This window comes from Geodermatophilus sp. SYSU D00691 (assembly GCF_054050275.1).
Map to the genome: position 1 here is coordinate 1 of NZ_JBJGYZ010000036.1, position 54,973 is coordinate 54,973.

Annotated in this window: 60 protein-coding genes (1 of these 60 cut by a window edge); 29 read left to right on the forward strand and 31 right to left on the reverse strand. The window is 75.1% G+C overall.

The window, feature by feature from the left end:
- Nucleotides 1-140 precede the first annotated feature (140 nt).
- Together ACI797_RS22160 and ACI797_RS22165 are read right to left on the reverse strand one after the other, a co-directional pair.
- Nucleotides 141-344 carry a hypothetical protein gene (locus ACI797_RS22160; protein WP_456861468.1) on the reverse strand — a complete coding sequence of 68 codons (204 nt, stop codon included), beginning with the start codon at nt 342-344 and terminating at the stop codon, nt 141-143.
- Nucleotides 345-467: 123 nt separating this feature from the next.
- Nucleotides 468-764 carry a hypothetical protein gene (locus ACI797_RS22165; RefSeq protein ID WP_456861469.1) on the reverse strand — a complete coding sequence of 99 codons (297 nt, stop codon included), beginning with the start codon at nt 762-764 and terminating at the stop codon, nt 468-470.
- A gap of 288 nt (nt 765-1,052) precedes the next feature.
- Between ACI797_RS22165 and ACI797_RS22170 the strand changes: the two genes are divergently transcribed.
- On the forward strand, nt 1,053-1,346 hold the full coding sequence (locus ACI797_RS22170; RefSeq protein ID WP_456861473.1) for a tyrosine-type recombinase/integrase: 294 nt from the start codon (nt 1,053-1,055) through the stop codon (nt 1,344-1,346).
- An 11-nt stretch (nt 1,347-1,357) separates the two neighbouring features.
- Here ACI797_RS22170 and ychF read toward each other — a convergent pair whose 3' ends face one another.
- The 11 genes from ychF to ACI797_RS22225 form a co-directional block, all read right to left on the reverse strand.
- On the reverse strand, nt 1,358-2,431 hold the full coding sequence (ychF, locus tag ACI797_RS22175) for a redox-regulated ATPase YchF (protein WP_456861475.1): 1,074 nt from the start codon (nt 2,429-2,431) through the stop codon (nt 1,358-1,360).
- 115 nt (nt 2,432-2,546) lie between these two features.
- Nucleotides 2,547-3,287, reverse strand: a complete 741-nt coding sequence (locus ACI797_RS22180; protein ID WP_456861476.1) for a thioesterase family protein — start codon at nt 3,285-3,287, stop codon at nt 2,547-2,549.
- Entirely contained in the window at nt 3,284-3,982 is a 699-nt protein-coding gene (locus ACI797_RS22185; RefSeq protein WP_456861478.1) for an SDR family oxidoreductase, read from the reverse strand. Before ACI797_RS22185 ends, ACI797_RS22180 begins: the two co-directional genes overlap by 4 nt.
- A gap of 22 nt (nt 3,983-4,004) precedes the next feature.
- Nucleotides 4,005-5,693: a serine/threonine-protein kinase gene (locus ACI797_RS22190; protein WP_456861480.1), complete on the reverse strand. Its 1,689-nt coding sequence runs from the start codon at nt 5,691-5,693 to the stop codon at nt 4,005-4,007.
- Nucleotides 5,693-6,802: a hypothetical protein gene (locus tag ACI797_RS22195; protein WP_456861482.1), complete on the reverse strand. Its 1,110-nt coding sequence runs from the start codon at nt 6,800-6,802 to the stop codon at nt 5,693-5,695. Before ACI797_RS22195 ends, ACI797_RS22190 begins: the two co-directional genes overlap by 1 nt.
- A 666-nt stretch (nt 6,803-7,468) precedes the next feature.
- The gene (locus tag ACI797_RS22200; protein WP_456861485.1) at nt 7,469-8,104 is read right to left on the reverse strand and encodes a response regulator; all 636 of its coding nucleotides are present in this window, start codon (nt 8,102-8,104) and stop codon (nt 7,469-7,471) included.
- Nucleotides 8,101-9,348 carry a sensor histidine kinase gene (locus ACI797_RS22205; protein WP_456861487.1) on the reverse strand — a complete coding sequence of 416 codons (1,248 nt, stop codon included), beginning with the start codon at nt 9,346-9,348 and terminating at the stop codon, nt 8,101-8,103. The genes ACI797_RS22200 and ACI797_RS22205 overlap by 4 nt, the downstream gene beginning before the upstream one ends.
- The gene (locus ACI797_RS22210; RefSeq protein ID WP_456861489.1) at nt 9,345-10,163 is read right to left on the reverse strand and encodes an ABC transporter permease; all 819 of its coding nucleotides are present in this window, start codon (nt 10,161-10,163) and stop codon (nt 9,345-9,347) included. Before ACI797_RS22210 ends, ACI797_RS22205 begins: the two co-directional genes overlap by 4 nt.
- On the reverse strand, nt 10,160-11,068 hold the full coding sequence (locus ACI797_RS22215; protein ID WP_456861491.1) for an ABC transporter ATP-binding protein: 909 nt from the start codon (nt 11,066-11,068) through the stop codon (nt 10,160-10,162). Before ACI797_RS22215 ends, ACI797_RS22210 begins: the two co-directional genes overlap by 4 nt.
- A 95-nt stretch (nt 11,069-11,163) precedes the next feature.
- Nucleotides 11,164-11,997, reverse strand: a complete 834-nt coding sequence (locus tag ACI797_RS22220) for an ABC transporter permease (protein WP_456861494.1) — start codon at nt 11,995-11,997, stop codon at nt 11,164-11,166.
- Entirely contained in the window at nt 11,994-12,947 is a 954-nt protein-coding gene (locus tag ACI797_RS22225) for an ATP-binding cassette domain-containing protein (RefSeq protein ID WP_456861495.1), read from the reverse strand. The genes ACI797_RS22220 and ACI797_RS22225 overlap by 4 nt, the downstream gene beginning before the upstream one ends.
- Nucleotides 12,948-13,034: 87 nt before the next feature.
- Here ACI797_RS22225 and ACI797_RS22230 point away from each other — a divergent pair, with 87 nt between their 5' ends.
- On the forward strand, nt 13,035-13,799 hold the full coding sequence (locus ACI797_RS22230; protein ID WP_456861497.1) for a TetR/AcrR family transcriptional regulator: 765 nt from the start codon (nt 13,035-13,037) through the stop codon (nt 13,797-13,799).
- Nucleotide 13,800: 1 nt separating this feature from the next.
- Here ACI797_RS22230 and ACI797_RS22235 read toward each other — a convergent pair whose 3' ends face one another.
- A complete protein-coding gene (locus ACI797_RS22235; RefSeq protein WP_456861499.1) occupies nt 13,801-15,390 on the reverse strand; it encodes a serine/threonine-protein kinase in 1,590 nt (529 codons plus the stop codon).
- A 125-nt stretch (nt 15,391-15,515) separates the two neighbouring features.
- Here ACI797_RS22235 and ACI797_RS22240 point away from each other — a divergent pair, with 125 nt between their 5' ends.
- From ACI797_RS22240 to ACI797_RS22255, 4 genes are all read left to right on the forward strand, one after another.
- Entirely contained in the window at nt 15,516-16,994 is a 1,479-nt protein-coding gene (locus tag ACI797_RS22240; RefSeq protein ID WP_456861501.1) for an AlkA N-terminal domain-containing protein, read from the forward strand.
- The gene (locus ACI797_RS22245) at nt 16,994-17,506 is read left to right on the forward strand and encodes a methylated-DNA--[protein]-cysteine S-methyltransferase (protein ID WP_456861503.1); all 513 of its coding nucleotides are present in this window, start codon (nt 16,994-16,996) and stop codon (nt 17,504-17,506) included. The genes ACI797_RS22240 and ACI797_RS22245 overlap by 1 nt, the downstream gene beginning before the upstream one ends.
- Nucleotides 17,507-17,554: 48 nt before the next feature.
- Complete coding sequence (locus tag ACI797_RS22250) at nt 17,555-18,637, forward strand: DNA recombination protein RmuC (protein WP_456861505.1); 1,083 nt, start codon at nt 17,555-17,557, stop codon at nt 18,635-18,637.
- Between the two features lie 140 nt (nt 18,638-18,777).
- The gene (locus tag ACI797_RS22255; RefSeq protein ID WP_456861507.1) at nt 18,778-19,335 is read left to right on the forward strand and encodes a DUF6542 domain-containing protein; all 558 of its coding nucleotides are present in this window, start codon (nt 18,778-18,780) and stop codon (nt 19,333-19,335) included.
- Between the two features lie 37 nt (nt 19,336-19,372).
- Here ACI797_RS22255 and ACI797_RS22260 read toward each other — a convergent pair whose 3' ends face one another.
- On the reverse strand, nt 19,373-20,329 hold the full coding sequence (locus tag ACI797_RS22260) for a 4-hydroxy-3-methylbut-2-enyl diphosphate reductase (protein ID WP_456861509.1): 957 nt from the start codon (nt 20,327-20,329) through the stop codon (nt 19,373-19,375).
- Nucleotides 20,330-20,446: 117 nt separating this feature from the next.
- Here ACI797_RS22260 and ACI797_RS22265 point away from each other — a divergent pair, with 117 nt between their 5' ends.
- Genes ACI797_RS22265 through ACI797_RS22275 form a run of 3 tightly spaced genes read left to right on the forward strand, consistent with a single transcriptional unit; the run spans nt 20,447 to nt 23,007 of the window.
- A complete protein-coding gene (locus ACI797_RS22265; protein WP_456861511.1) occupies nt 20,447-21,517 on the forward strand; it encodes a lipid droplet-associated protein in 1,071 nt (356 codons plus the stop codon).
- A 48-nt stretch (nt 21,518-21,565) separates the two neighbouring features.
- The gene (xseA, locus tag ACI797_RS22270; RefSeq protein ID WP_456861512.1) at nt 21,566-22,798 is read left to right on the forward strand and encodes an exodeoxyribonuclease VII large subunit; all 1,233 of its coding nucleotides are present in this window, start codon (nt 21,566-21,568) and stop codon (nt 22,796-22,798) included.
- Complete coding sequence (locus ACI797_RS22275) at nt 22,795-23,007, forward strand: exodeoxyribonuclease VII small subunit (protein ID WP_456861514.1); 213 nt, start codon at nt 22,795-22,797, stop codon at nt 23,005-23,007. The genes xseA and ACI797_RS22275 overlap by 4 nt, the downstream gene beginning before the upstream one ends.
- Here ACI797_RS22275 and ACI797_RS22280 read toward each other — a convergent pair.
- The gene (locus ACI797_RS22280; protein WP_456861516.1) at nt 22,995-23,609 is read right to left on the reverse strand and encodes a DUF4245 domain-containing protein; all 615 of its coding nucleotides are present in this window, start codon (nt 23,607-23,609) and stop codon (nt 22,995-22,997) included. The two genes, ACI797_RS22275 and ACI797_RS22280, sit on opposite strands and share 13 nt — an antisense overlap.
- Before the next feature lie 44 nt (nt 23,610-23,653).
- Between ACI797_RS22280 and glpX the strand changes: the two genes are divergently transcribed.
- Nucleotides 23,654-24,706, forward strand: coding sequence for a class II fructose-bisphosphatase (gene glpX / locus ACI797_RS22285; RefSeq protein ID WP_456861518.1), 1,053 nt, complete (start codon nt 23,654-23,656; stop codon nt 24,704-24,706).
- Nucleotides 24,707-24,712: 6 nt separating this feature from the next.
- Here the strand turns inward: glpX and ACI797_RS22290 are convergent, their stop codons facing one another.
- From ACI797_RS22290 to ACI797_RS22305, 4 genes are all read right to left on the reverse strand, one after another.
- Nucleotides 24,713-26,044, reverse strand: a complete 1,332-nt coding sequence (locus ACI797_RS22290; RefSeq protein WP_456861522.1) for a serine/threonine-protein kinase — start codon at nt 26,042-26,044, stop codon at nt 24,713-24,715.
- Nucleotides 26,045-26,275: 231 nt separating this feature from the next.
- On the reverse strand, nt 26,276-27,154 hold the full coding sequence (locus ACI797_RS22295) for a hypothetical protein (RefSeq protein ID WP_456861524.1): 879 nt from the start codon (nt 27,152-27,154) through the stop codon (nt 26,276-26,278).
- 52 nt (nt 27,155-27,206) lie between these two features.
- Nucleotides 27,207-27,806 carry a hypothetical protein gene (locus ACI797_RS22300; RefSeq protein WP_456861526.1) on the reverse strand — a complete coding sequence of 200 codons (600 nt, stop codon included), beginning with the start codon at nt 27,804-27,806 and terminating at the stop codon, nt 27,207-27,209.
- A 138-nt stretch (nt 27,807-27,944) separates the two neighbouring features.
- On the reverse strand, nt 27,945-28,622 hold the full coding sequence (locus ACI797_RS22305; protein ID WP_456861528.1) for a hypothetical protein: 678 nt from the start codon (nt 28,620-28,622) through the stop codon (nt 27,945-27,947).
- 142 nt (nt 28,623-28,764) lie between these two features.
- Here ACI797_RS22305 and ACI797_RS22310 point away from each other — a divergent pair, with 142 nt between their 5' ends.
- The 6 genes from ACI797_RS22310 (at nt 28,765) to ACI797_RS22335 (ending at nt 33,826) form a co-directional block, all read left to right on the forward strand.
- Nucleotides 28,765-30,168 carry a class II fumarate hydratase gene (locus ACI797_RS22310; RefSeq protein WP_456861530.1) on the forward strand — a complete coding sequence of 468 codons (1,404 nt, stop codon included), beginning with the start codon at nt 28,765-28,767 and terminating at the stop codon, nt 30,166-30,168.
- A gap of 135 nt (nt 30,169-30,303) precedes the next feature.
- Nucleotides 30,304-31,023: a class I SAM-dependent methyltransferase gene (locus tag ACI797_RS22315; RefSeq protein WP_456861532.1), complete on the forward strand. Its 720-nt coding sequence runs from the start codon at nt 30,304-30,306 to the stop codon at nt 31,021-31,023.
- The gene (locus ACI797_RS22320) at nt 31,004-32,713 is read left to right on the forward strand and encodes an HAD-IIIC family phosphatase (protein WP_456861534.1); all 1,710 of its coding nucleotides are present in this window, start codon (nt 31,004-31,006) and stop codon (nt 32,711-32,713) included. The genes ACI797_RS22315 and ACI797_RS22320 overlap by 20 nt, the downstream gene beginning before the upstream one ends.
- Entirely contained in the window at nt 32,710-32,952 is a 243-nt protein-coding gene (locus ACI797_RS22325; RefSeq protein WP_456861536.1) for an acyl carrier protein, read from the forward strand. The genes ACI797_RS22320 and ACI797_RS22325 overlap by 4 nt, the downstream gene beginning before the upstream one ends.
- Nucleotides 32,942-33,529, forward strand: a complete 588-nt coding sequence (locus ACI797_RS22330; protein ID WP_456861538.1) for a GNAT family N-acetyltransferase — start codon at nt 32,942-32,944, stop codon at nt 33,527-33,529. Before ACI797_RS22325 ends, ACI797_RS22330 begins: the two co-directional genes overlap by 11 nt.
- A gap of 159 nt (nt 33,530-33,688) precedes the next feature.
- Nucleotides 33,689-33,826: a hypothetical protein gene (locus ACI797_RS22335; protein ID WP_456861539.1), complete on the forward strand. Its 138-nt coding sequence runs from the start codon at nt 33,689-33,691 to the stop codon at nt 33,824-33,826.
- 15 nt (nt 33,827-33,841) lie between these two features.
- On the opposite strand, the gene ACI797_RS22340 is transcribed toward ACI797_RS22335, so the two are convergent.
- Nucleotides 33,842-34,261, reverse strand: a complete 420-nt coding sequence (locus ACI797_RS22340) for a VOC family protein (RefSeq protein ID WP_456861540.1) — start codon at nt 34,259-34,261, stop codon at nt 33,842-33,844.
- The gene (locus ACI797_RS22345; protein WP_456861541.1) at nt 34,258-36,129 is read right to left on the reverse strand and encodes a hypothetical protein; all 1,872 of its coding nucleotides are present in this window, start codon (nt 36,127-36,129) and stop codon (nt 34,258-34,260) included. The genes ACI797_RS22340 and ACI797_RS22345 overlap by 4 nt, the downstream gene beginning before the upstream one ends.
- Before the next feature lie 289 nt (nt 36,130-36,418).
- On the opposite strand from ACI797_RS22345, the gene ACI797_RS22350 reads away from it, so the two are divergent.
- The 5 genes from ACI797_RS22350 (at nt 36,419) to ACI797_RS22370 (ending at nt 41,948) form a co-directional block, all read left to right on the forward strand.
- Nucleotides 36,419-37,507 (forward strand): DegT/DnrJ/EryC1/StrS family aminotransferase, encoded by a 1,089-nt coding sequence (locus ACI797_RS22350; RefSeq protein WP_456861543.1) that lies wholly within the window; start codon nt 36,419-36,421, stop codon nt 37,505-37,507.
- 105 nt (nt 37,508-37,612) lie between these two features.
- A complete protein-coding gene (locus ACI797_RS22355; RefSeq protein ID WP_456861545.1) occupies nt 37,613-38,137 on the forward strand; it encodes a sugar 3,4-ketoisomerase in 525 nt (174 codons plus the stop codon).
- A gap of 71 nt (nt 38,138-38,208) precedes the next feature.
- Entirely contained in the window at nt 38,209-39,498 is a 1,290-nt protein-coding gene (locus tag ACI797_RS22360) for a citrate synthase (RefSeq protein ID WP_456861547.1), read from the forward strand.
- Between the two features lie 193 nt (nt 39,499-39,691).
- Complete coding sequence (locus ACI797_RS22365) at nt 39,692-39,883, forward strand: hypothetical protein (protein ID WP_456540746.1); 192 nt, start codon at nt 39,692-39,694, stop codon at nt 39,881-39,883.
- Nucleotides 39,884-40,055: 172 nt separating this feature from the next.
- Nucleotides 40,056-41,948, forward strand: a complete 1,893-nt coding sequence (locus tag ACI797_RS22370) for an NlpC/P60 family protein (protein ID WP_456861549.1) — start codon at nt 40,056-40,058, stop codon at nt 41,946-41,948.
- A gap of 30 nt (nt 41,949-41,978) precedes the next feature.
- Here the strand turns inward: ACI797_RS22370 and ACI797_RS22375 are convergent, their stop codons facing one another.
- The 9 genes from ACI797_RS22375 to ACI797_RS22415 all read right to left on the reverse strand — a co-directional run bounded on the left by ACI797_RS22375 (nt 41,979) and on the right by ACI797_RS22415 (nt 48,687).
- A complete protein-coding gene (locus ACI797_RS22375) occupies nt 41,979-42,728 on the reverse strand; it encodes a hypothetical protein (RefSeq protein WP_456861551.1) in 750 nt (249 codons plus the stop codon).
- Nucleotides 42,728-43,069: a hypothetical protein gene (locus ACI797_RS22380; RefSeq protein WP_456861553.1), complete on the reverse strand. Its 342-nt coding sequence runs from the start codon at nt 43,067-43,069 to the stop codon at nt 42,728-42,730. Before ACI797_RS22380 ends, ACI797_RS22375 begins: the two co-directional genes overlap by 1 nt.
- 228 nt (nt 43,070-43,297) lie before the next feature.
- Nucleotides 43,298-44,392, reverse strand: coding sequence for a flagellar biosynthesis protein FliA (locus ACI797_RS22385; RefSeq protein WP_456861555.1), 1,095 nt, complete (start codon nt 44,390-44,392; stop codon nt 43,298-43,300).
- Nucleotides 44,393-44,433: 41 nt separating this feature from the next.
- Nucleotides 44,434-44,868: a hypothetical protein gene (locus ACI797_RS22390; RefSeq protein ID WP_456861557.1), complete on the reverse strand. Its 435-nt coding sequence runs from the start codon at nt 44,866-44,868 to the stop codon at nt 44,434-44,436.
- A 199-nt stretch (nt 44,869-45,067) separates the two neighbouring features.
- Nucleotides 45,068-45,352 carry a carbon storage regulator CsrA gene (gene csrA / locus ACI797_RS22395; protein WP_456861559.1) on the reverse strand — a complete coding sequence of 95 codons (285 nt, stop codon included), beginning with the start codon at nt 45,350-45,352 and terminating at the stop codon, nt 45,068-45,070.
- A gap of 76 nt (nt 45,353-45,428) precedes the next feature.
- Nucleotides 45,429-45,845 (reverse strand): flagellar assembly protein FliW, encoded by a 417-nt coding sequence (gene fliW, locus ACI797_RS22400; protein WP_456861560.1) that lies wholly within the window; start codon nt 45,843-45,845, stop codon nt 45,429-45,431.
- 16 nt (nt 45,846-45,861) lie between these two features.
- Complete coding sequence (gene flgL / locus ACI797_RS22405; RefSeq protein ID WP_456861562.1) at nt 45,862-46,773, reverse strand: flagellar hook-associated protein FlgL; 912 nt, start codon at nt 46,771-46,773, stop codon at nt 45,862-45,864.
- 7 nt (nt 46,774-46,780) lie between these two features.
- Complete coding sequence (flgK, locus tag ACI797_RS22410) at nt 46,781-48,205, reverse strand: flagellar hook-associated protein FlgK (protein WP_456861564.1); 1,425 nt, start codon at nt 48,203-48,205, stop codon at nt 46,781-46,783.
- Complete coding sequence (locus tag ACI797_RS22415) at nt 48,202-48,687, reverse strand: flagellar protein FlgN (RefSeq protein ID WP_456861566.1); 486 nt, start codon at nt 48,685-48,687, stop codon at nt 48,202-48,204. Before ACI797_RS22415 ends, flgK begins: the two co-directional genes overlap by 4 nt.
- 164 nt (nt 48,688-48,851) lie before the next feature.
- On the opposite strand from ACI797_RS22415, the gene ACI797_RS22420 reads away from it, so the two are divergent.
- From ACI797_RS22420 to ACI797_RS22455, 8 genes are all read left to right on the forward strand, one after another.
- Nucleotides 48,852-49,790 (forward strand): sigma-70 family RNA polymerase sigma factor, encoded by a 939-nt coding sequence (locus tag ACI797_RS22420; RefSeq protein WP_456861568.1) that lies wholly within the window; start codon nt 48,852-48,854, stop codon nt 49,788-49,790.
- Nucleotides 49,791-49,936: 146 nt separating this feature from the next.
- A complete protein-coding gene (locus ACI797_RS22425; RefSeq protein ID WP_456861570.1) occupies nt 49,937-50,770 on the forward strand; it encodes a flagellin N-terminal helical domain-containing protein in 834 nt (277 codons plus the stop codon).
- A 104-nt stretch (nt 50,771-50,874) separates the two neighbouring features.
- A complete protein-coding gene (fliD, locus tag ACI797_RS22430; RefSeq protein ID WP_456861571.1) occupies nt 50,875-52,248 on the forward strand; it encodes a flagellar filament capping protein FliD in 1,374 nt (457 codons plus the stop codon).
- 42 nt (nt 52,249-52,290) lie between these two features.
- Nucleotides 52,291-52,677, forward strand: a complete 387-nt coding sequence (gene fliS / locus ACI797_RS22435) for a flagellar export chaperone FliS (RefSeq protein ID WP_456540760.1) — start codon at nt 52,291-52,293, stop codon at nt 52,675-52,677.
- Complete coding sequence (locus ACI797_RS22440) at nt 52,674-53,012, forward strand: hypothetical protein (protein WP_456861574.1); 339 nt, start codon at nt 52,674-52,676, stop codon at nt 53,010-53,012. Before fliS ends, ACI797_RS22440 begins: the two co-directional genes overlap by 4 nt.
- A gap of 184 nt (nt 53,013-53,196) precedes the next feature.
- Entirely contained in the window at nt 53,197-54,270 is a 1,074-nt protein-coding gene (locus ACI797_RS22445; RefSeq protein ID WP_456861576.1) for a hypothetical protein, read from the forward strand.
- 326 nt (nt 54,271-54,596) lie between these two features.
- A complete protein-coding gene (locus tag ACI797_RS22450; protein WP_456540763.1) occupies nt 54,597-54,926 on the forward strand; it encodes a flagellar basal body rod protein FlgB in 330 nt (109 codons plus the stop codon).
- Between the two features lies 1 nt (nt 54,927).
- Nucleotides 54,928-54,973: the 5' end (the start) of a flagellar basal body rod protein FlgC gene (locus ACI797_RS22455; protein WP_456540764.1), read on the forward strand. 359 nt of this gene lie beyond the right edge of the window; the window shows 46 of its 405 coding nt (coding positions 1-46); it begins with the start codon at nt 54,928-54,930; its stop codon lies off the right edge, out of view.

The following is a 54,973-nucleotide window of genomic DNA, read 5'->3' on the forward strand; positions in this document are numbered from 1 at the left end:
ACCGGTGGGCGCACGGTCTGAGCCTAGGAATTCAGCGATTCCCGTCCTTGCAAGTGCTGACCCACCGGCCGCTACCGGCACCGAACCTGCCAGAGATGGCGAGGCCCGGTAAGCCCCCATTAGTCCTGTCCGGCGAGGCCTCAGGCGCGATAGGCCGCGTCGATCCGCCTCTCTCGGCGCCGCTCCTCGGGCAACTGAGGGCCCCCTGCGGCTGCGTTCACCAGCTCGGCGCGCTGATCGCCACCGAGCCTGACGCCCTCGCGGCGGTCGAACTGGTGCACGTAGCCGACTCCGCGGTCGCTGCGGGTGGAGACGACGAGGCGGGAGCCCTCGAGGCGGACCACGGTGCCGATGCAGACCCGCGGCCGGCGGAGGCTCCCGCTGATCTCGATCGTGACGGTGTCACGGGGCGAGAGCGCGGCGAGCTGCTCAGCCGCGCGGCGCGAGAGCGTCCCGTCCGGTCAGGGCTACGCGGGAGGGATCAGGAAGTTGGCCGTGAAGACGTCGTCGGGGTCTGCAAGCGACGTGACCTCGCAGCTCATAGTCTTGGCCGTTGGAACCCCCCGTCCAGCTACGGTGAGGACAGCCGTGCTGTCGAGGTCTTGCCCTGTGGCTGCGTGGTCGGGCGACGCGACGGTGTAGGTGTGGCCGTTGGCACAGACCAGCCGGTACAGAGGCGCGTTGTGAGCGTCGGCGAAAGCGGTGCCTCCCATCGCGAGGAGGAAGGCGGCGGTGCTGGCAACAGTCACGGCGACACGGCGCATGGGGACCCCTCCGTAGATGTAGGTAGCGCTGACGGTCCTCAGCGATTGACGACCGACCCAGAGTCGTTGGGCTCCGAGACAGTCCGCGTCCTCGAGGAGCGCAGGTTTGACCCGCCCCGGAAGGTGCAGGTCGAGCGCGACGGCGCCTGGCAGCTCGGCTACCAGCGGGCCTGGCGTCTCTGCGACGGCACGGATGGATGGCCGAGGTGCGCTGGTCACAGGTGCACGACCGGGGCTCGGGACGTACGACACGATGGTCCCGCCAGACCGGGTACGACTGCCATCCGCTTGAGCCTCAACTACGGCGCGCAGATCTTCGCGGCCGCCGTCGTGAGGGCCGGCCTGCCCGCCGGGACGACGTCGCACGACCTGCGACACCACTACGCCAGCGTGCTGCTGGCCGCTGGTGAGTCGGTCGTCGCCGTCGCCGAGCGCCTGGGGCACGAGAACGCGTCGCTCGTGCTCACTACCTACGGCCACCTGATGCCCGACTCCGAGGAGCGGACACGACGGGCGGTCGACGAAGCCTGGTGTGCCATCAGCGCGCCATCGGACGAGTCGCTAAGCGGCTGGCCAGCGTAAACAGGAGGTGGTCACACGTTGAAGCGGAACTCCACGACGTCGCCGTCCTGCATGACGTAGTCCTTGCCCTCCATGCGCACCCAGCCCTTGGCGCGGGCGTCGGCCATGGAGCCGGCCTCGACGAGCTGGTCGAAGGAGACGATCTCGGCCTTGATGAAGCCGCGCTGGAAGTCGGTGTGGATCACGCCGGCCGCCTGCGGCGCGGTCGCGCCGATCGGGATCGTCCAGGCCCGCGACTCCTTGGGCCCGGCGGTCAGGTAGGTCTGCAGGCCGAGGGTCGCGAAGCCGACCCGTGCCAGCTGGTGCAGGCCCGGCTCGTCCTGCCCGACGGCGGCCAGCAGCTCGGCGGCCTCCTCCTCGGGCAGCTCGGCGAGCTCGGCCTCGATCTTGGCGTCGAGCAGGATCGCCTCGGCCGGCGCCACGAGCTCGCGCAGGGCGGCGATCTGCGCCTCGTCGGCCAGCTCCTCCTCGTCCACGTTGAACACGTAGAGGAAGGGCTTCGTCGTCAGCAGCGACAGCTCCTTGAGCGGGGCCAGGTCGATGCCGGCGGAGAACAGCGTCCGCCCCTCGTCCAGGATCTCCTGCGCCTCGACGGCGGCCTTGTGCAGCGCCGCCCGCTCCTTGTCCTTGCGCGACTCCTTCTCCAGCCGCGGGACCGCCTTCTCCAGCGTCTGCAGGTCGGCGAGGATCAGCTCGGTGTTGATCGTCTCGATGTCGTCCTCCGGGCTCACCTTGCCCTCGACGTGGACGACGTCGGGGTCGGAGAACACCCGGATCACCTGGCAGATCGCGTCGCTCTCGCGGATGTTGGCCAGGAACTTGTTGCCCAGCCCCTGGCCCTCGCTGGCGCCGCGCACGATGCCGGCGATGTCGACGAAGGACACCGTCGCCGGGATGACCTTCTGGCTGCTGAAGATCTCGGCCAGCTTCGCGAGCCGCGGGTCGGGCACGCCGACCACACCGACGTTCGGCTCGATGGTCGCGAACGGGTAGTTCGCCGCCAGCACGTCGTTCTTGGTCAGCGCGTTGAACAGCGTCGACTTGCCGACGTTGGGCAGGCCGACGATCCCGATGGTGAGACTCACGGGGGTCCAGCCTACGTGGGCCGCCGGGCACGGCCCGGGCGCGTGACCCGTGTGCGCTCAGCCACCGATCCGGCACCCCCGAAAGGTGGCCGGGCGCACGATCGGCCCGGGAACCTCAGCCGGCGCCGATCAGCCGCCGCGTCTGGCGCACCCGGGCCACCAGCCGGCCGGCGACGTCGCGCAGCTCCGCGTCGTCCACCGCCACGTCGGCGTCGTGCCAGGTGGTCCGCTGGTCGACGCGCACCCACTCGTCGGCGTCCGGCAGCGCGCCGGTCAGGTGCGCGGTCAGCTCGACCGTCGGCACGGGCACCGGCGCGGTCCAGACGGCGAACAGCGACGGCGGCAGCGCGTCCATCAGCACGCCCAGCCGCACCAGCGGGTCGGGCTCGCCGTGGATGCGCACCCACGCGTGCAGGCGCGGCTCCGGCCCGCCGGCCAGCGGCCGCGAGGTCCCCAGCGCCCGGATCTCCGTGTGGTCGGCGATCGGCACGAGTTCTCGCGGCAGCCGGAAGGGCTCGCCGTCCTCGACCGCCGGCAGCGGGCCCGGCGGCACCTCGACCACCGGCGACGGCGGACGGTCCAGCGTCAGCACCTGGCCGACGGCGGCGAGCGCACCGCCCTGCCGGAGCTCCGCCCGCACGCTGCCCGTCGTCCCCGTCCGGTCGGGAACGGCGGACACGTCCACGTCGGCGTCCGCCGCCACCGACCGCAACAGGTGCGCCGCCACCGCCCGCGGCGCCCGGCCGGACGACCGGGCCGCCGCGGCCAGCAGATGCCCGACCACCACGCCGCCCTGGATCCCGACGAACGACCGCCAGCTGGGCCCGATCCGCAGCGGCGCCGCCACGGCCGTCATGCCGGCAGCCCCGCGTACAGCGCCGCCACGCCGCCCGACAGCCCGGCCCGGACCCGCCGGCTGACGTCGTCGGCCACGATCTCGTAGCTGCCCGCCTCGATCGCGTCGACCGCGAGCCGCGCGATCTCGGCGGGATCCGACTTCGGCGCCTCGACCCCGACCGTCATGCCGGTGTCCATGTAGCCGACGTGCAGCCCGGCCACCCGCACCCCCCGCGGCGCCAGCTCGGCCCGCAGCGCGTTGGTCATCGACCACGCCGCCGACTTCGCCGCGCAGTACGCCCCGGTGCCCGGGAACGAGACCCACGACAGCACCGAGAGCACGTTGACCACCGAGCCACCCGCCCGCTCCAGCTGCGGGAGGAACGCCCGGGTCACCGCCAGCGGTCCGAGGAAGTTCACGTCCAGCTCGGCCTGCACGGCCGCCGGCGAGCCGGTCAGCAGGTTCGTCCGGGTGTCGACGCCGGCGTTGTTGACCAGCAGCGTCACGTCCCCGGTCGCCTCCGCCGCCGCGGCCACCGACGCCGGGTCGGTGACGTCCAGCAGCACGGGCTGCGCGCCCGGCAGGTCGATCGAGCCGAGGTCCCGCACGCCGGCGTAGACCGTCGCGCCCCGGCCGAGCAGCTCGGCGGCCAGCGCCCGCCCGAAGCCGCGGTTGGCACCGGTCACGAACGCCGTTGTCGGTTTGGAATCCATACCGACAACGTAGCGGACGGCGTCAACCCTCCGCGCGCACCGAGTCGAGCACCTGCTGGAACGTCGGCCGCCACTCGTCGGCCACCGAGTGGGGGGCGAAGAACACCAGCAGCAGGCGCGGCTCCGCCAGCGCCACCACGCCGCGCACGTGCAGCTCCTCGACGTCCCCCAGCGCCATCGTGCCGCTGAACGACGCGAACTCCTGCCCCGCCACCTCGGTCGTGCCGTCGTTCGCCAGCGACGCCCCCGGCAGCGCGGCCGCCACGAGTTCCACCTGCTGCGAAGGGGAGTCGCTGTTGAGCCGGTCGTCGGTGTCGGCGTACACCCCCACGACCGAGTCCGGGTCGTCGTGCGCCGCGGTCGCCGCCGCCGTGCTGTCGTCCTCGACGAACAGCGGGCGCCAGTCGCGGGTCGAGAGGACGACGTCGTCCGCGCTGTCCGGCTCCGCGAACCGCTGCCAGTCCGCCGGCACCCGGGCCGTGAAGCCCTCCACCAGCTGCCGCTCGAGCGGCGGGTCGGCCGCCCAGGGCCGCCACACCAGCGCGAGGACGGCGACCACCGCCAGCAGCAGCGCGGCCGCCACCCACCACCACGCGCGTCCGCTGCGGCGGCGGGCCGGCGCCGGGCGCGTCGGACCCCGCGGCCCGGCCGCCTCGACCGGCGGGCCCAGCGCCGGGTCGTGGCGGATGGTGCTCGGCGCCCGCGGATCGGGCACCACCGGCGGACCCGGGGGCACGGGGACCGGCACCGAGCGCGCGCCGCTCGGGAAGCTCGGGTGCCCAGGCCGGGGGTCCGGCAGCGGTCCCCGGAGGACGACGGGGGGGTCGTCCGGCGGGGAGGACACCGGGCCCATCGGTGTCTGCGTGGCCGCGCGGAGCAGCGCGACGAAGGCACCGCAGCTCTCCGGCCGGTCGGCGCGCTCCTTGGCCATCCCGTGGGCGATGACCCCGTCCACTGTCGGCGGCAGGTCGGCCCGGCGCGCGGCCAGCGACGGCGGCGGGGCGTTGATGTGCGCCCAGAGCAGCGCGGCGTCGGTGTCGCGGACGAACGGCGGCTCCCCCGTGAGCATCTCCGTGGTCACGCAGGCGAGGGCGTAGACGTCGGCCCGGGAGTCGACGTCGTCGCCGCGGATCTGCTCCGGCGCGACGTAGTTGAGCGTGCCGAGGAACTGGCCGGTCGTGGTGATGCCCGAGGCCGACGACGTCTTCTTGGTCAGCCCGAAGTCGGTCAGGTAGACGTGCACGTCGGGCGGCACCCGCTCGGCCGTCGCCCCCGACATCACCAGGTTCGCCGGCTTCACGTCGCGGTGCACCAGCCCCGCCGAGTGGGCCGCGTCGAGCGCCGACGCCGCCTGCTGCAGCACGAACAGGGTCGTGGCGACGTCGAGCGGACCGCGGGTGGCCAGCACGGTGTGCAGGTCGGCCCCGTGGATGAACCGCATCGCGAGGTACAGCAGCCCCTGCCACTCGTCGGCCTCGTAGATCGGGATGATGTGCGGGTGCTCGACGGCCGCGGCCAGCCGTGACTCGCGCACGAACCGCTCGCGGAAGCGCTCGTCGTCGGACAGGTCGGGCGAGAGCACCTTGAGCGCCACCGGGCGGTCCAGGCGCACGTCCCGCGCGCGGTAGACCAGGCCCATGCCGCCGCGGGCGACGAGGTCCTCCACCCGGTAGCGCGAGACCTCGACGCCCTGCTGCAGCAGCGGCTGCATCAGCCGGGCACCGGGCTGCCGCAGGCACCGCAGTAGCGGCCCTGCGCCGGCACACCCTCACCGCAGTTGACGCAGAAGGCCGGCCGGCGGCCCGACGGCGGGCCCGCGGCCGCCGCCGCGCCGGGCGGCACCGGGGGCCACGACGGCTCCCCCGCCCGCACGGGCACCGGCGCGACCGCCACCGGCGCACCCGCGGCCGGCGGGCCCGCGGGTCGCGGCGCCGGGACACCGGCCGGCGGGACCGGCGACGGCGGGCTCGGCCACGGCGGGGGTGGCACCGACGACGGCCCGAGCAGCACCGGCGCGGGCTCCGCGTCGTGCGGAGCGCCCGGGCCGGGAGCGCCCGGGGCGGGCGGGCCCGGGGCGGGCGGGCCCGGGGCGGCGGGTGGTCCCGACCGGCGCGAGCGCCGCCGCGCGACCAGCCACCAGAGCAGCAGCAGGAGGACCAGCGCGCCCCCGGCGACCGCGGCCCAGAGCCACCACGGCGTCCCCTGCTCCCCGTCGGCGGGCTCGGCCGCCGCCGGCTCCTCGCCGGCAGCCAGGTCGGTGGCGGTCTGCCGGTGCCGGTCGGCCAGCGCCGACTCGAAGAACTCGCCGGCCGACTCCAGCCGCTGCGCCGCGGCGCTGTAGCGGCCGTCGTTGAACAGCTCCAGGCCGCGGGTGAAGGCGACGTCGAACGGCGACCGGTCGGTCGCGATGCCCGCCTCGGTCAGGGCCTCGCTGATCGCCGCCGCCCCCACCACCGTGCCGTCGTCCCCGGAGCGGTCCCAGTCGACGAGACCGAGGACCTCGCCGCTCTCCGGGTCGAGCAGCGGCCCGCCGGTCAGGCCCGCGCCGAACCGGTCGCGCAGGCCCTGGTCCGCGGCCGCCGTCACCGCACCGTCGGCCACCTGCACCGGCACGGTCGCCGGCGCCCAGCCGGCCGGGTCCTCCGGCACCGCGGTGTCGAAGCCGGCCAGCGTCGCCTCGGCCGGCACCCCGCCCCTGGACAGCGCCGCGGTGGGCGTCGCGGACCCTCCGACGCGGAGCAGCACGACGTCGGTCGGCCCGCCGTTCTCGCCGAAGACCGGCACGGCCCGCACCCGCTGCGGCTCCTCGGTGAGCAGCACGACGTCGTACTGCAGGTCCGCGGTGACGATGCAGTGGTCGACCCGCTGGGTAGCAGTGGTGCAGGTGCTGGTCGAGGTCCGGATCGGTCGCGGAGGTGGGCGACAGGGAGCCGTTGCCGGCCACGAGCTGCGCGCCGATGTGCTCGACGAAGAGCTGGTTCGCCGCCGGCACCGTGATCCGGTCGAGGTCCACGGCGAGCTCGCGCCCGAGCGTGGCGACGATGCCGTCGGCGCTGACCAGCACGCCCGTGGCCTGCCCCTGCCGCACCGGGTAGGAGTCCTGGTGGATGACCAGGTCCCCGGTGCTGTGGTTGATGTGCGCGATGTTGGTGACCGCGGTGACCTCGATGCGCACCAGCGCCGCCTGCGCGCCCTCGATCCCGACGTCGACGGCGGGCGGCGGCTCGTCCGGGGCGGGCGCCGCGAGGGCGGGCGGCGCGGCCAGCCCTCCGACGAGCAGGGCCCCGGCCAGCACGGCGAGGAGGCGGGAGCGGTGCGCGGATCCGGTCGCCATGAGCGTCCCCCGATGCTCGGCACGTGCGGGAGCCCCATCTGGCTCGACGCCCCCGGTGCGGAGGCATCCACCCACCCGACGGCGCGCTGCCAGACGTCTCCTTGCGGCGTGAAGCACCTTCCGGCGTGTCGACACGCCGGGGTGGCGGCGCCCTACGCGCCGGGGCGGGGCAGCAGGCCGCGCTCCACGGCGACCATCACCGCGCGCGTGCGGTCGTCGACGCCGAGCTTGGTGAACACCCGCAGCAGATGGGTCTTCACCGTCGCCTCGCCGATGAACAGCTCCCGCCCGATCTCGGCGTTGGTGAGCCCGCGCGCCACCCCGCGCAGCACCTCGAGCTCGCGCGGCGTCGGCGCCTCCACCGCCGGCGCCCGCAGCCGCGAGACCAGCCGCGCGGCCACCGGCGGCGCCAGGACGGTCTCGCCGCGGGCCGCGGCGCGCACGGCGTCGGCGAGCTGCGGCAGCGGCGCGTCCTTGAGCAGGTAGCCGGTCGCCCCGGCCTCGACCGCCCGCACGATGTCGGCGTCGGTGTCGTAGGTGGTCAGCACCAGCACGCGGACGGCGGGGTGCGCCGCGGCCAGCCGCTCGATCGCCGTGACGCCGTCCATCCGCGGCATCCGCAGGTCCATGAGGACGACGTCCGGCGTCGTCTCGGCCACCCGGGCCAGGGCCTCCAGCCCGTCGCCGGCCTCCCCCACCACCGTGAGGTCGGGCTGGGCGTCCAGCCAGCCGACCAGCCCGCCCCGCACCACCGGGTGGTCGTCGACCACCAGCACCCTGGTGCTCACGCCTCCGGCACCCGCACCGTCACCCGCGTGCCCTCCCCCGGCGCCGACACCACGTCCACCGAACCGCCGACCTCGGCCACCCGGCGGCGCAGCCCGGCCAGCCCGGACCCGCTCGCCGCGCCCGGGTCGAAGCCCACCCCGTCGTCCTCGACGTGCACCGACACCTGCCGCTCCCCCGCCTCCCCGACCACCGACAGCCGCAGCACGACGGCGGTGGCGCCGGCGTGCCGGCGCACGTTGCTCAGCGCCTCCTGCGCGCCGCGCAGCAGCACGACCTCGTCGTTGCGCGACAGCGCCGGCCCCTCGTCGAGGGCGGCGGTGTCCACCCGCGTCGCCACGCCGGTCTCCCGCCCGAACCGCTCGGCCAGCCGGTGCAGCGCCTCGACGAGGGTCGCCCCCTCCAGCGGCACCGGCGAGAACGCGGCCACCATCGCCCGCGCCTCGGCCAGGTTCTCCCGGGCGACCTCCTCGATCAGCGCCAGCCGCTCGGCGGCGGCCGCCGGGTCGGCGGCGAGCTGGGCCGCGGCGGTCTGCGCCAGCACCACGATGCTCGTGTAGCCCTGCGCCAGCGTGTCGTGCACCTCGCGGGCCATGCGCTCGCGCTCGGCCAGCACGCCGCTCTCGTGGTGGGCGGCGGCGAGCTCGGCCCGCGTCGTCTCCAGCTCGTGGATGAGCGCGGCCCGCTGCCGGCTCTGCTCGAGCACCCGGCTCACCCAGAGCCCCAGCGCGATGCTGAACACCAGCCCGATGAGGGTCTGCAGCACGCCGACGAGCGGCTCGGTCCCCTGCGCCCAGTGGATCGCCGGCCCCACCGTGCTGGCCAGCGCCAGGGCCACGGTCCAGACGATGCCGGGCCGCGGCGACTCGACCAGGAACCACACCTGCGGATAGGCCAGGAACAGCAGGAACAGCAGCTCCGGCGCCTGCCAGCCCAGGACGACGAACACGCCGACCAGCACCAGCAGGTAGGCCACCGCCCGGCCGTCGTGCTCGCCGGCGATCGCCGGCGCGCCCAGCACCAGGTAGGCCACGCCGAGCACCAGGAGCGCGGCCAGCGTGATCCACCGCGAGCCCTCGACCCGGCCGACCGCGGTGGTGACCAGCGCGATCGCGAGGAGGACGGCGAAGACGCCGTGCAGGCCGACCACGGTCCCCCGCCAGCTGCGCGGGGACAGCGGCGCCTCGCGGTCCTCCCCACCGCGAGCGGGGAGGACCGCGAGGCGCCGGCGCTGCGCGGAGCTCACCCCGCCCGCCGCCAGCGGAACGTCCTGACGCAGACCACGAGGCCGATGATCACCCACGCGGCCAGCACCGCGGCAGTGGTCCCGTGCTCCCACGTCCCCGCGGGCTCCGCGACGGCCGCGGAGTCGGGCAGGAAGACCGACCGCATGCCCTGCACCATCCACTTCAGCGGCAGCAGCGCGGCCACCTGCTGCATCCAGGTCGGCAGCTCGGAGAAGACGAAGAACACCCCGGAGAAGAACTGCAGGACGACGGCGACGGCGGTGATGCCGTTGGCCACGGCCCGGGCGCTGCCCCCGAGCGCGGAGACCGCGATGCCCAGCACCGTCCCCGCCGTGGCGCCGAGCAGCACCACCCAGGCGAAGGTGGCCCACCGGTCGACCGTCGTCGGCAGCTCGACGTCGTAGGCGAGGACCGCCACCGTCAGCAGCACGGCGAGCTGGGCCACGGTCGTCACCAGCACCTGCCCGGCCTTGCCGAGGAAGTAGGCCAGGGGCGGCGTGCCCAGCGTCTGCAGCCGGGCGAGGTCGCCGTTCTCCCGCTCCTGGGCGATCGCGGTGCCGACCGCCTGGAAGCTGGTCAGCAGGATGCCGGTCGCCGCGATGCCGGCGAGGAAGTACTGCGCGTAGGGCACGCCGGCCGGTGCGTCGTCGTCGTCGGCCATGACCGACGCGAAGATCACCAGCATCACGATCGGGTAGGCGAAGGAGAACACCACCTGCGCCGGGTCCCGGCGGAAGAGCCGGAGCTCGAGGGCGGTGCGGGCGCGGCCGATCGACAGCGCGCTCGGCGGGGCAGGGGTCTGCAGGGCGGTCATCGCGCGGCTCCTCCGGCGGCGGGTGCGGGCTCGACGAGCGAGAGGTAGACGTCCTCCAGCCCGGGCCGGGTGACGGTCAGGTCGGGGACCTCGCGGCCGGCGGCGAGCAGGTCGCGGAGGACGGCGGAGGGCGCGTCGGTGCGGATCTCGCGGCGGCGGCGGCCCTCGGTCCAGGCGACCGTGGCGACCTCGCGGAGGGCGGCGCCCAGCTCGTCGGGCGGGGCGACGTCGACCAGCCGGCCGCCGGACAGCACGCCGACCCGGTCGGCCAGCTGCGCGGCCTCGTCGAGGTAGTGGGTGGTGAGGACGACGGTGGCGCCGTCGGCCCGCAGCCCGCGCACCAGCGTCCAGAACTGCCGCCGGGCGGCCGGGTCCAGGCCGGTCGTCGGCTCGTCGAGGAAGACCAGCTCCGGCCGGCCCTGCACGCCGAGCGCCACCTCCAGCCGCCGGCGCTGGCCGCCCGACAGCCGGTCGACCCGGGTGCCCGCCTGCTCGGTCAGCCCGACCGCGGCGATCAGCTCGCCGCTCTCCCGGGGGGTGGCGTGGTAGCGGGCGAAGTGCGCCACGGTCTCCCGGACGGTGAGCGCGTTGCCCGCGCCGGTCGACTGCCCGACGACGCCGACGCGGTCCCGCCACGCCCGCCCCGCGGTCGCGGGGTCGGCGCCGAGCACCGTCACGTCGCCGGTGTCGCGGCGGCGGACGCCCTCGAGGATCTCGACCGTCGTCGTCTTGCCGGCGCCGTTCGGGCCGAGCAGCGCGAAGACCTCGCCGCGGCGCACGTCGAGGTCGAGGTCGTCCACCACGGTCCGGTCGCCGTAGCGCTTGACCAGGCCGCGCACGTGCACCGCGGCCTCGGGTCCGGGCGCCGGGGTGGTCGGCCCGGGCGCCGGTTGCGTCGTCGTCATGCCGAGAAGCCTCGCGACGCCTGCCGCCGCCCGGGACCGCCGAACCGCTGGTCCGCCGTCCACCGGTCGGTGGACGGTGGACGTCCGCCGTCAGGTCACCGCGACAGCCCCTGGTACCTGCGGACGGCGAGCACGGCGAAGACCGCCGTGAGCACCACCGGCCAGGCGACGGCGAGCAGCATCGCGTGCTCGGTGGCCCAGCCGCCGCCGGTGCCCACCGGCGCCCCGAACAGGTCGCGGACGGCGGTGACCGTCGCGGCCAGCGGGTTCCACTCCGCGACCGTGGCCAGCCAGCCGGGCATCGCCGACGCGGCGACGAAGGCGTTGGAGAGGAAGACGAACGGCCACACCAGGATCTGCACCGCCGTCACGCTCGCCGGGTCGCGGGCGACCAGCCCGAGCCAGATGCCCGCCCACAGGAAGCCCAGCCGGAGCAGCAGCAGGAGGCCGATCCCGGCCGGCAGCGCGCCCCAGTCGACCGGCCGCCAGCCCACCGCCAGGGAGGCGGCCACCAGCACCAGCAGACCGACGGCCGAGGAGAGCATGTCGGCCAGGCAGCGCCCGGCCACCACCGCCGACGGCGCCATGGGCAGCGAGCGGAACCGGTCGGTGACCCCGCGCGCGGTGTCGGTGACGACGGCGGTCATGGTGCCCTCGATGCCGAACACCATCGTGATGGCCAGCAGCCCCGGCACGAGGAACTCGCGATAGCTGCCGCCGCCGGGCACCGCCATCCCGCCGCCGAGCAGGAACAGGAACATCAGCAGCAGGAGCACCGGGAACAGGGCGTTGACCAGCAGCCCGGCCGGCTGGCGGCGCCAGTGGGCGACGTCGCGGCCGGCCACGGTGACGGCGTCGGCGACCGCCCAGCGCAGCCGGTCGGCCAGGGTCTCCTCGGGCAGGGCCTCGCGGGGCAGCAGGGCGGTCACGCCGCCACCTCCTGCCGGGCGCCGGTGATCCGGAGGTACGCCTCGTCCAGGGTCGTCGGTCGGAGCACCACGTCGTCCACCCGGATGCCGGCCTCGTCGAGCGCGCGCACCACCTCTCCCACCACCCCGGGCCGCCGGGGCACGGGGACGGTGACCCGCGCCCCGGCGCCGGCCGGTCCGGGCGGCCCCTCCGCGACCCGCCCGGCCAGGGCGAGCGCCTCGTCGGCGCGGGCCGGGTCGGCCAGGGCCAGCTCCAGGCGGTCGCCGCCGACCGCGGCGGTCAGCTCGCGCGGGGTGCCGCGGGCGACCACCCGGCCGCCGTCGAGCACGCACACGTCGTCGGCCAGCCGCTCCGCCTCCTCCAGGTACTGGGTCGTCAGCAGCACCGTCGTGCCGCCGGCGACCAGCGCCCGGACGGCGTCCCACACGTCCTGCCGGCCGGCGGGGTCCAGGCCGGTGGTCGGCTCGTCGAGGAACAGCGCCTGCGGCGCGAGCACCAGCGCCGCGGCGATGTCGAGGCGGCGCCGCATGCCACCGGAGAACTGGCGGACCGGCTTGCCGCCCGTGCCGGCCAGCCCCACCTGCTCGAGCAGCGCGTCGGCCCGGCGGCGGGCCGCGCGGCGGTCGAGGTGGTGCAGCCGGGCGAAGAGCACCAGGTTCTCCCGGCCGCCGAGGACCTCGTCGACCGCGGGCGACTGGCCCACCAGGCCGAACCGCCGGCGCGCCGCGCGGGGCTCGGCCACCACGTCGATCCCGGCGATCGCCGCGCGGCCGCCGTCCGGCCGGAGCAGCGTGGTGAGGATCTTGACCGCCGTCGTCTTGCCGGCGCCGTTCGGCCCCAGAAGCGCGCACACCTGCCCGCCGGCCACCTGCAGGTCGACGCCGTCGAGCACGGTCGTCCCGCCGAACGCCTTGCGCAGCCCGGCCACCTCGATCACCGCTGTCATCATGTCTCCGTACGGTGTATGTCATTCACGGGAGTGACACCATACGCCGTACGGAGATCGTTGCGCCAGTGCGTGGGGGAGGCTGTCGGCATGGCCACCGAGTTCACGGGGACGGGCGACCCGGCCCGCAGCATGGCGCTGCTGTGGCGCACGCCCGGCCGCGACGGCAGCCGCCCCGGACCGCGGCCGGGGATCGACGTCGACCGGATCGTCGCCGCCGCGGTCGCGCTCGCCGACCGGGAGGGCCTGGCCGCGGTCTCGATGCGCCGGCTGGCCGGCGAGCTCGGCGTCGGTGCCATGTCGCTCTACACCCACGTCCCGGGCAAGGGCGAGCTCGTCGACCTGATGCTCGACTCGGTGCTCGGCGAGCTCTACCCCGAGGACGACGCGCTGCTGGCCGGCGGCTGGCGCGCGCGGCTGGAGGGGATGGCCCGGGCCAACTGGGCGCTGTTCGTCCGCCACCCGTGGGCGCTGCACGTGGCCACCGGCCGCCCGCCGCTGGGGCCGAACCTGATGCGCAAGTACGAGGTCGAGCTGCGCGCGGTCGACGGGCTGGGCCTCTCCGAGGTGGAGATGGACCTGCTGGTCACGCTGGTCAACGGGTTCGTCCGCGGCTCGGTCGCCGGCGTGCACGAGAAGGCCGACGCCGAGCGGGCCACCGGCATCACCGAGCTCCAGTGGTGGGAGGCGACCGAGCCCTACGTCGCGCAGGTGTTCGACGCGTCGCGGTACCCGACGGCGGCGCGGGTGGGGCCGGTCGCCGGGCAGGAGCTGGGCGCCTACGACCCCGAGCGCTCCTTCGAGTTCGGGCTGGCGCGGCTGCTCGACGGAATCGGCGTGCTCGTCGACCGCTGACTCACGAGGCGGTCCGGACCGACGCCGTGATCTCCTCGAACGTCGGCCGCCAGTCGTCGTAGATGCTCTCGGGGGCGGCGCAGAGCAGCAGGATCTCGCCGCCGACGACGACGCCGTGGATCCCGAGATCCGCCCCGCCCAGCCGGTAGGTGCCCTCCAGCCGGAAGCCGTCCTGCCCGGCGACCTCCGCCGAACCCGCAACCCGCACGTCCATCTCCCCGGGGAACGCGGTCGCGATCTGGCCCGGCAGATCTCCCACGGCCTCGTCCTCGAGGCCCGTGCCGGGTGACACGTGCACGCCGACCGACCGCTCGGGCTCCTGGGCGGCGACGTCCGCGAACTCCTCCCCGTTGCCGCCCGTCGGGACGACCAGGCCCGCCGGGCCGAACACGAGCGCGTCGGTCACGCCCTGGACGGGGTGCATCTCCCAGTCGGCCGGCAGATCGGCGGCGTAAGGGACGACGACGAGCTCACGGGTCTCCAGATCGGGCCCCGACGACCACGGCCGCCACAGCGCCAGGACCAGGGCGACCGCGGCGAGCGCGGCGACGGCGGCCGGCCACCACCGCCGTCGGCGCCGCTCGGGAGCCGGCGGCTCGGGGACCGGCGGCTCGGTGACCGGCGGCTGGACGGGTGGGGGCGGCTCCGGCTGGACGGGCGTGTGGTGGCGGGCGTGCCGGACGGTGGGCGGGGCCGGCGTCCGCGCGGTGCGCGCCGGCGCAGGGGGGACCTCCTCGCCCAGCGCGGTCCGCAGCGCCCGCACGAACTCCCCGGCCGAGCCCGGCCGGTCGTGCCGGTCCTTGGCCATCCCGGCCGCGAGCACGTCGTCGACGGCGCCGGGCAGCTCCGGCCGCGCGTCGGTGACCGGCGGCGGCGCCGTCGACATGTGCGCCCACAGCAGCGCGGCCTGCTCCTCGTGCGGGAACGGCGGCGCGCCGGCGAGCACCTCGTGCGCGACGCAGGCCAGCGCGTAGACGTCGGTGCGCGCGTCGACGTCCTCGCCCCGGATCTGCTCCGGGGCGACGTAGTGCAGCGACCCCAGGAACTGGCCGGTGCGGGTCAGCCCGCTGCCGCTGGTGGCGCGCTTGGTCAGGCCGAAGTCGGTCAGGTAGACGTGCGTCCGCGGCGGCAGCACCTCGGCGGAGGCGCCGGACAGCAGGAAGTTGCCGGGCTTGACGTCGCGGTGGACCAGCCCCGCCTCGTGCGCGGCGTCCAGGGCGTCGGCGCCCTGGTCGAGCAGGTGGAGCGCGGGAGCCGGGTCGAGCGGCCCGCGCGTGGCCAGCACCGTGTGCAGGTCGGCGCCGCGGACGAACCGCATCGCGAGGTACAGCAGGCCGTGCCACTCGTCGGCCTCGTAGACGGGGATGACGTGCGGGTGGTCGACGGCGGCGGCCAGCCGCGACTCGCGCACGAACCGCTCCCGGAACCGGGCGTCCTCCGACAGCTCCGGCGTCAGCACCTTGAGCGCCACCGACCGGTCCAGCCGCAGGTCGACGGCGCGGTAGACCAGGCCCATGCCGCCGCGGGCGACGAGCTCCTCCACCCGGTAGCGGGAGACCACCGTCCCCACGTCGAGCCCCGGCTGCACCATGGCGCGCCTCCCCTGCCGGCCGGCAGCGTAGGGCTCCCGGCCCTCCGCTGGGAACGTCGCGGCGCTCCACGGCCGTGTCCGGAAACCGCCAGTCACCGTTCCTCCCGGCTGGCAGGCTGGGGTCCGTGACCGAGGCCCTGGACCACGAGCGCTGCTACCGCGCGGTGGCCAGCCGCGACGCCCGCTTCGACGGCTGGTTCTTCACCGCGGTGCACACGACCGGCATCTACTGCCGGCCGTCCTGCCCCGCCCGCACGCCGCTGGCCCGCAACGTCTCCTTCTTCACCACCGCGGCCGCGGCGCAGGCGGCCGGCTTCCGCGCCTGCCGCCGCTGCCGGCCCGACGCCGCCCCCGGGTCGCCGGCGTGGGACGTCCGCGCCGACGTCGTCGCCCGCGCGATGCGGCTGATCGCCGACGGCGAGGTGGAGCGCTCCGGCGTCCCCGGCCTCGCCGCGCGGCTCGGCTACTCCGAGCGGCAGCTGCACCGGCTGCTCGTCGGCGAGCTGGGCGTCGGCCCGCTCGCGCTGGCCCGCGCCCGGCGGGCACAGACCGCCCGGGTGCTCATCGAGACCACCGACCTGCCCATGGCCGACGTCGCCTTCGCCGCCGGCTTCGCCAGCATCCGGCAGTTCAACGACACCGTGCGCGAGGTGTTCGCCAGCACCCCGACCGCGCTGCGCACCCGGCGCCGCGGGGCGACCGCCGGCACGCCGGGCGAGCTGACCCTGCGGCTGACCGCCCGCGCGCCGTTCGCCGCCGACGAGGTGCTGCTCTTCCTGGGCGCGCACGCCGTCCCCGGGCTGGAGGAGTGGGACGGGACGACGTTCGCCCGCGTGCTGGACCTGCCGCACGGGGCGGCGGTGGTGCGCCTCTCCCCCGCCCGCGACGGGTCGGTGACCGCGCGGCTGCGGCTGACGTCGCTGCGCGACCTGGGCGCGGCGGTCAGCCGCTGCCGCCGGATGCTCGACCTCGACGCCGACCCCGCCGCGGTCGACGAGGTGCTCGGCGCCGATCCCGCGCTCGCCGGGCTGGTCGCGATCGCCCCCGGCCGCCGGGTGCCCACCTCGCCCGACGCCGCGGAATTGGCGGTGCGCGCCGTGCTCGGGCAGCAGGTGTCGGTCGCCGGCGCCCGCACCCTCACCGCGCGGGTGCTGCGGGCCGCCGGCACGCCGCTGCCCGAGCCGGTGGGCACGCTGACGCACGCGTTCCCGCGGCCGGAGGCGCTGGCCGACGCCGACCTGGGGTCCGCCGGGCTGACCGGCGCCCGGCGCCGGGCCGTGCACGCCCTGGCCGCGGCGCTGGCCGACGGCTCGATCCCGCTCGGCCCGGGTGCCGACCGCGAGGAGGCCGCCCGCGCGCTGGTCGCCGTGCCCGGGATCGGCCCGTGGACGGCGGCGCTGGTCGGCCTGCGCGGCCTGGCCGACCCCGACGTCTGGCTGCCCGGCGACCTGGCGCTGCGCCGGTCGCTGGCCGCCCTCGGCAGTTCCGACGCCGACGCCGCCCGCCGCTGGCGGCCGTGGCGGTCCTACGCCGTGATGCACCTCTGGGCACTGGCCGTGCCCTCCCTGTTCACCCGCACCCCCTCCCTGGATCGGAGCGCCTGATGACCGTCCGCCACGCCACTATCTTCACCCCGCCCGGCCCGTTCACCGTCGTGGTGGACGGCGACGACGCCGTCCTCGCCGCCGGCTGGACCGCCGACGTCGGCGACCTGCTGCCGGTCGTGCACGCCTCGCTGCGGCCGGTCTCGTCGCAGCAGGTCGGCCGGCTGCCGGTGCTCGACGCCGTGGAGGCCTTCCACGCCGGCGACGTGCACGCGATCGACGACGTCGTCGTGCGCCAGCGCTCGGGGCCGTTCCTGCAGGCGGCGTGGGAGGAGCTGCGCCGCATCCCCGCCGGTGCGCCGGCCACCTACGCCGGGTTCGCCGCCCGCTGCGGCCGGCCGGCCGCGGTGCGCGCGGCGGCCAACGCCTGCGCGCGCAACGCCGCGGCGCTGTTCGTGCCCTGCCACCGGGTGCTCGGGTCCGACGGCGGGCTCGGCGGCTTCCGGTGGGGGACGCCGGTGAAGCGCTGGCTGCTCGACCACGAGGCCGCCGCCACCTCCGCCGTCGCGTAGGCCCCGCCTGCCGGGAATTGTCGGCGGCGTCGGGCACCCTGCCCCACCATGGACGCCGCTTCCCTGCTGCTCGGGCTGCTCCTCGGTGCCCTGCTCGCCACCGCGGCCACCCTCGGCGTGGTCGCGCTCCTGGCCCGCCGGCGCCCGTCGGACACCGGGCTCGAGCCGCTGCACGAGTCGCTGGACCACATGCACCGGCTGCTCACCGGCATGGAGCGGGCCCGGGCGACCGCCCACGGCGAGCTGCGCGAGCAGATGGGCACCGTCGGGCAGGCCTCGGCCCAGCTGAAGCAGGAGACCCAGGCCCTCGTCACCGCGCTGCGCACGCCGCACGTGCGCGGCCGGTGGGGTGAGGTGCAGCTGCGCCGGGTGGTCGAGGTCGCCGGGCTGCTCGAGCACTGCGACTTCGTCGAGCAGCCCGCCGGCACCAGCGACGCCGACGCCGGCGTCCGCCCCGACCTGGTGGTCACGCTGGCCGACGGCCGCCAGGTCGTGGTCGACGCCAAGGTGCCGTTCACCGGCTACATCGAGGCGGTGCAGGCGCCCGACGAGGCGGTCCGCCGGCAGCGGGTCGCCGCGCACGCCCGCCAGCTGCGCGCGCACGTCGACGCGCTGGCCGCCCGCCGCTACCCCACCGCCTTCCGGCCGGCCGCCCCGTTCACCGTGCTGTTCGTCCCCTCCGACGGCTTCCTCACCACGGCGCTCGAGGCCGAGCCCGGCCTGCTCGAGTACGGGTTCGGCCGCGACGTCGTGCTGGCCACGCCGAGCACGCTGCTCGCCCTGCTGCGCACCGTGGCCTACTCGTGGCGGCAGGAGCGGCTGGCCCGCGACGCCGACCAGGTGCTCGAGGTGGGCCGCCGGCTGCACGCCCGGCTGACCACGCTGTCGGGCCACCTCACCCGGCTCGGCTCGGCGCTGGGCGCCACCATGAGCCGCTACAACGAGACGGTCGGCTCCTACGAGACGTCGGTGCTCACGGCCGCACGGCGCTTCGACGCCCTCGGTGTCGGCGAGCAGCCGGTGCCGCAGCCCGAGCAGCTCGAGGCCACGATCCGCACGCTGCGGCCCGCCGACCCCGGGCCCGAGCCCCTCGCCGCTCCCGCCGACGCTCGCGACGGCACGCACGGCTGAACCGTCCACCGGGACGAGTCCGCCCCCCGCCGACGGGCCGACGCGACCCCGAGGTGCCACCACCGGCCCGGCTTCCTGGCTACCGTTGCGGGCGACGACGGGCGGCCGCGACGGCAGCCCGCGGACCCACGGGAGGCGCGATGGCGGCCGACGCCTGGCGACAGGGCGACGTCCGCGCCGACCGGCGCTCGCGTCCGGTGCGCGCCGACCGCGCCGCCGTGGCCGACCGCTACGCCTACGACGAGCCGGAGTACGCCCGCCCGCAGCGCCGGCCGGCCGAGGCCGACCGCGGCCCCGGGCGACCCGCGCGCCGCCCCGCACCGGAGACCGGGCGCCGGACCCGCGGCATCGTCGCCGTCCTCGGCGTCTTCCTGGTCACCGTGGCCGTCGCCGCCGCCGAGTCCCTGCTCTGGACCGGGCTGGGGCTGATCACCGCCACGGGGCTGGTCGTCGCCACCGCGGCCGGTGCCTTCCTCGTCCGCCGGCGCGACCTGCTCACCGTGGTGGTCAGCCCGCCGCTGGTGTTCGCCGCCGTCGTGGCGGTCAACCTGCTCGCGGCCTCCTCGGTGCAGCTGTCCGGCGTCAAGGCGTTCGTGCTGGTCATGGGCACCCAGCTGGTGCAGAACTTCCCGGCGATGGTCGCGGCGACCATCGCCGGCATCGTGGTCGCGCTCATCCGCCTGGCCGCCGGCCGCTGAGCGCCCTTCGCCGACGAGAGAGGGACGTCAGACCCGGTCAGCCGGCGGTGCGGCGGGGGCGGAGCTCCGGCGGCAGGGCGAAGACGAGCCGCTCCTCGGCGGCCTTGACCGTCTCGACGTCGGGGTAGCCGCGCTCGGACAGCCAGTCGAGGACCTCGCTGACCAGCACCTCCGGCACCGAGGCGCCGCTGGTCAGGCCGACGGTGCCGACGCCGTCGAGCCAGGCGGGGTCGATCTCGGCGGCGAAGTCGACCAGGTGCGCGTCCCGCGCACCGGCCTCCAGCGCCACCTCGACCAGCCGCACGGAGTTCGACGAGTTGGTGGAGCCGACGACGATCACCAGGTCGCACTCGGCGGCCATCTGCTTGACGGCCTGCTGCCGGTTCTGCGTGGCGTAGCAGATGTCGTCGCTCGGCGGGGACTGCAGCGTGGGGAACCGCTCCCGCAGCTTGTCGACCGTCGACAGCGTCTCGTCGACCGACAGCGTGGTCTGCGACAGCCACACGACCTTGTCGGGGTCGCGCACCTGGACGTTGGCGACGTCGTGGTCGCCGTCGACGAGCTGGATGCGCTCGGGCGCCTCGCCGGAGGTGCCCTCGACCTCCTCGTGGCCGCGGTGGCCGATGAGCAGGATGTCGTAGTCGTCCTTGGCGAACCGCTTGGCCTCCGAGTGCACCTTGGTGACCAGCGGGCAGGTGGCGTCGATGGTCCGCAGCGACCGCGCCGCGGCCTCGGCGTGCACCGCTGGGGAGACGCCGTGCGCGCTGAAGACGACGACCGACCCCTCGGGCACCTCGTCGGTCTCGTCGACGAAGACCGCGCCGCGCCGCTCGAGGGTGGCGACGACGTGCTTGTTGTGGACGATCTGCTTGCGCACGTACACCGGTGCGCCGTGCAGCTCCAGCGCCTTCTCCACGGCGACGACCGCCCGGTCCACCCCGGCGCAGTACCCGCGCGGGTCGGCCAGCAGGACGCGTCCGCGCTGATCAGCCATGCCTCCCAGGGTACGTGGGCGGCCGCCGCGCGCCCGGGACTGAGAGGAGCACCACCGTCGGGTGCATCTGCGCTGACCGGGTGTGTCGTCCGCGGGGTTCTGGGGCAGGCTGTGCGCATGTCCCGTGAGATCCCCCAGGTCGTCCGCGCCGCCGCCGGACTGGCCGCCACCGTGCTGGACGAGGCGCGCAAGCTGCCCGAGACCCTCCCCGGCCTCCCGGTGCGGGTCGTCGGCCTGACCATGCAGACCGCGATGTGGCTGCAGCAGCAGTACACCGGCCTCGTGGCCCGCGGCGACGAGGTGTTCACGGGCATCCGCGGCGAGGACGAGCCGGGTCTGGCCACCTTCGACGAGGACCTGCCGGCCGCCGAGGCGCCGGCCCCGGCCGGCTTCCGCGACTCGGCCTTCGACCGGGTCGAGGAGCCCGTCGCCGAGGAGGACCTCCTCTCCGGGCTGCCCGAGGACGAGGTCGCGCTGCCCGACGCGTCCGCGGCCGGTGCCGCCGACGCCGCGGTCGCCGGGGACGTCCCGGCCCCGGGCCTCTCGGCGGAGGACACCCTCGAGGAGCTGGCCATCGAGGAGCTCGTCGACGACGAGCTCGCGGGCCTGCCCGCCGAGCCGGCGCCCGCGGAGGTCGTCGCCGCCGTCCAGGACATCACCGAGCAGGTCCGCGAGGCCGACCTGCCGGCCGGGCCCGGGCCCGGCGACGCCGCCACCGAGGACGCCACGGCCGTCGAGAACGCGCTGCTCGAGGCCGACGCCGCCGGCACCACCGGCGAGCCGGGTGGGGCCCCGGACACGGTGTCCGAGCAGGTCGACGTACTCACCCCCGACGGCGGGATCGCCACCGTCGAGGCCACCGTCACCGACGAGGGCGTCGCCGCGCCGGCGGAGGCCACCGACGAGGGCGGCACCCCGGTGGCCGCGGCGACCGGCGTGAGCACCGAGGTGCCGGAGGGCACCGGCCCGGCCGACGACGAGGGCACCGCCGGCGCGCAGGCCGCGGGGACCGCGCCGATCGAGGGCTACGACGGCTGGTCGATCGCCCAGCTGCGCGGCCGGCTGCGCGGCTACGCGCCCTCGACGGTGCAGCAGCTCCTCGACTACGAGGAGGCGACCCGCAACCGCGCGCCGTACCTGCGGATGCTGCGCAACCGGCTGGAGAAGACGCCGACCGCCTCCGCCTAGCCGCCCCGGGCGGCGGCCGTGTCGGCGGCGCCTGGCAGTCTCGGGAGCGTGACCGCCCCTTCCTCCCCCGAGGCGCCGTGGCCGGTCCGGACCGTCGCGCGCAAGGTCGCCGAGTGGATCGGCCGGCTCGGTGAGGTGTGGGTCGAGGGCCAGGTGGCGCAGCTGTCGCGGCGGGGCATGTCGAGCACGGTCTTCCTCACGCTGCGCGACCCGGCCGCCGACCTGTCCATCCCGGTCACCTGCGGCCGCGACGTCGCCGACCGCCCCGGCCTGGAGCTGACCGAGGGCGCCCGGGTGATCGTCCGCGCGCGGCCCGACTACTACATCGCCCGCGGCTCGTTCTCGCTGCGCGCCACCGAGATCCGCGCGGTCGGCCTCGGCGAGCTCCTCGCCCGCATCGAGCGCATCCGCCGGCTGCTGGCCGCCGAGGGGCTCTTCGACGCCGTCCGCAAGCGGCCGCTGCCGTTCGCGCCGGCGGTCGTCGGGGTGGTCACCGGCCGGGAGAGCGCCGCCGAGCGCGACGTCCTCGTGACCGCCCGGCGCCGGTGGCCGGCGGTCCGGTTCGCCGTCGAGCACTGCCTCGTGCAGGGCCCCATGGCCGCGGCGTCGGTCATCGACGGCCTGCAGCGCCTCGACCGCGACCCCGAGGTCGAGGTCATCGTCATCGCCCGCGGTGGCGGCTCGGTCGAGGACCTGCTGCCGTTCTCCGACGAGGGGCTGGTGCGGGCGATCGCCGCCTGCCGCACCCCGGTGGTCACCGCCGTCGGGCACGAGACCGACACGACGCTGGTCGACCACGTCGCCGACGTCCGCGCCGCGACCCCCACCGACGCCGCGCACCGGATCGTGCCCGAGATCGGCGAGCAGCGGCGCCTGGTGGACGGCCTGCGCGCCCGCGCCCGGCACCTGCTCTCGACCCGCCTCGAGCAGCAGGAGCGCTGGCTGGAGTCGGTGCGCAGCCGCCCGGTGCTGGCCGCGCCCGAGCGGCTGCTGCACGGCCGGGCCGACGACGTCGCCGCGCTGCGCGGCCGCGCCCTGCGCACGGTCAGCCACCGGGTCGAGGGCGCCGAGCGCGACCTCGAGCACGCCCGCGCCCGGGTGGCCGCCCTCTCCCCCGCCGCCACGCTGCAGCGCGGCTACGCCGTCGTGCAGCGCGCCGACGGCGCCCTCGTGCGCGAGCCCGGTGCGGTGCAGGACGGCGAACTGCTCAGCGTGCGGGTGGCCGGCGGCCGGCTGCCGGTGCGCGTGGACCGCAGCACCGATCAGGAGGAACCGGCGTGAGCACCCCCGAGCCGACCCAGACCTACGAGCAGGCCCGCGAGGAGCTCGCCGAGGTCGTGCGCAAGCTGGAGGCCGGCGGGCTCACGCTGGAGGAGTCGCTCGCGCTCTGGGAGCGCGGCGAGGCGCTGGCCGAGCTGTGCCAGCACTGGCTGGACCGCGCCCGCGAGCGGCTGGCCGCGGCGCAGCCGAAAGAGGCTCAATCGGAGTAGGGCGCCACCGCCGCGGCCACCGTCTCCAGCTCGTCCTCCGACGCCGAGCCGGTGACGACCACGGTCACCCCGTCGGCCTGGCGGCTGAGCACGGTCTCGACGTCGCGGTTCTGCGGCCGCGTCGAGCGGGTCCAGGTCTCGCCGCCGATCTGCACGCTGCCCTGCTCCTCGGCGTCGGCGAGCACGGCGGTCAGCGCGTCGGCGCGCGGGTCGCCGCTCACCACGAACCCGGCGAACTCGTCGGACGGGGTCACGTAGCCGAGCTCCAGGGTGACCGCGTCGCCCTCCCCCGCCTCCCCGGCGTCGGTGCGCGCGCTGGTGGGCCGGTACTCCGCGGGCAGCCCGGTGGGCACGACCAGCGGGTAGCCGGCCCGGTTGGCCGCGAGGGCGATCGTGCTCGACGGGTCGATCGGCTTGACCGGGTTCTCGTCGGGGCCCTGCCGGAACGACTGCCAGGCGACGAGCGCCAGCACGATCACCACCAGCGGCGCCAGCGAGCGGAGCATGTTGGCGAACGACTGCCGCCGCGCGCGCTCCAGCCGCGGGTCGGGCGCCGCGGGCAGCTCGTCGGCGGATCGCTGGTCGGTCGGGCCTGCAGGCATGCACCTAGGATCGCAGCACCCGGTGGTCGATCCCTGGAGGTCCCGTGTCGCTGCCCGACTCACTGACGCCGCGCGCCGGAGCGGGCTTCCGCACCGACCGCCCCGCGCCCGACCGCAACCTGGCCCTCGAGCTGGTCCGCGTCACCGAGGCGGCCGCGATGGCCGCCGGCCGGTGGGTCGGCCGGGGCGACAAGAACGGCGGGGACGGCGCCGCGGTCGACGCGATGCGGGCGCTGATCGGCACGGTGAGCATGAACGGCACCGTGGTCATCGGCGAGGGCGAGAAGGACCAGGCGCCCATGCTCTACAACGGCGAGCAGGTCGGCGACGGCCAGGGCCCGGAGTGCGACGTCGCGGTCGACCCGATCGACGGCACCACGCTCATGGCCAAGGGCATGCCCAACGCCATCGCCGTCATGGCCGTGGCCGAGCGGGGCGCGATGTACGACCCGTCGGCGGTCTTCTACATGGAGAAGATCGCCACCGGTCCCCAGGCCGCCGACGTCGTCGACATCACCGCGCCGGTCGCCGAGAACATCCGCCGCGTCGCCAAGGCCAAGCACTGCTCCACCGGCGACGTCACCGTCTGCATCCTCGACCGCCCCCGCCACGAGAAGCTCGTGCAGGAGGTCCGCGAGGCCGGCGCCCGCATCAAGTTCATCACCGACGGCGACGTCGCCGGGGCGATCGCCGCCGCCCGCGAGGGCACCGGCGTCGACCTGCTCATGGGCATCGGCGGCACCCCGGAGGGGATCATCGCCGCCTGCGCGCTCAAGTGCATGGGCGGCTCGCTGCAGGGCAGGCTCTGGCCCAAGGACGACGACGAGCGGCAGAAGGCCCTCGACGCCGGCCACGACCTCGACCGCGTGCTGCACATCGACGACCTGGTCCGCGGCGACGTCTTCTTCGTGGCCACCGGCATCACCGACGGCGAGCTGCTGCGCGGCGTGCAGTACCGGGCCGGCGGGTGCACCACGCAGTCGCTGGTCATGCGCTCGCGGTCGGGCACCATCCGGCAGATCGACAGCCTGCACTCGCTGGCGAAGCTGCGCGCCTACTCGGCGGTGCAGTTCGACGCGGCGCCGGCGGAGGGCTGACCCCCCTCAGAGCACCGCGAACACGACCACCGCGGCCGCGGCGAGCAGCACGAGCACCAGCACGAGCAGCAGCACCGGCGCCCGGCTGCGCGTGCGCGGCGCCGGGGCGGACGCCTGCCCGCGGGCCGGGGGCGGCGGCGGGAGACCGACCGGCAGGGGCCCGCTCGGGTGCGGCTCGGCGGCCCGCGTCCCGACCGGGCCCGGCGCGGACACCGCCCGGGCATCGGGCCTGCTGACCGGGCCCAGCGGCGGGGCCGACGGGGACCGGGGCGGCGGCGCGGAGAAGTCGATCCTCGACCCCCGGGGAGCGTCGCGCGCGGCCGGCGGCGCCGGCGTCCGCGCGGCCGGGGGCGCCGGTTTCCGCGCGGCCGGGGGGCGCTGCTGCGGCAGCGCCGACGTCGGCGGCTCGTCCGGCAGGCCGGGGTCGGAGAAGCCGAGCGTCCGGCCCACGACGGGGCGGGGCTGGATCGACGTCGGCGGCGCCTGCGGAACGACCGGCTGCGGCCGCGACCCGAGCGCCTTGCGCGCCGCGCTCGCGAACTGGCCGGCGGACTCCCAGCGCTGCTCCGGGTCCTTCGCCAGCCCCCGCCGGACGACGTCGTCCAGGGCGCGCGGCACCCCCGGGCGCAGCGACGACGGCGCCGGCGGCTCGGTGTAGAGGTGGGCGTACATGAGGGTGGCCAGGCCGTCGCCGACCATGGGGACCCGGCCGGTGAGGCACTCGAAGAGCACGCAGGCCAGCGAGTAGACGTCGATGCGGGCGTCGATCGGCTGCTCGAGGAACCGCTCCGGCGCCATGTACTCCAGCGAGCCCAGGGCGGCGCCCGCCGTGGTCAGCCGGGGCCCGGCGCTGTCGTCGAGGGCGCGGGCGATGCCGAAGTCGACGAGGTAGACGAAGTCGTCCTCGCCCTCCTCGGTCAGCAGGATGTTCGACGGCTTCACGTCGCGGTGCACCAGGCCGTCGGCGTGCGCGGCGTCGAGGGCGTGCGCGACCTGGCTGATGATCCGCACCGCCCGGTGGGCCGGCATCGGGCCCTCCCGCGTGAGCACCTCCTGCACGTCGCGCCCCGGCACCAGGCGCATGTCCAGGAACAGCCGACCGTCGATCTCGCCGTAGCGGTGGATGGGCACGATGTGCGGCTCGTTGAGGCGCGCGGCGAGGTGGGCCTCGCGGCGGAACCGCTCGCGGTAGCCGCGGTCGGCGGCCAGCGCGCGGGAGAGGACCTTGAGGGCGACGACGCGGTCGTGCTCGGTGTCGTAGGCGCGGTAGACCTCGCCCATGCCGCCCCGGCCCAGCAGGGCCTCGAGGCGGTAGACGCCGAACTGTTCGCTGTCCACGGGCGACCCCCAACGTGCCGCCGGCGGGCGCTCCGCGGAGCCGTCACCCGGTGCGGTCGGCGCGGAGTCTAGGCACGCCGCGACGGGCGGACTAGCGGCTCGCGCACCGCACCCCGCCCGTTCCGACACGGAGCGACCCGCCGCCTGCTGCGCGTGACGACGGACCGTCCGGACGACCGACGGCCCGGCTCCTCGGGCGAGGAACCGGGCCGTCGGACGGGCGCGGGAGGGTCAACCCGGGAAGGCGTCCGTGCAGTACTGGCCGGTGCCCTCGGGCTGCCGGCCGGCGCAGGTGTCGGCGTAGCGCGCGTAGGCCTCCAGGCTCGGGTCTTGCGACGTGCCCGCGTAGAGCAGGTCACAGGAGGGCATGCTGCCGTCGTAGCAGTCTTGGGCCAGCGTGTTCCAGGTCGGGTCGGTGCCAAGACCAGTGGGCTCGACCGTGGGCGACGGGATGTCGCCGCTGGGAGCGTCGGAGGTCGTCGTCTCCTCCGACGTCGTCTCCTCGCTAGTGGTTGATTCTTCGCTGGAGGACGTCGTCGGGGTGGCGTCCTCGCTCGACGAGCTCGTGGTCGTGGCGGTGCTGGAGCTCGCCGTCGTGCTCGGGTCGTCGTCGTCCCCACCGAGGAAGAGGATCAGCGCCACCACGATGCCGGCGACCACGAGGACGCCGGCCACGATGAGGGCGATGAGGCCGCCCTTGCCCTTCTGCGGCTGCTGGCCGTAGCCGGGCTGGCCGTACGGCTGCTGCCCGTACTGCGGCTGCTGGCCGTACGGCTGCTGTCCGTAGCCCTGCTGGCCGTAGGGCTGCTGCTGGCCGTACTCGGGCTGCTGCCCGTACTGCGGCTGCTGGCCGTACTGCTGGCCCGGCTGCCCGTACTGCGGCTGCTGCCCGTAGCCCTGCTGGCCGGGCTGGCCCGGCGGCGGGTACTGCCCGGCCGGCGGGAACTGCGTGGTCTCGTCGCGCTGACCACCGGGCGTCTGGCCGGCGCCGGTGGACCCGAACTGCTGGGTCGGCTCGTCCTGGGGCGACGACCCGCCCCAGCCCTGCTGCCCCGGCTGCCGACCCGAGGGGTCGTTGCCGCCCGGCGGCGGGTACGGCGGCTGTGACATGGTCTTTCGCTCCTCGAGTTGCGGTGGTGGCGGGGCTGAGCGTAGCCGCGCCTCAGTCCAGTTCCGTGCAGGAGACGACGGTGTACTCCTTCACCCGTCCCCCGCAGGTGGTGGCGTACGACTCGTAGTCCGACAGGGGCGGCGACTCGTGGTACAGGTCGTCGCAGGCCTGCAGCTCCCCGGCGAAGCAGTCCGCCGCGTAGGCGTTCAGCACCGGGTCGGGGCCCGGCTCCGGCGGGACCGGGGGCGACTGCTCGACCGGGCCGACGGCGCCGTAGTCCTCCATCGGCAGCCCGCCGAACGCCCACTCGTCCAGCGAGCGCGTCATGCCCTCGCCGACGGACTCGCCGATCTCCTCGCCGAGGCCCTGGGCCATCTCGCGGCCGATGTCCTCGGCGGCGGAGAGGAAGACGGCGCTGACGAGGACCGCGGCGCCCACCGCCCCGGCGACGGCGCACCCGACGCCGAGCAGCACCGGGGTGGGCTTCCAGCGGTACGACGTGGCCGGCGGGAGCACCGGCTGTCCGGCCGGCGGGGTCCAGGACGGCTGCGCCGTCCAGTACGGCGTGCCCGGCGGGGCCCACGCCGGCGTCGTCCCCAGGCCCGGGTCGACGACGTCCCAGGCGGGCTGCGGGTGCTGCGGGTCGGACATCGGGGGCCTCTCGTGCGGGCTCGGGTCCGGCGGAGCGTAGGTCGGCGGGGCGCCGGAACCCGGCAGCGCCGCACGACCCGGCCGGACCCGACGTCACCGCCGACCGCGGGGCCGCTCGCACCCCACCGGCCCCAGGCGTCAGTCGTCCTCGAGCTGCGTGCAGTACGGCACGGCGTAGGGCGCCACCCGCCCGCCGCAGGTGATCCCGTACCGCTCGTAGTCCGACATCGGGTCGGACAGCTGGTACAGGTCGTCGCACGCGTCGAGCAGGCCGTCGTGGCAGCGCTGCGCGTACCCGTCGAGCCCGGGGTCGTCGCCCAGCCCCGCGGGGGAGGACGGCGGGGACGTCGACACCGCCGTCCCGCCCAGGTCGGAGCACGCGTACACCTCGTAGGCCTTCACCCGGCCACCGCAGGTCAGTCCGTACTGCTCGTAGGCCGACCCCGACGGCGAGCGCGCGTAGAGCTCGTCGCAGGCGTGCATGGTCCCGTCGTGGCAGGCCTGCGCCCGCTCGTCGAGGTACGGGTCGTCGCCCAGGCCGGTCGGCGCGGCCGGCTCCCCCGTCGCCACCGCGCCCGGGGAGAAGAGCTCGTCGCCCTGCGCGGCACCGAGCTGGCGGGCGCCCACCACCACGGCGACGAGGACGGCGACCGCGAGCACCGAGCCGACGACCACCCACACGACGGTCGCGCGGCTGCGCCGCGGCGGCGGGCCCGGCACCCCGCCGGACCAGGGGTCCCAGGGGGGCGGCCCGTGGCCGTAGGGGGACGGCGGCGGCCAGGGTCCCGGCTGCGGCGGGTACGGCGGCTGGGACATGGCTCCTCCGGGGGCGGGCGGTCCGGCGGAGGGTAGGCGCTCGCCCGCGGCGGCCGGGCGGAGCCGGGCCGGAGCGAGACCGAACGGGGATCTAGGGTCGCTCCCGGAGCACAGTCCCCACCGACACCATCCGGGAGCGAGCGTGTCCGCAGAGCAGGACGGCACGGAGTACCGCATCGAGCACGACTCCATGGGCGAGGTCCGGGTCCCGGCCTGGGCCAAGTGGCGGGCGCAGACCCAGCGGGCCGTCGAGAACTTCCCGATCTCGGGCACCCGCATCGAGCGCGAGCTGATCGGTGCGCTGGCCGCCATCAAGGGCGCCGCGGCCACCGTCAACGCCGAGCTCGGGGTCCTCGACAAGGACGTCGCCGGGGCCATCCGCGACGCGGCGGCCGAGGTGGCGAGCGGGAGCTGGGACGACCACTTCCCCATCGACGTCTTCCAGACCGGCTCGGGGACGTCGAGCAACATGAACACCAACGAGGTCATCGCCACGCTGGCGACCGAGGCGCTGGGCCGGTCGGTGCACCCGAACGACCACGTCAACGCCTCGCAGTCGTCCAACGACGTGTTCCCGTCGGCGATCCACGTCGCCACCACGCGCGCCATCGTGCGCGACCTGGTGCCGGCGCTGCGGCACCTGGAGGCCTCGCTGTCGCGCAAGGCCACCGAGTTCGCCGAGGTGGTCAAGAGCGGCCGCACCCATCTCATGGACGCCACCCCGGTGACGCTGGGCCAGGAGTTCGGCGGCTACGCGGCGGCGGTCCGCTACGGCGTCGAGCGGCTGGAGGCCTCGCTGCCCCGCATCGGCGAGCTGCCGCTGGGCGGGACCGCCGTCGGCACCGGGATCAACACCCCGCCCGGGTTCGCCGCGGCGATCATCGACTCGCTGGCCGCCGACCTCGACCTGCCGCTGACCGAGGCGCGCGACCACTTCGAGGCGCAGAGCTCGCGCGACGGGCTGGTGGAGGCCTCCGGCCAGCTGCGGACCATCGCCGTCGGGCTGACCAAGATCGCCAACGACCTGCGGTGGATGGGCTCGGGCCCGCGCACCGGCCTGGGCGAGATCTTCCTGCCCGACCTGCAGCCGGGCAGCTCGATCATGCCGGGCAAGGTGAACCCGGTGATCCCCGAGGCGACGATCCAGGTGGCCGCCCAGGTGATCGGCAACGACGCCGCCGTCGCCTTCGCCGGCACGACCGGCAACTTCGAGCTCAACGTGACGCTGCCGCTGATGGCCCGCAACGTGCTGGAGTCGATCCGGCTGCTGGCCAACGTCAGCCGGCTGCTGGCCGACCGGTGCGTCGACGGCATCACCGCCAACGTGGAGCGCTGCCGCGAGCTGGCCGAGTCCTCCCCCTCGATCGTCACGCCGCTGAACAAGTACATCGGCTACGAGGAGGCGGCCAAGGTCGCCAAGCAGTCGCTGGCCGAGCGCAAGACGATCCGCCAGGTCGTGCTCGAGCGCGGCTACGTCGAGCAGGGCAAGCTCAGCGAGCAGCAGCTCGACGAGGCCCTCGACGTCCTGTCGATGACCCATCCGTGACGCGCACGGGGTGCGCGGCGCGCGTCGCGCACCCCGCTGCCGGGCCCGGGGCGGGCGGGGCGGATGTGGTGCCGGACGGCGCGTCCCCCGTCGAGCACGATGACGGTCGGCAACCGGGTTGGCACACTTCGTGATGTGAGCGTGACGAATCAGCAGGAGCTGGAACGGCTCGAGTTCATCGCCACGGACGGTCTGTACAACACCGGCCCGATGCCGACCAGCCTGCGCTACTTCGCCGGCATCCTCCGCCGGCACTGGCGGGGCTCCCGCTGCCTGGAGCTCGGCCCGGCGGAGGGGATCGTCACGGAAGAACTGGCCGAGGCGTTCGCCGAGCTCACCGTCGTGGACGGGTCGAGCACGTTCTGCCGGGAGCTGTCGGCGCGGTTCCCCGGCGTTACGGTGGTCAACGCGCTGTTCGAGGAGTTCACCCCGGCGCACCGGTTCGACACGGTGGTCCTCGGGCACGTGCTGGAGCACGTGCTGGACCCGGTCGGCCTGCTGGTGCGGATCCGGGACTGGGTCGCTCCAGGCGGCGTCGTGCTCGCCACGGTGCCGAACGCGCACAGCCTGCACCGCCAGGCCGCCGTGCTCATGGGGCTGCTGCCGGTGGAGCACGCCCTGAACGAGACCGACCACCGCTTCGGGCACCGCCGGGTGTACGACCCGGCCGGCCTGCGTGCCGACTTCGCGGCGGCGGGCTGGACCGTCGCGCACACCGGCGGGTACTGGCTCAAGCCGGTGTCCAACGCGCAGATCGCCGAGCAGTGGAGCCCCGAGATGCTCGACGCCTTCCTGCGGCTGGGCGAGCGCTACCCCGACTCGGCAGCGGAGATCTATGTCGTCGCCGAGCCGTGACGCCGTGCTGGAGCAGTCGCTCCAGCGCCTGGACTGGCAGCCGGTCGTGCTCGCCGAGTCCCCTCGCCGGCTGGACCTGCTCCCGTTGACGCCCTCCTGGCCGACCCGGGAGCTGCGCGTCCGCGTCCACCGCAACACCGCGTTCGAGTACGTCGCCTCGCTGCTGCCCCCGTTCCTCGCGTACGCCGGCCTCTGCGCCACGTTCGAGCACAGCGACTACGACGACTCGCTCAGCGGCGCCGCCCTCGACGGCTCGGCCGCCGACGTCGAGCTGGTCTGGCTCGACTTCGACCGCTACCGCGAGACCGACCCGGCGGCGCTGGCCGACTGGCTCGTCGAGCGCCTCCGGGCGCTGCGCGCGCGGACCCTCGCCCCGCTCCTGGTCGCGGACCGGCCGGGCTCCGACGAGGCCGCGGCGGCGTTCAACCGACGGCTCGAGCAGCGCCGCCACGAGATGCCCGGCCTGGCCGTCGCGGACCTGTCCGCTGTCGCCCGGCGGGTGGGTGACGCCTTCGTCGACCCGCGGACGCGGGCCGTCGCCGGCACCGGCATGAGCGCGCGCGCCGCCGTCCTTGTGGCGCAGCGGATGGGGCTGCGCTGGCTGCCCGCGCTCGTCGCTCCGCGGATCAAGGCGCTCGCCGTGGACCTGGACATGACGCTGTACGAGGGCGTGCTCGGCGAGGACGGGCCGGACGGCGTCGTGCTCACCCCGGGGCACCGCGACCTCCAGCGCTCGTTGCGCGATCTCCGGGAGGAGGGCGTCCTCCTCGCCCTCGTGTCCCGCAACGAGCCCCGCGACGTCGAGGCCCTCTTCGCCACGCGCACCGACTTCCCCCTCCGGCTGGAGGACTTCTCGGCACGGGCGATCGGTTGGGGGGCCAAGAGCGAGGGCGTGGCTGCGGCGGCGACCGAGCTGCGGATCTCGCCCGAGGCGGTCGTGTTCGTCGACGACAACGCCGGTGAGCTCGCCGAGGTCTCCGCCGGCACGCGCATCGGCGGGCTGGTCCACGCCGCGGACCCCGAGCGGACGGCCACCGCGCTGTCCCTGTTCCCCGGCCTGCACGGTCACCCGCGCACCGAGGAGGACGCGTTGCGCGCCGCCGACCTGGCGGCGGACGCCGAGCGGGTCCAGCTCGCCGACGGCGATCCCGCCGCGTACCTGCGCTCCCTGCGGGTCCGCCTGGACCTGTCGTTGGACCGCGCCGACCACCTGCCCCGGATGGCGGCGCTCGCGGCCAAGACCAACCAGTTCAACGCGGCACTGCGGCGCACCGGTGAGGCCGAGCTGGCGAGCTGGCTGGAGGGCGGGGACGTCCACGTGGTCACGGCCGCGCTCGGCGACCGGTTGTCCGGCAGCGGCGTCGTCGCCCTGGTGGCCGGCCGGCGGGGAGCCGACGGCGGGGTCCTGGTCGAGGAGCTGTGCGTGAGCTGCCGCGCACTCGGGCGCGGCATCGAGGACGTGCTGCTGGCCGCCGCCGTCGGCCGGCTGATGGAGGAGTTCGACGCCGTCACCGCGGCCGTGGCCTACCGGCCGGGTCCGCGCAACGAGCCCGCCCGCGCGTGGCTGGCCGCGCACAGCGGCGCGCCGGTCGCGACGCCGGGTGAGGTCCTCCTCCCGTGGGACCCGACGGCGTGCAGGAAGATGGTCGACGACGCTCCGGTCACCGTGAGCTGGGAGGAAGAGGGATGACCCGCCAGGACGTCGAGCAGCAGGTGCACGAGGTGCTCGCGCTGGTGCTCAAGCTGCCGAGCCCCCCGGACGCGCCCGTCGCCCGGGCCGAGGTGCCCGAGTGGGACTCGCTGGCGCACATCGAGATCATCTACGCCGTCGAGGAGAGCCTCGGCATCACCTTCACCGAGCAGGAGATGGCCGCGCTGGACGGCTCGGCCGCGATCACCGAGGCGGCGGAGCGGCACCTTGCTGCATGACCTCCACCTGGAGGGCATCGCATTCCGCCTGCGCCCGGTCGCGGTGACCGACGCCGCGACGATCGTGGACCTGCGGCGCGACCCGAGCCGCTCCCGGTACCTGCACGCGACCGACCCCTCGGTGGCGGCGCAGGTCAGCTGGCTGGAGGACTACTTCCGGCGCGAGGGCGACTACTACTGGGCGGTCGACCGGCTCGCCGACGGCTCCACCGAGGGCTTCGTGGGCATCTACGACGTCGCCGGCGGCGAGGCGGAGTGGGGCCGCTGGGTGCTGCGGCCGGGGTCCCTGGCGGCGCCGGAGAGCGCCTGGCTGCTCCACGAGGCCGGCTTCACGCTGCTGGGCCTGGACTCGCTGATCTCCCGCACCCTGGCCGAGAACCGGGCGGTCGTCGCCTTCCACGCCCGGTCCGGCGCCGAGACCGTGCGCACCATCCCGGCCCACACGGAGGTCGACGGCGTGCCGCAGGACGCGGTGGAGGCCCGCATGACGCGGGCGCGCTGGGCGACCGCCGGTCCGGCCCTGCGCGCGTCGGCCGAGCGGACGGCGGCGCTGCTGGGCCGCACGGGCGCGCGCTAACGCCTCCGGGCGGCCGGGGCGCCGCGGGTGGTTCCCGAACGTGTCCCCTCGACGGCGAGGCCCGCGAGGGCGACTACGGGGTCGCGGCGGGGCACGCCGAGGCCCTCGCCCCCACGCGCGTGCCTGGAAGTCCTCGACCCCTACATCACCCAGGGCGCGGTGGTCGCCTTCGACGAGGTGGCGCACCCGGGCTGGCCCGGGGAGACCGTGGCCCTGCGGGAGGTCCAGGGGCTCCACCGCGTGCGCCTGCAGCGGACCTTGTACGCCGGCGCACCGTCGTTCTCCGTCGCGGAGTGACCGGGCGCCCCCTGGTCAGCGCTGGAGCAGCTCCACCAGGCTCCGCGTCCGGAGCATGGCGAACGCGACCGGCCGGCCGTCGAACGCCACGGCCGCCGCGGGCGGCGAGACCACCCGGTGCCCGGCCCGCCCGAGCTGCGCGAGCGCGCCGTCGAGGTCGTCGGTCTCGTAGCAGACGTGGTACATCCGCACCCCGCGCTGCAGCCAGTCCAGCAGCGGCGACCGCTCGTCCAGGGGCTCGAGCAGCTCGACCCGGAACGGCCCGAGGGTCCGGAACGCCCCGCGCACGCGCTGGTGGGGGTCCTCGAAGACCGCGCCCTCGGGCCGGAACCCCAGGAGGGCGTGCGCCGCCGTCTCTGCGGCGAGGTCGCGGCAGGCCAGTCCGACGTGGTGGAAGGTCAGCCCAGGGAGCGGCGGGACGGCGGGGGCGGTCACCGGACCGCCTCGCCGCCGACGGCGGCCGACGCCTCCTCCCACAGCGGCGAGGTCAGGATGAGCTCCAGCTCGTCGAGCACCTCGGGCTGCGGCGGCAGCTCGGCCTCGATCGCCGGCCCGTCCGACGAGGGACGCCGGAGGTCGATGTTGAGGTCCCCGCAGTCCTCGGTGGTGAGGCCGTTCACCGCCAGGACGGGCTGCAGGGCGGCGACGCTCCGCGCCCCGGACCCGTCGTCCTCCGCGGCGAGGGGCAGGCTCACCGTGAGCTCGGGGTGCTCCTGGGCGAGCTGTACGAGCCGCGCCGTCCAGGCGGGGTGGTCCTCCCAGCCGGGCGCCACGCGCACCGACATCCGGCGCTGCCCGCGGTCCTGGCCGGCCACGAAGAGGTCGCCGCGCATGCGGCCGTCCATCTGCGGCCCGAGGGCCGCGCCGAACGCGGCAGGCTCCGGCGCCGACCGCCCCCCGAGGGTGAAGGGCAGCAGGGTGCTGCCGTACGCCGTGTCGACCACCGGCCGCGGGTACTCCGCCAGGTCGGCGACCGGGACCTCGCGCACCTGCCGGTACACCCGCTCCAGGGCCTCGTCCCAGCCGGCTCCGGCGTGCGCCGCCAGCACGTCGGACCGCACCTGCTCGCCGCGCTTGCGGCGCAGCTCCGGGTCCTCGACGAGCGCGCGGAGGGCCGCCACGTACTCGTCCTGCGCGGTGTGGGCGTACCCGGTGTCCGCGAGTCCCGGCGCATCGGTGCAGAAGAGCTGGGCGTACCCCTGGTGCAGCTGCAGGCTGAGAGGAGGCAGACCCGCGGCGGCGGCTTCGAGGGTCGAGGTGATGCTGCCGCACGGGAAGGAGTCGAGGTAGACGTCCATGCCGGGGTACAGGGTCTCCACGCCCTCCACCAGGCCCAGGGGGAACACCCGTCCCGGGAAGGTGGACGCCAGGCGCCCCCAGGCGCCGTCCGCCGTCGGTCCGGCCAGGACCACCACCAGCTCCGGGATCCGGATCAGCAGGCGGCCGACGAGCGAGTCGAACCCCTGCCCCCAGATCGGCGCCATCTTCATCGCGCTGGCGACCGACACCGCGGCGACCTGGTCGGGTCGCAGCCGGAACTGCTCCCGGACGGCGCTGCGCGTCGAGCCCCCCGCGGCCGGTTCGACGGGCAGGGGGAGCACGGCGAGCCGCTCGTCCGGCACCCCACGCAGCTCTCGGCTGACGCGGCGCCCGATCGCCCGGTTGTCGACCACGATGTCGGCCGCCCCGAGCCCGAGCCAGAACGTGTGGTCGGCGTGGTTCTCGAGGACGATCGGCGGGCGTGCCCCCGGCAGGCTCGCGGCCGCCAGCGCCACGGCGTCGTACGGGTGGACGTGGAGCACCACGGTGCCGACGCCGTCCATCAGCGCCCGCAGCACGCGCGCCCGGGCCGTGAGATCGGGGTACCCCTCGCGCAGGTGATAGACGCGGCCTCCCGAGCGCGCGACCGCCTCCTGCAGGTTCGCCGGCACGGGGCCGTGCTGCATCGTCAGCGCGACGTCGGCCGGGCGCGGGTCGCGCTCGATCCACCGCCAGGCCAGCCGGGTGTGGCCGCCGACGGCGTACCCCTCGGTCAGGACGTGCAGGACCCGGCCGTCCTCCCGCTGCCGGTCGACCCGGACGGCGCCGTCATCCCGCACCGCGTCCCGGACCAGCCGCTCGAGCTCCGGATCGGCCAGCGCACCGGTCGGCGCGTTGTAGGCGAAGTTGGCCGCCACGGTGGCGGTGCGCAGGACGCGTTCCACGTCCCCGCGGCGCGCGTGGCTGCGGACCGCGGCCACGATCTGCTCGTAGGTCTGCCGGTTGTCCTGCAAGCGGTGGTCGGAACCGGTCGCTGCCTGCATCAGGTCGAGCTCCATCGTCGTCGCGGGCGCAGCACGTCGTCCCCGCAGCCGGACGGGGCGGCGGTACGCGCTGGGTGGTGCCCTCCCGGCGGACCCCCGTGGGGAAGCCACCGGACACGAGGGGTGCGGCGGCGAGAGTAGTGGAGCAGCCGCGCCGCACCGGGCAGGTCCGACGGGTCGGCGGAGCGGCCGGCGCAGCAGCCGCACCAGCCACACGCGGGTCTCCACGTAGCGTCGGACCGGGCCGTCGCGCCCACCATCCCCTCCCCCCGGTGAGGTCCCAGGAGCCATGCCCGTCCCCTTCAACGAGACCGCGCGCGAGTACCGCGACCTCCAGCCGCAGCTCGAGGAGGCGGCGCTGGCCGTCCTGCGCGGCGGGCACTACGTGCACGGCGACCAGCACGCCGCCTTCGAGCGCGACCTCGCCGGCTTCCTGGGCGCGCCGCACGCCGTCGGCGTGGCCAACGGCACGGACGCGCTCGAGATCTCGCTGCGCGCGGTGGGCGTCGGCGCGGGCCGCGAGGTGGTGACCGCCGGCAACGCCGGCGGCTACGCCGCGGCGGCCGCCCGCGCCACTGGCGCCGACGTGGTCGTCGCCGACGTCGACCGCGGCAGTCTGCTGCTCGACGCCGCCAGCGCCGCGGCGGCGTGCACGGAGCGCACGGCAGCCGTGGTCGTCACCCACCTCTACGGGCGCGCGGCCGACGTCGCGGCGCTGCGCGCGGTGCTGCCGGACCACGTCGCGATCGTCGAGGACTGCGCGCAGGCCGTCGGGGCCGCGACCCCGGCCGGGCGGTGCGGGACGCTCGGGGACGTCGGCACCTTCAGCTTCTACCCCACCAAGAACCTCGGGGCCCTCGGTGACGGCGGCGCGGTGACCTGCCGCGACGCCGGCACGGCCGAGCGGGTCCGGGCGCTGCGTCAGTACGGGTGGTCGCAGCGCTACGTCGTCGGCACGCCCGGCGGCCGCAACTCCCGGCTCGACGAGCTGCAGGCGGCTCTGCTGCGCGTCAAGCTGCCGCACGTGGACCGGTGGAACGCTCGCCGGCGCGCGATCGTGGCCGCCTACGCCGAGGCCGCGGCGGGCACCGCTCTCGAAGTGCCCGCCTCGGCGCCGGGCGACGTGGGCCACCTGGCGGTCGGACGGCACCCGCGGCGCGACGAGCTCGCCGCCCGGCTGGCGGAGCTCGGCGTCGCGACCGCCGTCCACTACCCCGTGGCCGACCACCTGCAGCCGGCGCTGGGCGCCCGGGTGGGCCCGACGGGGGCCGCGGAGGTCGAGCGCGCCTGCGCCGACGTCGTCTCGCTGCCCTGCTTCGCCTACCTCACCGACGCCGAGGTGGAGCAGGTCTGCGACGCCGTCCGGCGTGCGGCCTGACCGGTGCCCGCGCTGGAGAGCTTCCACAAGAACCCGCGCCACCGTCGGCAACCCCTGCGCCCCGTCCTGCCCGGAGAAACGGGATCCGTCCGGTTCCATGGAGGGATGTCGGTCGACACCCTCCCGGTCCACGCCCGTACCGAACGGCGGACACTGCCCTGGGGACGCCGGGCGTCGGACCGGAACTGGCCCGAGGGCGGCGCCGCGCTCGGCTGCCGCATCATCGAGCTGCCGCGCATCACCGACCCCCGCGGGAACCTCACCTTCGTCGAGGGCGCCCGGCACGTCCCCTTCGACGTGCGGCGGGTGTTCTACCTCTACGACGTCCCCGGCGGTGAGGCCCGCGGGGCCCACGCGCACCGTGAGCTCGAGCAGCTCGTCATCGCCGTCTCGGGCAGCTTCGACGTGGTCGTCGACGACGGGACCGACTGCGAGCGGTTCACGCTCAACCGCTCCTACTACGGCCTCTACCTGCCGACGATGGTCTGGGCCCACCTGGAGAACTTCTCCAGCGGCAGCGTCAGCCTGGTTCTCGCCTCGCAGGAGTACGACGAGGCCGACTACTACCGCGACTACGACGAGTTCCTCCGGGCCAAGACCGCCCTGCGGGGGCGGACGACGGCGGGCTGAGCGTCACTACTTCCGCCGAGCGGGAGGGCGAGGCCGCGCGACGGCCGCCGGAGCAGTAGCGTCCGGTGCTGATGAGCGAGACAGATGTAGCCCTGCGCTACCCCGGTGGAGAACTGCCCCTGCCCGTCGTGCCCTCCACCGAGGGCTCGGACGGCATCGACACGAGCAAGCTGCTGTCGACGACCGGCCAGGTCGCGCTCGACATCGGCTTCGTCAACACGGCGTCGTGCACGTCGGCGATCACCTACATCGACGGTGACGCCGGCATCCTGCGCTACCGCGGCTACCCGATCGACCAGCTCGCGGAGAAGTCGAACTTCCTCGAGGTCAGCTACCTGCTGATCTACGGCGAGCTGCCCACGGCCGACCAGCTCGCGGAGTTCGACCAGCGGATCCGGCGGCACACGCTGCTGCACGAGGACCTGAAGATGTTCTTCAACGGGTTCCCGCGCGACGCGCACCCCATGCCGGTCCTCTCCTCGGCGGTCAGCGCGCTGTCGACCTTCTACCAGGACTCGCACGACCCGTTCAACGCCGAGCAGGTCGAGCTGTCGACGATCCGGCTGCTGGCCAAGCTGCCCACGATCGCCGCCTACGCCTACAAGAAGTCGGTGGGGCAGCCGTTCCTGTACCCCGACAACTCCTGCGGGCTGGTCGAGAACTTCCTGCGCATGACGTTCGGCTTTCCCGCCGAGCCGTACGAGCAGGACCCGGAGCTGGTCAAGGCGCTGGACATGCTCTTCGTGCTGCACGCCGACCACGAGCAGAACTGCTCCACCTCGACGGTGCGGCTGGTGGGCTCCTCGCAGGCCAACCTGTTCGCCTCCGTCTCCGCCGGCATCAACGCGCTGTTCGGCCCGCTGCACGGCGGGGCCAACCAGTCGGTGCTGGAGATGCTCGAGGCGATCCAGAAGGACGGCGGCAACATCCCGCGCTTCGTCGAGCGGGTGAAGAACAAGGAGCCCGGCGTCAAGCTCATGGGCTTCGGCCACCGGGTCTACAAGAACTACGACCCGCGCGCGGCGATCGTGAAGAAGACCGCCGACTCGGTGCTCGACAAGCTGGGCGGCAACAACGAGCTGCTCGACCTGGCCCGGCAGCTGGAGGAGATCGCCCTCAACGACGACTACTTCATCCAGCGCAAGCTCTACCCGAACGTCGACTTCTACACCGGGCTGATCTACCGGGCGATGGGCTTCCCCACCCGGATGTTCACCGTGCTCTTCGCGCTCGGCCGGCTGCCCGGCTGGATCGCCCAGTGGCGGGAGATGATCAACGACCCGGCGACGAAGATCGGCCGGCCGCGGCAGGTCTACACCGGCGCGACCGAGCGCGACTACGTCGCCGTCGACGGCCGCTAGACGCACCACCTCCGCGGGGGGGGGGGGGGGGGGGGGGGGGGCGCCCGCCGCGCGCCCCGCCCCCGCCCCCCCCCCCCCCCCCCCCCCGCCCCCCCCCCCCCCCCCCCCCCCCCCCGCGGTGCGTCCACCCGGCGGTCCGCCGCTGGTCGGGGCCCTACGGTGGGGACGCACGCGCTTTCCTGGAGGACCGACCATGGCCGAGCAGCCCGCCGAGGACGTCCTCATGCTGCCTCCGATCCCGCTCGCCACCGGCAGCGTCGTCGAACCCGAGGACGACGGTCGCCCGGTCCGGATCACCAAGCTCGAGTTCGTCGTCTCCACCGAGGACGGCGGCGAGCTGCGCATCCCCCTCGTCCACCGGCACGGCGCCTGGTGGGCCCCCTGACGGTCACCTGATCGGGCGAACCGGCACCGGATTCACCCACCCCCCATGGGGTGAGCGCCCCTCCCCCACCCCTCGGGCGGCCCCCGCACCCCGTCGATGGACGGGCTGAGGCTCCGCTGCGCGCCGCAGCCGGGGCCGGCCAGTCCGGACGAGACCGCGGGGGGACGACGCAGTGCCTGGCACGCGCACGGCTCCGCCGTCCCGGACCCGCCCGGCCGCTCCCGCCGCCCGGCCGCCGCTGTCGGCCCGCGAGGCGGCGCTGCTGCGGCAGCTGCTCGACGAGCGCACCACGGCCGGGCAGCCCGTCGTCCGCCGGCCGGCGGTCCGCGGTCCCCAGGCCCGCGGCGCCCACGCCCGTGCCCGCGCCGCCCGCGCGGCGCGCAGGGAGCGGCGGCGGCTGGCCCGCCGGCGCTGGTCGCAGCGGATCTCCCTGACCGTCGGCGCGCTGACCGTGCCCGCCGTCCTCGCCCTCCTGCTGCCGACGACGCCCACCCCTGGTGCCGCCGGCACCTCCACCGACGCCACCTCGCTCGCGCTCGCCGCCCAGGCCACGCTGGTCGACGCCGCCGGCCGCTACCGGCAGCTGGAGCAGCAGGTCGCCCAGCGGCGCGACGAGCTGGCCGCCGCCGCGTCCGCGGCCGCCACCGCCCGTGCCGCCGCCGCCTCGGAGCAGGACGTCGTCGGCGCCGCGTCGGCCGACCTCTACCGCGCCTCGGCGACCGCCCGGTACCCCCTGCTGGGCCTCGACGTCGCGCACCCCGACGCCACCGCCGGCGTCCTCTACCGGCAGGCGCTCGCCGACCGCGCCGACGAGGACCTGCAGGGTTCGGTCGTGCGCGCCGAGCGGGCCGCCACCGCGGTCGCGGCCGCCGAGGAGGTCGTCGCGGGCGCCCGGGCCGGGCTGCGCGCCGCCGAGCGGACCGCCGCGGAGGCGCTGGCCGAGGTCCGCGAGACCACCGACGACCTGGCGCCGGAGGTCGCGCTCGGCCTGGCCGGCCTGACCACCGGCGGCGTGCAGCAGGACCGCGACGCCGCCGCGCTGCGCCGCTGGCAGGACTACCTCGCCGCGCTGGCGGCCGCCGGCATCGACCCTCCGTCGGCGCGCGAGCTGACCGACGGGGACGCGCTGCCCGCGGGCATGTCCCCCGCGCTCGACGCCGCCGGGCAGCCGATCCCCGGTGTGGCGTGGGCGGTCATCGGGAGCAGCCCGGTCACCGTGCTGCCGGCCGAGACCGTCGCCGCGGTCAGCTCCGCGCTGGCGCAGCTCGGCAAGCCCTACGTCCCCGGTGGCACCGGCCCCGACGCCTACGACTGCGGCGGCTTCACCGCCGCGACGTGGCTGCTCGCCGGCTACGCGCTGCCGTTGACGCCGGCCGCCCAGTGGGCGACCGGCGCCGCCGTGCCCGTGTCGGCCGTGCAGGTGGGCGACCTGGTGATCGGCGACGGCGGCCAGGACGTCGGCATCTACCTGGGCGCCGGCGAGGTCGTCGGCGCCTCCGCCGCCGGGCACACCGTCGCCGTCCGCTCCCTCGGCACCGCCGACACGGCCGTGCGCGTGACGCTGCCCGCGCCGGACTCGGCGAACCCGGCGCTGACGCCCGCCGCCGGCATGGGTGCCTGCGGTGCCCCGCTCCCCCCGCCGGGCGTGGTGGACCCCGCCTGGGGCGGCTTCGCGAACGGCCGCATCCCGCCGTCGTCGCTGTGCCGGCTGGGGATGGGCGGGCACGCGCTGCGCTGCGACGCCGCGGCGTCGTACGCCGCGCTGAGCGATGCCTTCCGGGCCGCGTTCGGCAGCCCGCTGTGCATCACCGACTCGTACCGGTCGTACGCCTCGCAGGTGGCGGCGTACCGCGCCAAGCCCCGGCTGGCGGCCTGGCCCGGCACGTCGAACCACGGCTGGGCGCTGGCGGTGGACCTCTGCGGCGGCATCAACGTCGCCGGGAGCCCGCAGTGGACGTGGATGCAGGCCAACGCCGGCCGGTTCGGCTTCGTCAACCCGCCGTGGGCGCAGCCGGGCGGCGAGAAGCCCGAGCCCTGGCACTGGGAGTACGGCAACCTCGGGTAGAGCACTCCCCGCTTTCGGCGCCGAAAGCGGTCATGACCAGGAGAGGTCGGGTAGGCGGCGCCAGGGCAGGATCACGCAGGCCTCGCCGGTCTCGCCGGCCAGGCGCGCGGCCACCCCGGGCTCGGCGCAGGCGACCGGCCGCCGCGGCGTCACGACCACGGTCATCTCGGTCAGCTCGAGACCGCCCGCGGCGGTGCGCGCCCGCAGCCGCTCCGGCTCCACGAGCCCGGCGGTGGCCAGCAGCGGTGCCGAGGCGTGCGACCACAGGCCGACCGGCCCCTCGGTGCGCAGGTCCAGCGCCACCTCGCCGGCCCGGCCGGCGGCGGCCGCGCGAGCGCGGCGCACCAGGCGGGCGTCGGCCGACGGCGACGGCGTCCACGGCACGAGCAGGTCCCCGCGGCGGACGGCGACCCGCCACGCGACGGCGGTCTCGGTCGCGTCGGTCCAGTCGAGGACGGCGATCCCGGTGGCGGTGGCGGCGGCATCGGGCACCGGCCGGTGCGCCACCCAGGTGGCGAGCGCCGCGGAGACGGCCTCGGGGGTGGCGCGCACCCCGGCGTCGGTCATGTCGGCGGCCAGGTCGGCGAGGTGCACGTGCAGGCGGCGCTCGTCCTCCTCGAGGACGACGGCGGAGCGTTCGACGGCCAGCCGCAGGCGGGCGGTGCGCAGGTGCGGCAGCACGGCCTCGGCGGCGTCGCGGAGGACGTCGACGCGCACGGGCTCCGGCCGCAACCGCTGCAGCAGGCCGAGCGACGAGCGTCCGAAGGGGCTCTCCCCCATCAGGCGGGGACTCCGGAGAGCACCGCCCGCAGCTCGTCGGAGAGCGCCGGCACGGCGAGCACCCCGGCCAGCTCCTCGGCCGACAGCCGCACCGGCAGCACGTCGGCCTCCCAGCCGGTCGCCCGCCGCACGCGGTCGGCCGAGGCCGGCCACACCGCGTCGCGCGCCGCGGCCACGTGCAGCTCGGTCAGCACGTCCTGCAGCCGGATCGCGGCCACCGGGTGCAGCTGGGCACCGGCGATCTCCTCGTGCAGCACGGCGGCCAGCTGGTCGCGGTGCCGCGCCGTCAGCCAGTGCGGAACCAGGACCTGCGGCAGCGGGTCCCCGTGGATCGCGGTCACCGCTGTCCCTCCCCGTGTCGGCCCGGCGCCCCGGCCGCTGTGCGGCGGCTGGGAGTCGGGCGCGGTGTCACACGTTGGATATCGGCAGCGCGGAGGCTGGATGGACCCTAGTCACGGGCTGTTTCCCACAGAGTCGACCGGCACGGTTCGGCGGAACCGCTCAGGCCCGGGGAACGCGTCGACCCACCTGGCCGGACGGCGAGGTGGGTCGACGGCGGCGGCGGACCGTCAGTCGGCGAGCTCCGCGAGGCGCCGCTTGAGCGCCTTCTCCACCCGGTCGGCGTAGACGTTCATGTTGCGCACCGAGGTGTTGAGGTCGTTCGACAGCTGCGTCTTCGTCTGGCCGCCCCACGTGGTGAGGTACCAGGTGGCCCAGCCGAGGACGTTGGGCTGGCCGGCGCGCTGGTCGCGGCGGGCCTCCGGGTCGGGCGCGCAGGCGGCGGTGAGCGCGTGCGAGAGCAGGGTCTGCTCCGCCTCGCCCATGATCTCGTCCGGCGCCTCGGAGGAGTCCGGCAGCAGCACCTCCGTGGTGTCCGGCCCGCCGTCGAGCGACTGCAGGTTGCGCAGCCCGTTGAGGGTGGCCACGGTCTGCGAGTTGCGGCGCAGGGTCTCCACGCTCTGGCCCATGTGGGCGGCGAGCTCCCGCTCGCTCGGCCGGCGCTGGTGCTCGGCGATGAACGCCGCGATCGCCTTCTGCTGCTTGTGCTCGGTGTCGGCGGCGGTCCGGCCGTGGGCGTTGCGGCCCAGGTCGTGCACCCACTTGGACAGCTGGGTGGCCAGGAAGGCGCCGAACGGGACGCCCTTGGACTCGTCGTACTGGCTGACCGCCTTGAGCACCCACTCGTAGACCTGCTGGCCGAGGTCGTCGGGGTCGGGCAGGTGCAGCCGGATGGTGCTCATGTTCCGCTGCAGCCGCTTGAGGCTGACCGGCCCGTAGTGCCGGCACAGGTCGGCGAGGAACGCCGGCGGCAGGTCGCGCGGCGCGCGGCGGCGGACGTCGGTCTCGGCGCGCAGGCCGACGGTGGTGGCGCCGTGCCGGGCGCACCACGCCTTGACCCAGTCGGCCAGCACCGACGCCGACCCGGGGGCGCCGTCCACGCGGTAGAGGCCGTCGCCCTGGTCGTAGCTGACCGTCACGCCGTCGGGCGCATCGGCCCGGAACTGGTCGAGGGGCAGCTCCCGGTCCACGCGGAAGTGCACCCGGTCGAGCGGGGAGATCGGCGCGAGCTCCCACCCCTCGGCCTCGGGGATGCCACCGAACACCAGGGGCGCGCGGGACGCGGCCGCACCGGATCGGGACTCGGACAGCGCACGGTCGGACACCGGGACTCCTCGAACTGCGGGGAAGACAGGAGAGGGGGAGGTCAGGCGGGGACGCGCTCGACGAGCGCGGCCTCGCGGGGCGCGGGCACGGCCGCGCCGGCGCCGCGGGCGGCGGTCTCGATCAGCGTCGCGGCCGCGGCGCGCTCCTCGGCGCCGGGCTCGGCGGTGTAGACCGGCATGTGGTCGTACAGCGACGTGAAGATCCCGCTGACGAAGGCGTAGGCCGCCTGCGCCTGCGGGGAGAACTTCGCGATGGCGGTGCGCGGGCCCAGCTCGACGCCGACGGTCAGCCGGACGACGCGGTCGTCCTTGCTGACGCCGGTGACGGCGAACGAGACCGACTCGTGCTCGGCCGCGAGCGCCGCGAGCGCCGCCAGGCACTTGCGGGTCGCTCCGCGGCGCGGGCGCAGCTGCACGTGCACCACCACGGTCTCGTTGTCGACCGTGGCTGCGTTGTTCGATGCAGTGCGTTGCATGGTGATCGCCCCCTGTTACGTGCCTGGGGGAAATCTGCCTCATGCCAGCCCGCAACACGGCACAAGACCTGCCGTGTCCCTCCCAGTTGTGAGGGGCCCGGTTCGGCAGGTCTTGCCCGTGTCGTGGGTGCCCGCGTCACCGACCGCGAACTCGCGGGCGAGGCCTGACAAATCTGCCGGGCCCCACCTGCGAGATCTGTCAGGCGGTCGGTGCCTTCGGCGCCGGTGCGGTCCCGTCGGCCGCCGGCTCGGCCGCGACGGCGGGCACGAACGCGGCCAGCGCCCCGAGGCTGTCGGCGGTCACCTGCGCGGCGAGGAGGTTGGCCTCGGCGATCTGCCGGTAGACCTCCTCGCGGTGGATCGGCACCTCGCGGGGGGCCTTGAAGCCCAGCCGGACCGTGCCGCCGCGGACCTCGACGACGTGCACCTCGATGTCGTCGCCGATGCGGATCGTCTCGCCGACGCTGCGCGTGAGAGTGAGCATCTGTTACCCCTCCATGGGTTGTGGTGGCCTCCTGGCGCGGGCGGTCCGGCAGGTGCGCACCGGCCGCCCAGCATCGTTATCGGCGCAGGGGACGCCGGATCGGATGCGTCGCGTCGGCGAGCACGACCTGGCGGGCGCGCCCGGCGACGGGGTTGACCACGACGGGAGCCCGGAGGTTCGCCGTGGCCGAGCCGACGTCCCCGCGGGGGACGGTCAGCAGGCAGTACAGCTGCGCGTCGGCCGGGTCCTCCAGGTCCAGCTCGGCGCGGACGGTCCGGGTCAGGACCGGGGCGTAGTCGGGGAAGAAGCGGGCCGCCGACGCGGCCAGGAACCGGGGGCCGTCGGGGGCGACGGACTGCAGCCAGAACAGCAGCCCGTCGGTGTCGGCACCGACGAGCACGTAGTCCCGGTAGCGCGGGAACCCGGGCATCGGCTCGGCCAGCGCGAGCACCGCGAGGGACGCCGGCCTGGTGGCAGCGGGCGACAACGTCATCGGGTCGGCCGTCCGCTCAGTGCAGGAAGTCGAGCAGGGTGGGCTGGATCGACTGCGCGGTGGCCTGCAGCGCGGCCTGGTAGTTGTTCTGCTGCATCTTGAGCTCCATGATCGTCTTCGGCAGGTCGACGTCCTCGGTGTCGGACAGCCGGCTCTTGAGGTTCAGCGCGGTGTCGACGTTCACCGCCGCCGCCGTCTCCATGCGGGTCGACCGCGTGCCGACGTCGGCGGCCGCCTCCAGCAGGCGGTCGAGCACCGCGTCGAGGTCGGCGACGTGGCCCTCCAGCGCCGTCTGGTCCCCGACGTCCGCCGCGATGTCCTCGACCACGGAGAACAGGTCCTTGCCCGTCGCGGGGTCGCCGAAGGCCTCCACGCCCGTGATGTCGACCCGGATCCTCTCGACGGCGGAGACCCGCCGCTCCAGCGGCTGCACCGGGATCCCGCCCGCGCCGCCGACCCCGACGTAGGCGCCGGTGGTGGTGTCGTAGGCCCTGTCCCCGCTGGTCACCCCGCCGAAGAGGGGCCGGCCCTGCACGACCTGGTTGGCCTGCTGCAGCATGCTCTGCCGGATGCCGCCGACCTCGGTCGAGATGGCCTCCAGCGACTGGTCGGTGCTCCCGCCCTCGTTGAGGGCCTGGACCGCGAGGTCCCGGACGCGACGGAGCTGGGTGAGCATGCTCTGCATCGCCGAGTCGGTGGCGTCGAGGAACGTCTTGCCGTCGGTGATGTTGCGGGTGAACTGGTCGTTGGCGCTGATCGCCTTGCGGGTGATCAGCGAGGTGTTCGTCCCGGTGGGCGAGTCCGACGGGCGGCTGATCGTCCGGCCGGACGTCAGCTGCTGGTTGAGCTTGTCGACGGCCAGCTGGTTGCTCGTCAGCCCCTGCAGGCTGGTCAGCACCATCGCGCGCTGGGTGATGCGCATCGTCATCGCCGGGTCACCGCACCATGTTGATCAGCGTGTCGAGCATGGAGTTGATCGCCGAGACGAGCTGGCCGGCGGCGGCGTACCCGTGCTGGTACTGCAGCATGTTGGTGACCTCCTCGTCGAGGTTCACCCCGGCCACCGACTCGCGGGACGCGTCCACCTGCGTGCTGATCACCGACTGGGTGGTCAGCCGGTTCGACGCCGTCTGCGCGTCGACGCCGAGGCCGACGATCATCTGCCGGTAGTTCGCGTCCACCCCGCCGGTCTTGAGGCTGAGCTCGTAGATCTTGTCGGCGTTGGCGTTGTCGGCCGACGGGGCGCCGCCGACGGCCGTCGGGGACAGCGAGGCCGCGGCGAGCTTCGCCGGGTCGGAGACCCGCAGCCGCAGGTTGGCCGCCGTGATCGTCGCGGGGTCGACCGGCAGGGTGCCCGTGCCGTCGTCGAGCAGCGGCTCCCCCGCGGCCCCGGCCAGGTCGTAGCCGGCGGTGTGCGCGGCGTTGAGGTCGGTCGCCAGCTGGCGGGCCAGGTCGTCGATCGCCTCGCGGTACTTCGGGATCGTCGAGGTCAGCGCGGTGAGCTGGCCCTCCGCGGTGCCCCCTGCCCGCACCACGACGCCGGCCGGCGAGGTCACGATCCGCGGCGGGTCGCTGCCGAGGAGGTCGGGGTCGTCGGCGCCCTGCAGGGCGAGCGTGATGGTCTTGTCCCCGTTGACGAGGGTCACGCCGCCGACGGAGACGGTCAGCGAGCCGTCGCCGGCCGGGCTGGAGGTCGCGCCGACCTTGTCAGCGAGCTCCATGATCAGCATGTCGCGCTTGTCGGCCAGCTCGTTGCTCGCCAGGCCCGCCTGCGTGCTCCGGCGGATCTGCGCGTTCAGGTCGGCGATCGAGGCGGCGGTGGCGTTGACGTCGTCGACCAGCGTGCCGAGGCTGGCGTAGTTCCCGGCCCACTGCTGGTCGAGGGCGGCCCGCGTGGTCCGCATGCCGGAGACCAGCGTCTCGGTGCGCTGCAGGACCTGGGTGCGCGCACCCGGCTCGGTGGAGTTGCTGTGGACGTCGCCCCACGCCGACCACATGTCGGCCAGCTGCGACTGGATGCCATGGGCCCCGGGCTCGCGGAAGGCGTCCTCGATCTCGGCGAGCGTGTCGTCGGCGACGGTGAGGCTGGCGGTGGTGGCGTGCTCGAGCTGGCCCCGCGACTCGAGGAAGACGTCGCGGATGCGGGCGATCTTCTCGGCGCTGACGCCCTCACCGACGTTGTTGCTGACGGCGTGGACGGCCGGGACGGCGGCGCCGCCGAGCGACTGCAGCTCGGCGCGCTGGCGCGAGTACCCGACGGTGTTCATGTTGGCCAGGTTCTGGCCGGTGACGTCCATGCCGCGCTGGTTCGCCCACAGGGCGGTGCGGGCCGTGTTCAGCCCGCCGAAGGTGCCGGTCACAGCGCCCCGTCCAGGGTGACCGCCCGCGAGTCGCCGTTCTGCGCCCGCCCGCTGGCGCCGTAGGTGCCGGCGCTGGGGGTGCGCACCGACAGCAGCGTCTCGCCGATGAGCGCCATCCCGCCCTCGATGAGCTCGCGGTTGGCGTCCGACAGGCTGCGCAGGTCGGTCACCAGCACCAGCAGCGCCTCGTGGTGCTTGGCGAACAGGTCGTTCCACGGGGTGGGCGCCTTCTCCGCCAGCTGCCGCAGCGACGGGCTGGCGCCGATGCCCAGGTGCACGGCGAGCACCTCGGTGGCGGCCGCGCGCTCGACCTCGAGGGTGCGCAGCTGGTCCAGCACCACCTCGATCTCGTGCGCGATGCGGGCCAGCCAGCGGGTCTTGCCGGTGAGGATGAGGTACTGCTTCTCCTCGGCCTTGAACAGCAGGAGGTCGAGCAGCTCCTGCTCGCGCCAGAGCAGCGTCGACAGGTGCTGGTAGTCCACGTCCCCACCGCCTTCCTCGTATCGCTTCGTCGACACAGGGCATCGGCACCCGGCGGGAGCCCCTCAAGCCGAAACGGCGACACGAACGGATGAACCGTCCGGGGCGTGAGGAAAGTCGGCGGCGACGGTGCCGGGGGCCGCGGAACCCGCCGAGAAGAGACGGCGTGAGACCTGCCCGAGCCTTCGCGCCCGATCGCCAGCGCGTCGAGGCCGGCCCCAGGCCGCCGGCGGACCGGCGGTCGGCGGCCGACGTCGATGCGCTGGTGACCGAGCACCTCCCCCTGGCGCACTTCGCGGTCAACGCCGTCGCCTCCAGGATCTCGCTACCGGGGCACGTCAGCCGGGAAGACCTCGTCTCCTGCGCGCAGGTCGCCCTGGTCGAGGTCGCCCGCCGGTTCGACCCGTCGGCCGGCGCCTCCTTCGCCACCTACGCCCTCGCCCGCCTGCAGGGCGCCGTCCTGGACGAGCTGCGCAGCGGCGACTGGGCCAGCCGCTCGGTGCGCGCCGCCGCGCGGCGCACCGAGGCGGCCACCGACGCCCTCGCCATCGAGCTCGGCCGGCCGCCCACCAAGGCGGAGCTGGCGGCCCGCCTGGGCGTGGCCACCAGCGAGATCGACGCGTTGCACGTCGACGTCCACCGGGCGGTGATGGTCAGCATCGACGCCGACCACGGCGGCGACGGCGGGTCCTTCGACCTGCCCGACACCGGCGAGTCGCCCGAGCGCGCCCTGCTGCGCAGCGAGCGCACCCGGCACCTCCAGGACGCCATCCGCGCCCTGCCCGACCGGCTGGACGAGGTCATCGAGCGCAATTTCTTCGGTGATGAATCCCTGACCGAGATAGCCGATGACCTCGGGGTGACCCTGTCGCGGGTCTCGCAGATGCGCGCCCGGGCCCTCACCCTGCTGCACGCGGCGATGAGCGAGGTGTGGGAGGGCCGCCAGGTGGCCGCCGAGGGCGGGGTGCGGGCCCGCAACCAGCAGCGTCTCTACGTCGACCGGGTGGCCGGCCGCTCGCCGCTCCCCCCGTCGGCGCCCCCGCTCCCCCGGCCGCGGACGCCCTGGCAGGTGCCCGGCCGCGGAACGGCGGTGCAGCCGGCCTGAGCGGCCCCGGGTGGGGGGAGGAGAGCAAAACTTTCGTCCCGTTCGCCTCAAGTCGGGACGCTCCCGCGCCGTAATGACCACTGCAAGCAATCCGCAGCACGGATGCAGCGGACAACCCCCGAGACCCGATTCCAAGGAGGAAAACCGTGGGTCTGAGTGTCAACACCAACGTCGCAGCTCTGAACTCGTACCGGAACCTGTCGGTCACCCAGGGCGCGATGCAGAAGTCGCTGGAGAAGCTGTCCAGCGGCTTCCGGATCAACCGTGCTGCCGACGACGCCGCGGGTCTGGCGATCTCGGAGGGCCTCCGGTCGCAGATCGGTGGCCTGAAGGTCGCCGTCCGCAACTCGCAGGACGGCATCTCGGTGGTCCAGACCGCTGAGGGTGCCCTCACCGAGACGCACTCCATCCTGCAGCGCATGCGCGACCTCGCGGTGCAGGCGGCCAACGACGGTGCCCTGAGCGACACCGACAAGGCCAAGGCGGACAAGGAGTTCCAGGAGCTCATCAAGGAGCTCGACGACATCGCCTCGAAGACGACGTTCAACGGGACCAACCTGCTGAACGGCTCCTTCTCCGGCAAGAACTTCCAGGTCGGCTCCAACGCGGGTGAGACCCTGTCGGTCACCATCAGCGGCATGGGCTCGGCCTCCGGCACCAGCGGCCTGGCCGTCACGGGCCTGGCCATCGGCACCGCCTCCGGCGCCTCCGGCGCCATCAGCGCGGTCAACGCGGCCATCGGCACCGTGTCGAACCAGCGTGCCAGCCTCGGTGCCATCCAGAACCGGCTCGAGCACAAGATCAACAACCTGAACGCGACGATCGAGAACCTCACCGCGTCGGAGAGCCGGATCCGCGACACCGACATGGCCCAGGAGATGACCAACTTCTCCCGGACCCAGATCCTGAGCCAGGCCGGTACCGCGATGCTGGCCCAGGCGAACCAGTCGTCGCAGGGCATCCTGCAGCTGCTGGGCTGATCGCCGTCTAGCACCACCTAGCACCACCCCGGTGAGGGGGGAGGCCCCGGCCTCCCCCCTCACCCACATCCGCCGGGCGACCGGCCGTGACGATCGGAGCAGCGATGGCGACGGCCAGCATCAGTGGCCTGGTCTCGGGCCTGGACACCTCGACCCTGATCAGCCAGCTCATGTCGCTCGAGGCCCGACCGCAGAACCTGCTGAAGACCAAGCTCTCCGACACCAAGGCCGACGCCACGGCCTACCGCGACATCAACACCACGTTCGACGCCCTCCGCACCGCCGCCGAGGCCCTCGGCAAGGCGACCACCTGGGGCGCGGCCAAGGCGAGCAGCAGCTCCACCGGGATCGTCGCGACCTCGGCCGCCGGCGCCACGCCGGGCGCCCTGTCCTTCGACGTCACCGCCGTCGCGACCAGCCACTCCGTGCTGAGCGACCGGACGTGGACCACCGCCACCGACCCGGTCGGGCTGGCCTCACCGCTCACCATCACCAAGGGCGGCACGGCCAAGACCGTCACCCTCGGCTCGAGCGCCACCCTCAGCGACGCGGTGACGGCCATCAACAACGCCGGCGCCGGGGTGACCGCCGCCGCCGTGAAGACGACCACCGGGTACCGGCTGCAGCTCACCTCCACGACCTCCGGCGCCGCGGGCTCGTTCACGTTCAACGCCGCCGGCGGCCCCACCACCGACTTCCCCACGCTGACCCAGGGCGCCGACGCGACGATCCACGTCGGCCCGGTCGGCGGTGGCTACGACGTCACCTCGGCCACCAACACCTTCTCCGACCTGATGCCCGGCACCGCGGTGACCGTGAACCAGACGGGCAAGGCCGGCGTCACCGTCACCAGCGACCCCGACGCCGTGGCGACCGCCGTCCAGAACCTCGTGACGGCGGCCAACAACGTGCTCTCGGAGATCGCGAAGCACACCGACAGCAGCACCGACAGCAAGGCCGTGCTCAAGGGCGACACCGTGCTGCAGGGGCTGACCGGCAAGGTGCTCGACGCCGTCGCCTTCGCGATCGGTGCCGACGGCTCCTCCGCGCGCGCCGGCATCCAGCTGACCCGGGACGGGCAGATCGCGTTCGACAAGACGGCCTTCGTCGACAAGCTGAAGGCCGACCCCGCGCTGGTGCAGCGCCTGGTCGACGGGCAGGCCGCGGCCGACCCCGACGGCGTCCCGGGCAACGGCGACGAGCTGACCGCCGTCCCCGGTGTCGCGCAGCGGCTGCTCGCCGTCGCCACGGCGGCGACCGACTCGACCACCGGCACGCTCACCCTGATGGCCAGGAGCGAGGACTCGCTCGCCGAGGACATCCAGGACCAGATCGACGCCTGGGACCTCCGGCTGGAGCAGCGCCAGGCCACCCTCACCGCGCAGTTCACCGCCATGGAGACCGTGCTGAGCAAGCTGAACAGCCAGTCGTCGTGGCTCGCGGCGCAGCTCAGCACGCTGCCGACCACGTCGAAGTAGCCCTGATCCACCGCACCCGCCCCACAGCACGGAGGAATTCCCATGAGCACGGCCGCCCTGCGCGCCCGCTACCTCGGTGACTCCATCACCACCGCCTCCCCGCAGCAGCTGCTGGTGATGCTGTACGACCGGCTGGCGCTCGACCTCGAGCGGGGCCACGTCGCCCTCACCGAGGGCAACCGGGCGGAGGCCAACACCCAGCTGCAGCACGCGCAGGACATCCTGATCGAGCTCCAGTCGAGCCTCGACGTCGACGCCTGGGAGGGCGGTCCTCGCCTGTCGGCGCTCTACAGCTGGCTGATCACCGAGCTGATCAAGGCCAACGTGAAGGGCGACGTCCGACGGGTCGCCGACTGCCGCAAGGTCGTCGAGCCGCTCCGCGACGCGTGGAGGGAGGCGGCGGCCTCCCTCGCGTCGTACCCGGCATGAACGACGGCGGGACGGCGCGGCCGGTCACCTGGAACACCGTCCTCGACGACCTCGAGGGGCAGGTGCTCGAGGCCGAGGCGACCCTGGCGCGCGACCGCGCCGACGAGATCGCGGCGTGGGGACGGCGCTCCGAGGACTGGGTGCACCCCTCCTCCCTGGGGCCGCTCCCCGAGGAGCTGCGCGAGCGGGCCGCCCGGCTGCTCCAGCACCAGCTCGCCGTCGCCGAGCGACTGGTCGAGCGCATCACCCAGAGCCAGCGGCAGCGGGACGTCGCCGCGCGGATGTCGTACGGCCCCAGCCGGCCGGTGCCGGCCTACATCGACCGGGCCCTCTGAGCCCGGGGCGCCCGTCGCGCCCCTGCCCTGCCCCGCGGCGTCCCGCCCGGGCCGCGCGGTGCCGGATCGGCGCCGGACTGCCGAGAACAGGACATGGCCCCCTGGTGCGGGCCGCCTCTCGACCTGCCCCCGGCCACCGCCGCCGGAGCGCCCTGGAAGGGCCACCCCCGGAAGGACCCGCCTCATGAAGGTGCTCATCTCCAAGACCCGCTACGACGGCTCCGAGTACTACCGGGCCGACGAACCCGCGCGGGCGGTGAACGAGGCGGACCTCGGCATATCGGTCGAGTCCCGCCTCGGGCTCGCCACCACGATGTACCCGAACCCCGACGGCGAGGGTCGCGTGATCGGCGAGGTCGACGCGCGGGATGCCGACGTCGTGGTGTTCCAGCTGCCGAAGACCGTCGAGAGCCTGCACATGATGCGGATCCTCAAGGGCCGCGGCATCGCCGTCGTCGTGGAGATGGACGACCTCGCCACCGCGGTGCCCTACGGTCACCAGGGCCACGACGTCCTGGTCCGCCGCGGCATCGGCAAGCTCCCCCGGCAGTGCGCCCTCGAGGCCGACTTCGTCACGGTGTCGACGCCGCACCTGCTGGAGGAGTACGCCCCGCACGGCCGCGGCATGGTGGTGCCCAACGCCATCCCCCGCCGCAACGCCGAGCTGCCGCCGGCCTACGAGCGCGAGCCCGAGGTCGTGACGATCGGCTGGACCGGCAACGTCCTCGTGCACCCCTACGACCTGCAGGAGATGGGGTCGGGGATGCAGCAGGCGCTGGACCGGACCCGCGGCCGCAGCCGGTTCGTCGTCCTGGGCCAGAAGTTCGACGCCCGCGACCGGCTCCGCCTGCCCGAGGAGCCGGACGAGATGGGCTGGATCACCGGCGTCGACCAGTACGTCAGGACCATCGGCGAGGTCTTCGACGTCGGCGTCGCGCCGCTGCGGATCGACGCCTTCAACACCGCGAAGAGCTGGCTCAAGCCGCTGGAGTACTCCGCCCGCGGGGTCGCCTGCGTCCGGGCCACGACCGACGAGTACCAGCGGCTCGGGCTCGGCTGGGCGGCCCGCGCGCCCAAGGACTGGGCCAAGGGCATCGCCACCCTCGCCGGTGACGCCGACCGCCGGCGCGAGCAGGCCGCCGCCGCGCACCAGAAAGTCCTCGCCGGTCACCTGACCGAGCACACGGCCGAGTTGTGGGCGACCGCCTGGCGCAAGGCCCGGGACTTCCGCACCCGCGACCAGCGCAAGCTCGCCTGACCTCCGCGCTCCCGCTCCCCCGACGCCCCGCCGGCCCCCGAGGCCGGCGGGGCGTCGCGCGTTCCCGGGGCTCGGCGGCGACCCCGTGGTCACAGCCGCACCGCGCGCACCGGGCGGAACTCCCACCCGTCGTGTGACCCCGCGCCGGTCAGCTCCGGACCCGCCGGTGCCGATGAAGCAGGAGCACGGAAAGCACATGTCACGCCACGGATCGGCGGACCCTGCGCTCGCGCCTGCGCGCGAGCGCTCCTGCCGCACATCCGGAGGTCCCTCGTGTCCTGCGCCCCCTGCCGGCGGTCCGGTCCATGCTGATCGAGGACCGCACCATGACGACGCTGCACAGCGCCCTCTCGGGTCTGGCCCAGCGTCAGCGGGTCACCGCCGACAACATCGCCAACGTCAACACCCCGGGCTTCCTCGCCGGCCGCACCGACTTCGAGTCGGCGCTGAAGAGCGCCGTCTCCGACGGGGGGACACCGACGATCTCCGGGGGCACCGTCCGGCGGTCGCTCGAGCCGACCAACACCAACGGCAACAACGTCAACCTCGACAGCGAGACGGTCATCGCGACCGAGACGGGGCTGCGCTACCAGCTGGCCCTGAACGCCCTCGGTGGCAAGTACTCGCTGCTGCGCAGCGCGCTGGCGACGGGCTGACATGGCGCTGTTCGACGCGATGAGCATCGCCGGCTCCGGCATGCTCG

What these genes read in the sequence shown, in the direction of transcription:
- ACI797_RS22165 (WP_456861469.1), bottom strand. Translation starts at nt 764, where the DNA reads ATGCGCCGTGTCGCCGTGACTGTTGCCAGCACCGCCGCCTTCCTCCTC.
- ACI797_RS22180 (WP_456861476.1), bottom strand. Translation starts at nt 3,287, where the DNA reads ATGACGGCCGTGGCGGCGCCGCTGCGGATCGGGCCCAGCTGGCGGTCG.
- ACI797_RS22185 (WP_456861478.1), bottom strand. Translation starts at nt 3,982, where the DNA reads ATGGATTCCAAACCGACAACGGCGTTCGTGACCGGTGCCAACCGCGGC.
- ACI797_RS22190 (WP_456861480.1), bottom strand. Translation starts at nt 5,693, where the DNA reads ATGCAGCCGCTGCTGCAGCAGGGCGTCGAGGTCTCGCGCTACCGGGTG.
- ACI797_RS22210 (WP_456861489.1), bottom strand. Translation starts at nt 10,163, where the DNA reads ATGACCGCCCTGCAGACCCCTGCCCCGCCGAGCGCGCTGTCGATCGGC.
- ACI797_RS22215 (WP_456861491.1), bottom strand. Translation starts at nt 11,068, where the DNA reads ATGACGACGACGCAACCGGCGCCCGGGCCGACCACCCCGGCGCCCGGA.
- ACI797_RS22225 (WP_456861495.1), bottom strand. Translation starts at nt 12,947, where the DNA reads ATGATGACAGCGGTGATCGAGGTGGCCGGGCTGCGCAAGGCGTTCGGC.
- ACI797_RS22230 (WP_456861497.1), top strand. Translation starts at nt 13,035, where the DNA reads ATGGCCACCGAGTTCACGGGGACGGGCGACCCGGCCCGCAGCATGGCG.
- ACI797_RS22235 (WP_456861499.1), bottom strand. Translation starts at nt 15,390, where the DNA reads ATGGTGCAGCCGGGGCTCGACGTGGGGACGGTGGTCTCCCGCTACCGG.
- ACI797_RS22245 (WP_456861503.1), top strand. Translation starts at nt 16,994, where the DNA reads ATGACCGTCCGCCACGCCACTATCTTCACCCCGCCCGGCCCGTTCACC.
- ACI797_RS22250 (WP_456861505.1), top strand. Translation starts at nt 17,555, where the DNA reads ATGGACGCCGCTTCCCTGCTGCTCGGGCTGCTCCTCGGTGCCCTGCTC.
- ACI797_RS22255 (WP_456861507.1), top strand. Translation starts at nt 18,778, where the DNA reads ATGGCGGCCGACGCCTGGCGACAGGGCGACGTCCGCGCCGACCGGCGC.
- ACI797_RS22260 (WP_456861509.1), bottom strand. Translation starts at nt 20,329, where the DNA reads ATGGCTGATCAGCGCGGACGCGTCCTGCTGGCCGACCCGCGCGGGTAC.
- ACI797_RS22265 (WP_456861511.1), top strand. Translation starts at nt 20,447, where the DNA reads ATGTCCCGTGAGATCCCCCAGGTCGTCCGCGCCGCCGCCGGACTGGCC.
- ACI797_RS22280 (WP_456861516.1), bottom strand. Translation starts at nt 23,609, where the DNA reads ATGCCTGCAGGCCCGACCGACCAGCGATCCGCCGACGAGCTGCCCGCG.
- ACI797_RS22295 (WP_456861524.1), bottom strand. Translation starts at nt 27,154, where the DNA reads ATGTCACAGCCGCCGTACCCGCCGCCGGGCGGCAACGACCCCTCGGGT.
- ACI797_RS22300 (WP_456861526.1), bottom strand. Translation starts at nt 27,806, where the DNA reads ATGTCCGACCCGCAGCACCCGCAGCCCGCCTGGGACGTCGTCGACCCG.
- ACI797_RS22305 (WP_456861528.1), bottom strand. Translation starts at nt 28,622, where the DNA reads ATGTCCCAGCCGCCGTACCCGCCGCAGCCGGGACCCTGGCCGCCGCCG.
- ACI797_RS22320 (WP_456861534.1), top strand. Translation starts at nt 31,004, where the DNA reads ATGTCGTCGCCGAGCCGTGACGCCGTGCTGGAGCAGTCGCTCCAGCGC.
- ACI797_RS22325 (WP_456861536.1), top strand. Translation starts at nt 32,710, where the DNA reads ATGACCCGCCAGGACGTCGAGCAGCAGGTGCACGAGGTGCTCGCGCTG.
- ACI797_RS22345 (WP_456861541.1), bottom strand. Translation starts at nt 36,129, where the DNA reads ATGCAGGCAGCGACCGGTTCCGACCACCGCTTGCAGGACAACCGGCAG.
- ACI797_RS22350 (WP_456861543.1), top strand. Translation starts at nt 36,419, where the DNA reads ATGCCCGTCCCCTTCAACGAGACCGCGCGCGAGTACCGCGACCTCCAG.
- ACI797_RS22355 (WP_456861545.1), top strand. Translation starts at nt 37,613, where the DNA reads ATGTCGGTCGACACCCTCCCGGTCCACGCCCGTACCGAACGGCGGACA.
- ACI797_RS22360 (WP_456861547.1), top strand. Translation starts at nt 38,209, where the DNA reads ATGAGCGAGACAGATGTAGCCCTGCGCTACCCCGGTGGAGAACTGCCC.
- ACI797_RS22365 (WP_456540746.1), top strand. Translation starts at nt 39,692, where the DNA reads ATGGCCGAGCAGCCCGCCGAGGACGTCCTCATGCTGCCTCCGATCCCG.
- ACI797_RS22375 (WP_456861551.1), bottom strand. Translation starts at nt 42,728, where the DNA reads ATGGGGGAGAGCCCCTTCGGACGCTCGTCGCTCGGCCTGCTGCAGCGG.
- ACI797_RS22390 (WP_456861557.1), bottom strand. Translation starts at nt 44,868, where the DNA reads ATGCAACGCACTGCATCGAACAACGCAGCCACGGTCGACAACGAGACC.
- csrA (WP_456861559.1), bottom strand. Translation starts at nt 45,352, where the DNA reads ATGCTCACTCTCACGCGCAGCGTCGGCGAGACGATCCGCATCGGCGAC.
- fliW (WP_456861560.1), bottom strand. Translation starts at nt 45,845, where the DNA reads ATGACGTTGTCGCCCGCTGCCACCAGGCCGGCGTCCCTCGCGGTGCTC.
- flgL (WP_456861562.1), bottom strand. Translation starts at nt 46,773, where the DNA reads ATGACGATGCGCATCACCCAGCGCGCGATGGTGCTGACCAGCCTGCAG.
- fliD (WP_456861571.1), top strand. Translation starts at nt 50,875, where the DNA reads ATGGCGACGGCCAGCATCAGTGGCCTGGTCTCGGGCCTGGACACCTCG.
- fliS (WP_456540760.1), top strand. Translation starts at nt 52,291, where the DNA reads ATGAGCACGGCCGCCCTGCGCGCCCGCTACCTCGGTGACTCCATCACC.
- ACI797_RS22440 (WP_456861574.1), top strand. Translation starts at nt 52,674, where the DNA reads ATGAACGACGGCGGGACGGCGCGGCCGGTCACCTGGAACACCGTCCTC.
- ACI797_RS22445 (WP_456861576.1), top strand. Translation starts at nt 53,197, where the DNA reads ATGAAGGTGCTCATCTCCAAGACCCGCTACGACGGCTCCGAGTACTAC.
- ACI797_RS22450 (WP_456540763.1), top strand. Translation starts at nt 54,597, where the DNA reads ATGACGACGCTGCACAGCGCCCTCTCGGGTCTGGCCCAGCGTCAGCGG.